Here is a 57,671-nt window from a genome sequence, read left to right as displayed (position 1 = left end):
GGTCAAACGCCCTATCAGGAAATTGATACAGGCTACAGTGATTTAATTGCCATGAGACTTGGATTGATTGGTCAAATAGGTCATTATACAAAAGAGCTTGCGTTCCCAGGCTTTACAACAATTGATGTATTGCAGCGCGTAAAGTCAACCGAGGCAAGTGAGTTATTAGCAAATGCAACGCTTATTACCATTTCAGCAGGTGCCAATGACTTACTACGTCTTGTGCAAGTGAATCCAAGCGCAGGCACATTAACATTTTCTCAGCTACAGACAGATTACGCATTAAATGTTGCTCGGATAAATATGGGGGAGATTTTGGCTGAGTTGAAAACACGTGCACCACATGCAAAAGTCTATGTGATGGGTTACTATTTTGCCTATCCGAATGTGCATGCCTCTCAAAAAGAAGGAACGAATGAACAACTGGTAAAATTAAATACCATTTTACAGCAGCAAGCACAGCAAGCTGGAGCGACTTATATTAATGTGTATGATGCTTTTGGATTACAGGCAATGAACTACTTGCCAAATAGCTCAGACGTACATCCGAATTTCGAAGGTTATCGTCAAATGGCGAATGCTTTTTTGAAAGCTTATAGTGGTAGTGATGCTTTAGCGATATCATCTGTAGAACTACCCAAACCTAACCCAATGACCTTTGAGGAAATCGTAAAAAAGCAAGCAAAAGCCAAACAGAGTCCAGTTGTACCAACGCAAGAGTCAGTTGCCATCGTACACCGTATTCAAGGCTTTAACGGATATGTAGCATTTCTCGAACAAGCAAGAGAGATTCAGTATAGCTAAGGGGTTCACTTTACGTTAGAGAAAATATCGTTGGAAAAGGAGTTGTCTCACCATTGAGACAACTCCTTTCTGCGCAATGGCCCACAACAGGGGGAAAAGAATACTTCGCGTGCACCGAGCAGGTGAAGAAGAAGTATCCCTCAGGTAGAGAAGCGAACCGCTCAGGTGAAGACGAGTATCTCTCAGGTAGAAGCGCGAACCGCCCAGGGAAGTGAGTGCAACCTGCGGACTTCCTACTAAAACAAGAATGTACGTTCCACTAAAAGGCATGATAGAATAAAAAGCAGACAGGAGGCGCAACGAATGAAACTATTCCATACAGCAGATTGGCATTTAGGGAAGCTTGTACAAGGTGTGTACATGACGGAGGACCAACGCTATATTTTACAGCAATTTATGCAGGCCATTGATGAAGAAAAGCCTGATGCAATCATCATAGCGGGTGATTTATATGACCGTTCTATGCCACCTGTAGAGGCCGTTAATTTGCTAAATGATGTTTTTGCAGAGATTGTACTTGATAAAAAAATTCCTGTGTTAGCGGTTGCTGGGAACCACGATAGTGCAGGTCGCTTAAATTTCGGAAGTCGTTTAATGCGTGATAGTGGGTTACACATAATGGGGCAATTTAGGAAAGATCAGGCGCCAATTGTGTTGACAGATCAATTTGGTGAGGTGCATTTTCATCTTGTACCGTTTGCAGAGCCTGCAGCTGTGCGTACCATTTTAGCAGATGATACGATCCACTCCCATCAAGATGCGATGCAAAAAATCATTGAACACATCACACCAACGATGGATACAACACAACGAAATGTTTTCATTGGACATGCTTTTGTAACCAAATATGGCCATGAGGAAGAGAACACAAGTGATTCGGAGCGTCCACTATCAATAGGTGGATCGGATTGTGTGGATGCATCACTATTTGAACAGTTTAACTATACGGCATTGGGCCATTTACATAAGGCACATTTTGTACGTAATGAAACGATTCGATATGCCGGCTCACCATTGAAGTATTCACTGTCGGAGCACTTGCATGTAAAGGGCTATTTAATTGTTGAGTTAGATGAGACAGGACTAGTAACAGTAGAAAAGCGAAAACTTATGCCAAGACGTGATTTGCGTGTGGTGGAGGGCTTGATGGATGATTTATTAAAATTAACGCCTAGTGAGGATTATGTTTTTGTACGCCTAACTGATGATACGCCCGTCGCTTCACCAATGGAACGTATTCGTACTGTGTTCCCACATGCATTGCATATCGAACGCAAGGCGGTACGCCAGGAATTATCCAAAGAAATTCAAGCGATTGAAACGGAGCAAGTAGAAGACATCGACTTATTTAGAGCATTTTATGCGGATTTATATAGTGAACAACCGAATCGAGAGACCGAGCGTCTATTTACCGACATGCTACAAGAAATACTTGATGAGGAACGGGAGGCAGTAAAATGAAACCTTTAAAGTTAACCATTACTGCCTTTGGCCCCTACAAAAATACAGAAATCATTGATTTTCAAGAACTTGGTGATCACCGATTATTTGCAATATCTGGGAAGACAGGTGCTGGGAAAACGACAATTTTTGATGCTATTTGTTATGCACTTTATGGTTCAGGCAGTGGCGAAGATCGTCAAGATACAGCTATGCTCAGAAGCGGCTTTGCCGAAGATGATGTGTATACAGCAGTAGAACTCATTTTTGAAATGCATGGTAAAACTTATCAAATCTCACGTCAACCCGGTCATATTAAAGCGAAAAACAAAAGTGTTACTGGTAGGAAAGTCGAGTTGGCCCAATTTAAAGAGGGAAAACTTGACTTTAGTATCGTAGAGAAACAACAGACCAATGAAGTTGATAAAAAGTTACAGGAAATTGTAGGTTTGACGAAGGATCAGTTTAGCCAAATTGTCATGCTTCCTCAGGGTGAATTTCGCAAGCTTTTAACCTCAGATTCTACGAACAAAGAGGCTATTTTACGCAAAATTTTTAAAACGGATCGCTTTGGAGACATGACAAAAAAACTGGATGCAAAACGTAAGGAAGCCGAAAAAGATTTAGAACGCGCGAAGCAATTAAAAGAGCATTTACTGGGTCAAATTGCTGGGGCACTGCCACAACGATCATCTGGATTGTTTACTTGCATTGCAAATAACACGGAAAACATGCACCAATTAATGACTGCGCTTGAGGAGGAGCAAGCTTACTATATAGAAAGTATTCAAGTTGAGCAACATCGTTATGATGAGGCCTATGGTCACCATCAAAAGGAGCAAGAGCATTATAGTATGGCCAAGGCCCTCAATGAACAATTTGAAGAGCATGCTAACCGTCAAGAAAGGCTGAAAATATTAGAGCAACAGCATAATATTTATGATGCAAAGGTACAGGAAATTAAACTTGCTGAGCAAGCAGACCGCCTTGTTATGTTCGAACAACAGTGTATGGACCTTCGTGCCGAGCAAAATCGTAAAGAACAGACCTATCAGCAAGCAAAAATAACGATACAACAAACAGAGACACAATATAAGGTTGCTCAAGCATTATTCAATGAAGTAGAAGCCAAAGAACCTGAGCGTCAGCAAGTCTTACAGCAAGAATTAACGCTACAAGCACTTCTGCCGACGTTTGAAGCGTTTGAAGGGAATCGCCAACAATTACAAATATACGAGCATGGTGTTGGAACTGCAAAGCAAGCGGTTGCGGATAATCTTGCAATTTTACAACAGGAACAAGTCCAGCTACAGTATGTGACCGAAAAAATCGAGCAATACGAAGAACAAGTGCAGCCTTTTGCAGACTACTTAGAACAGCTACCGAAACTCCGTGAACAAGTTGCATTATTAACAAAAGTTGAGAAATATGAGCGAGCGGTTGCCTCGGCAGAACTGGCTGTTAATACAACGCAGCAGCGATATCAGGAAAATAAACAGGAATTACAACAGTTAGAACAACAATGGATTGCAAATCAGGCAAGTATTTTAGCAGCGCAACTTATTGAAGGCGATCCGTGCCCAGTGTGTGGGAGTACGACACATCAAATTACACATACTGAGCAAATAGAGTCTATTAATGATGCACAATTAGAAATATTAAGAGCGAAGTCTCAGTCAGATGAACGCACTTATTTTGAAAAAGAGGCAACTTTAAAATCGGCTAAAATACTTCTTCAAGAGGCAATTGAGCAAGTGGAAGCCAATGATATTTCACAAGTAAATCAAACACAACTAAACTCTTCACTACGATATGTTGAGGAGCAAGTGGCACTGTTAAAAGTGGTTAATGATCAATTAGCTGTCTCACGAACTCAGCAAAAGAGTCAGCGTGAAAGAACACAGCAGCTACAAGAGAAACAAACACAGTTAGAGCAGTATTTTGCTGAACAGCAAAAGGTGTTAACAAAACAGCAGATAATTGTGGAAGAGCAACAAAGGCATATACCTGAAAACATTCAAACATTACAAGCTTTACAACAAAAAATTGCTGAGGTAGGTGTACAAAAAAAAGCGCTACAAACAGCTTGGCAGGCTAGTCAACAAAATTTACAATCTGCTAAGGAAGCTGTGAGCAACGCAGTAATGGCGGAGGAACTAGCTAAAAAAGCTTATGAAGAGATTCACGCTAGTCTAAACGAAAAACGTGAGCAATTTTCAGTAAGTATGAAAGAAGTGGGTTTTGAAAGCTATCAGGCGTATGAAACGGCAAAGCGTAGCATTATGCAATTGGACACTTTACGGAAAGATTGTAATGATTACACTTTGCAACTACACACATTACAAATTCAAATTGCCGAAGGAGCTAAGCAGCTTGAAGGGAAAGAGAAAAAGAATTTAGCTCTATTAGAAGAATCACTAGCACAACTACGTGAGACATACGAGGTAGCATTTAATACATTGCAACGGACAAAAGCTTTTGCTGCAGCTTGTGGAGATTTTATCGTGAAAGTAGAAGAAACGGCTAAAGAAATACAATTACTTGAAAAAGAGGCGGGGCGTGTGAAGGAGCTCCATGCTTTATTGAATGGGCAAAATGTGAAAAAGCTTTCCTTTGAGCGTTATATTCAAATAAACTGCTTAGACAAAATCACAGCAGCCGCAAATATTCGTCTGTACCATTTATCTAATGGGCAGTTTGAGCTTCGACGATCAGATCGATTGGAAAAGCATGCAAAACAAAGTGGACTTGGTCTTGATGTATATGATGCCTATACTGATCAAATTCGGGATGTCAAAACATTGTCAGGTGGGGAGAAATTTAATGCCTCTTTAAGTCTGGCGCTGGGCATGGCAGATGTCATTCAAAGTTTTCAAGGGAATATTCGAATCGATACAATGTTTATTGACGAAGGTTTTGGCTCGCTTGATGAGGAGGCATTGAATAAAGCCATTGATGCACTCATTGATCTACAAGAATCGGGTCGTATGATTGGCGTTATTTCCCATGTTGCAGAACTAAAGGCCTCTATGCCCGCTGTTTTACATGTTGAGAAAACCTTAAGTGGACATAGCAGAACACGGTTTGAAGTGAAATAAAGAAAAGGCGTTCCCTTATAGCAAGGATACGCCTTTTCTTTATTTTCTTCGAGTCATTGGGTTAGGAGTTGTTCCCTTTTTTGCAGCTACCACTTTCTTGACAATTGGAATCACTATAGGCGCTAATTTGACAGCAGTTTTTACGATTTTAGATACTTTCATGAATATCAGCTCCCTTTTACTATTAGTTCTACCTGTTTAACTCGAGGATGAAACATAATTACTAACGGATAACGCGTACAGCCTGAACAATATTCCAGATGATAATGCCAAGAGATACGAGTAAGTAAATCGCAAAAGCAGCCAACCAAATGATAATGAATGTATTGCCAGTTGCATCAGGTTCAAACGTATTGAATGACATTGACGAAAACAGGAAGACGATAAAGAAAATGATGCCGAACAGAAAAGGAATTAAATGCGATATAAGCGCTCGGATTGAATGGCGCTTCACTTCACTATCCTTTGACACGAAATAAACAATTAACGGCACAATAAAAGGTGCGAAAAATATACTGAGATAACTAAAGGCAGATAATATTTTTTGATTCTCCATAGTTGTCCCTCCTTATTTAAAATTTACGCATGAAAAACTCAAAAGTTTCAAAAAAATTAATGAAGAAATGGTTGTAATCACAAAAGTGTTTGCGTACAATGAGGATGTTCAAGCAAAATTAAGATGTAACGACCACAAGGGGAGCTGATGATGTCAGCTGAGACTGGGCACGTAATGCCTTTACTCTTCGAACCTGTAAGTTAAAGCTTGCGTAGGGATGTGGATAGAAACCGACACTTTTACGATGTGAGGCTCTGTCCTGGCATCGTTTTTTTATCTTCAATTAGGTTAGCGAAGAAAAGAGGAGTACCCTTTTTTAGTAGGTGCTCACAGGCCAACAGAATGAAGCTAAAGTCTCTAGGGGTGTTATGGATTTTGAAAGGAATTAAAGATGGTATCTTAACGTAGGAGATGTAGCAATGTAGCTACATTGGTAAAGATGCTACGGCCTAAGGTATTGTTGTATAAGCATATTTCAAAATTTGTACACCTATTAACAGAGGCATAATGGATTGCCAGATTGAGCACATCATATTTAAATAACTGATTTCTATTCCTGCTCTTGTATCCTACATCGGAACAAAGGAGAGAATAATATTATGGACAAAAAAAGACTATTAATGCTGGTGGAGATTGCGATTTTCGCAGCAGTGGGTCTTGTACTCGATCAAGTTTCTTTTAAAGTATGGGCACAAGGCGGCTCGGTTAGTCTCGTGATGGTTCCCATTATTTTAATGGCATTTCGTTGGGGGCTTTTTGCAGGGCTGACAACAGGACTACTTATTGGCGTTATGCAAACGATGTTCGGTGCGTACATTGTACACTGGCTTCAAGGTTTATTGGATTATGGGGTTGCTTTCACAGTAGTTGGTGTAGCGGCGCTTGTGCGTAAGCCTGTACTCGAAGCTGCAGCGAACGTAAACAAAAAGAAGATGGCTATTTTTATAATCATAGGCACTGTTTTAGCTGGATTTTTACGCTACTTGTCGCATACGGTTGCAGGAGCTGTATTCTTCGCAGAGTATGCTGGCGATCAAAACGCTTGGATTTATTCCATTATTTATAATGGAACATATATGCTACCAGCAACAATCTTAACTGCTATTGCAGGTGTTCTTTTATTCACAGCAGCACCACAGTTAATGCAACGAAAATCTTAACGTGTAAGCCGTCTGTTCCTATAGGGTACAGGCGGCTTTTCTAAGCTAATTAGCGCGTATTGTTCATCATTGGTTTGTGGTTGTGATATATTAGAGTGTAGATATTAGATGAAAGGGACGTTAAAAATGATTGTAAAAACGCAAGAAGAGATTGAAGCCTTTAAAAAAATCGGTCGTATTTGTGCTGAAATTCGTGAAGCAATGAAGGCTGCTACAAAATCAGGTGTGACAACACTTGAATTAGATGAAATTGCAGGCCGTATGTTTGCGGAAGCAGGAGCTATTTCTGGACCAAAAGGTGAATATGATTTCCCAGGTTACACTTGTATTAGTGTTAATGAAGAAGTAGCACATGGTATACCGGGAAGCCGTATTATTCAAGACGGGGATATTGTCAATATTGATGTGTCAGGTTCGCTAAACGGCTATTTTGCTGATACTGGTATTTCATTCGTAGTCGGAGAAGGTTATGAAGATAAAGAAAAACTTTGCCGCGTAGCGAAAAGTGCTTTTGAACGTGCGATGACGAAAGTAAAAGCTGGTTCTAAATTAAACCAAATAGGGAAAGCTGTTGAACGTGAAGCTTATGCGAACGATTTAACAGTCATCATGAATTTAACAGGTCATGGACTAGGTCGCTCTTTACATGATGAGCCAAATCACATTTTAAACTATTACGATGCGTGGGACTCAACAATTATGAAAGAGGGAATGGTGTTAGCGGTTGAGCCGTTCATCTCAGCAAAAGCAGAGCATATTGTTGAAGCTGGTGATGGCTGGACATTCATTACACCAGACAAATCATTAGTTGCTCAAATCGAGCATTCGATTATTGTTACAAAAGACAAACCAATTATTTTAACAACATTAGATGAAGCATAATCAATAGAAAAAAATCCTGCTTACCATGTTATTTTTGGTAGGCAGGATTTTTTTTAATAAATTGTATACCAACAAGGAGCACACCGCATAAAAATAAGGCAGCTGTTGTCACGAGTAATTCATCAAAGCCATTATGTAACGCAATACCTATATAGGCCCAGATAAAAACACTCGGATACACAATATCGAAGTGATGAAAGCGAATATGTAGTGCTATGGCAACTCCAATAGTCAGTAAAATAACTGCCCAAAGTGGATTGCTAAGACCGAAGCCGTTCCATTCATACGATGTTAATGTAAAACTTGCATTTGTCATAAGAGTAAAAGTCGCCCAAGCGAGATAGATAGAAAATGGCACTCGACCTGTTAGCGCATTATTGCTAAGTGAATACGTATTGTACAGTAAAAATAAATAAATTACTAATATTAACGTACTGCAAAGTGACACGATAAATAATTCGTGATGCCAAAACACAATGGCAAACGCCTGCAATATACAAATGCTACTAAAGAGAACAGTCTGTTTAATAGTTGTCTTTTTGAAATTCATAACTAACCAATAGCCGAGTAAAAAGTAAACCACAATCCAAATTACATAACTAACATTAAAAGGCGCAAACATAACGGGAAAACGATTAGAGATTTCTAACGTAGATTGACCATTTATTTTTATGAAATAGGATGAAAAGGTTAGGATGAGTGCGACAATATAAGAAATTGTCATCAAAATAAATTGAGGCATGGTTTCCTCTCCCTTCCTGTTAAATTGTATAGGGAAAAGACAAATAAGTATAGGACTGTCACAAATTTTCTATTTTCATTATAGCGGAAATTGCCAATAATGTATCGTCTTGTTTCGCCAAATTTATCTACAATTTACCATTTGGATAGGCATCCATATATTTCTTTAGTACAATATGAATAGCTAAATTAAAGGAGTGAAGTTTTAATGACTCAAAATCTAAAAAATCTAGACCTATCGATTGAACTAGATAAAAAAATGTATAAAAAGAAATTAAAAGTACTCCAATATGAAATGTTAAATGCCCAGCAGTTTTTACTAAACAATAAAATCGGGCTTATTTTAGTATTTGAAGGTATGGATGCTGCAGGGAAGGGCGGTGCTATAAAACGTCTAATCGAACGCGTAGATCCTCGTGGCTATGTCGTGCACCCTATTTCAGCACCTCAGCCACATGAACTTCGCTACAACTATTTACAACGTTTCTGGAGAAAACTACCTCAGCATGGGCAAATCGCAATTTTCGACCGTTCCTGGTATGGTCGTGTGTTAGTAGAGCGTATTGAAGGATTCGCAACAAACAACGAGTGGACTCGTGCATACGAGGAGATTAACCACTTTGAAAAGCTTCTAACAGATGGTGATTATATTATCGTGAAATTCTGGCTTCATGTGTCAGATGAAGAGCAGCTAAATCGTTTTAAAGAACGAGAACAGGATCCTTATAAAGCGTGGAAATTGACAGATGAAGACTGGCGAAATCGTGAAAAAACACCACAGTATATAGATGCTGCAAATGATATGTTCGATAAAACAGATAAAAAGAACGCCCCATGGATTTTAGTGGCAGGCAATGATAAGAAACATGCGAGGGTTCAAGTTTTACAAGAAACCATTGCACATATTGAGCGTGAAGCACAAAAACGTGGTTTACATTTAACAAATGTTTTAGATAAAACCTATTTAGAAGATACTGAATCCTCTAGTATGGAAATGTTGCAAGTGCAATCGGATAAAGAGGAAAAAAATTAAATAATCGGATAGATGCTGTGATAACAAGACATGAACAATTTTAGTTGTAGCAGCATCTTTTTTTACATACAATAAAGTAAAACGGGGATCTTTCATCCCCACTGATTGTAGTGGAAGCATCGGTTTTTTGTCAGTTAATCGCTCACCTAACTGACTCATATTGACCGTTGATGCGGGATGAACATATACTGACTATTATTGGAAGGCTAGTGTGGAGATATGGTGCTTAAAATTTGGAATCTATTGAGGAAAAAGGGTGGAAATGTGGTATCGATTCAAGGGGGAAAATGCTACGTTCGCACATTCCAAGAACAAGATGCACAAAATTTAACTGGTCTCGTAAGTCGCAATAAATACTTTTGGTCTACATATGAACCATTACAACGACCTGAATACTATACAGTAGATGCTCAATATAAAAAAATTCAAGAAAGTTTGTATTTAATGGATTCAAAACGAGAATTTTCTTTCGGTATTTTTGAGCTAGGTACAAATAACCTAATAGGGCATATTGCGCTTTATGCTGTAAAACGTTTACCGTATTCAAGTGCATTTGTTGGCTATGCGATGGATGAGATTTATGTAGGGAAAGGGATCGTAACAGAAGCAGTGGAATTGGTCGTGCGCTTTGCGTTTGAACAAATAGGCTTGCACCGAGTGGAGGCGTATGTTTCGACACAAAATAATGCGTCTATCCGTGTTTTAGAAAAATCAGGATTTCAACGAGAAGGACTTTTAAGAAAGCTTCTGTATATTAATGGGGAATGGGTAGATCACTATATGTATGCCTGCTTAGATGAATCCTAACGAAAATTGAAAAAGATGTGTCTATCATTCGAGATCTCGACGGATAGACACATCTTTTAAATTTTTATACGTGTACGACTACGCGACTGTAAATCCTACCACTATGCACATTAAATTTCTTATATGACGAAAATAGTGTCAGTCACCATGTTGCACAGACATAGAAATTTTTATTGATTCGTGCCGTCTTCTATTAAATCAAGGCGACCTGTATTTGGATCGATTACTAAGCCGTGAACAGGCACACTTTTCACCATAAGTGGATGATTACGAATTGTATCGACACTTTTCTTCACACTTGTTGCTACGTCACCGAAACCACGTAAAAACTCTTTTAAATCTATACCGGAATATTCCATCATTTTAATTGTTTCTGTGCTAATACCGCGATTCACCATTTTGCTTAGCATTGCTTCAGGATCTACTGCACTCATACCACAGTCATAATGTCCTACAACATAGACTTCATCTGCTTGTAGTTCATAGACAGCTACAAGTAAACTACGCATAACTGCACCAAAGGGGTGACTAACTAAAGCACCAGCACTTTTAACGATCTTAACGTCACCATTGCGTAAATTCATAGCTTTAGGTAACAGTTCTACAAGTCGAGTATCCATACAAGATAAAACAACGATTCGCTTATCAGGGTACTTTGTTGTAATAAAAGGCTCATATTTTTTCTCTTGAACGAAATCTCCATTAAACTCTAGAATATCTTTTAACATTGTCATGAAAGATTGCTCCCTTCCCTACAGAAATATTTTAGAGCAAAAATATAAATATGCAAATAATAATGACAATATTCGCGCAATTTTATGATAAAAAAAAGGAGTTTAGTAATTTATTTAGCGAATCGAAATAAAGATGTTACAAAAATGTGAAAAAACAGCTACGGTAAGTAGCTGTTTTGAATAGGCTTAGAATTTTTCGCTTGGCTTTGGATCTACAGTTACTGAAGATTTAGAATCTAAACCAACTTGTAGGTAGTGGATGAAGAATGCTACAGAAATTAATAAAACGACTGAAAAGCCAAGTACAGTTGTGATGAACATTGAAAAGCTCCTCTCTACTAATTAATCTACTAAATTGTTTACTTTTATTATACAATAGGTTGCTATGAAAATCTAAGGATAATTTATGACATCCATAACATACCTTGGCTAGAATACTATAAAACGGTGTCTATTTCTCTAGAAAGCCCAATTGCCATTACGGAAAATTGGTTCAATTTGACCATCTTCCATGATACCATCAATATTCATATTAGCAGAGCCAATCATAAAGTCAACATGTGTTAAGCTTTGATTGAGGCCGTGTGCAAGTAAGTCATCTGAAGACATGTCTTTGCCACCCTCAATACAAAATGCATAAGCGCTACCAAGAGCTAGATGATTCGAGGCATTTTCATCAAATAATGTATTGTAAAATAATAAACCTGATTGAGAAATAGGTGATTGATGTGGGACAAGTGCTACTTCCCCGAGATAGTGAGCACCCTCATCTGTTGCGATAAGTGCTTCTAAGATTTCTTGTCCCTGCTTTGCCTGTACCTCAATAATTCGGCCTTCTTTAAATGTTAATGTAAATTGATCAATAATATTGCCACCATAGCTTAAAGGCTTAGTGCTAGATACATAACCATTTACTCCTGTTTTTAACGGAGCTGTAAAGACTTCTTCAGTCGGCATATTTGCCATAAATGATTGCCCTTGCGTATTGATACTACTACCACCTGTCCATATATGCTTCGCTGGTAATGTGATAGTTAAATCAGTCCCTGTTGCAGTGTAGTGAAGTGTTTTGTATTGTTTGTTATTTAAATGATCAGCTTTGTCGTGTAATAGATGGTCATGTGCTCGCCAAGCATCTATTGGATTTTCTAGATTGGTACGAGTCGCGGCAAATATTGCTTCCCATAATGCATCCATTTGTTGATCTTCAGGAAGATTAGGAAAGACCTTTGCTGCCCAATTTTTTGAAGGGGCAGCAATAACTGACCAGCTAAATTTATCTGATTGCAGTAAGCTACGGTACTTTGCAAGAGCCTGGCTAGATGTTTTTTGGAAGGTCATAATTTTCTCGCGATCAATGCCTTTTAATAGGTCGGGGTTTTGCGACACGATACTTATAAACGCAGCCCCATTCTCTGCTAACCATTCACGTTCTTGAACTTTCCAAGGTGGAAAGAAATCGAATGAGTCTTTTGGTGCTGATTCATAACGTGTACGAACAAGCTCGTCATCAGATATATCGACAAAAACCTGTTTTGCACCATTTTCATAAGCGGTTTTAGTAATTTTTTGTGCTAGTTTTATGTTATCCGTCGAACAACTCATATAGAGATATTGATTTTTCTGGATATTTACTCCTACTTTTACGGCTAATTCGGCATAACGTAGTAAATTTGTGTCAAATGATAATAACAAATTCTTAGCTCCTTTCGAATATGGACAATTTAGTGTACTATTCTTAATTCAATATAATCAAATATGGTCGAAATGTGAATAAAAAGCATTTATTACATCGAAAAATTAGTGAATTACATTTATACTATATTATATCTTTATTTAAAAATATGGAAAAATAGACGACAATAAGAGTGTTAGAAGATTTGGAGGTTCTGGAATGGATATATCGTCAGTAGTAGGGTTAATTATAGCGTTTATAGCGCTATTAGTAGGGATGGTCATGAAGGGTGTAAGCTTAAGTGCTTTTTATAACCCTGCGGCTATCTTAATCATCATCTTCGGTACAATCTCTGCTGTAACAATTGCCTTCCCTATGAAGGAGTTAAAGCGTGTACCTAAGCTATTTAAAATTCTTTTCAAAGAAACTAAATTAGCAGATGATATTGAGATTATTAAAATGTTCTCACAATGGGCTGACTTAGCTCGTCGTGAAGGGTTATTAGCTCTTGAAAGTAAGGCATCAGAAATTGAAGACCCGTTTCTTAAAAATGGTCTTACATTAGCTATTGACGGTCAGAATGCAGATTATATACGTGACGTATTAACTGAAGAAGTAGAAGCTATGGAAGAACGTCATGCAAGTGGTTCTGCAATTTTTACGCAAGCAGGTACATATGCCCCAACATTAGGGGTACTTGGTGCGGTTGTAGGGTTAATCGCCGCATTGGCAGATATGAATGATATAGAAAAACTAGGACATGCGATTTCAGCTGCCTTCATGGCAACATTATTAGGTATCTTTACCGGTTACGTACTTTGGCATCCTTTTGCTAATAAGCTAAAACGTAAATCTGCCATTGAAGTGAAGCAAAAACGCATGATGATTGAAGGCATTCTTTCTGTATTAGAAGGAGAAGCGCCACGTGTTATTGAACAAAAATTATCTTCTTATTTAACGATGGAAGAGCGTCGTCAAATTTCTGGTGAAAGCGGGGCGGGCGGCCTTGGCAAAGAAAGCTAAGAAAAAAAAGCATGATGAACATATTGATGAGTCTTGGTTAGTTCCTTACGCTGATATTTTAACGCTGTTATTAGCGGTATTCATAATATTATTTGCATCAAGTTCGGTCGATCAAGAGAAGTTAGAAAAAATGTCAGCAGTATTCAGTCAGGTATTTGATGGTGGAACGAGTTTTCTAGAACAACCTTCACCGATTCAAACGCCTGATGCCCAAAATGATGAAACACCACAGCAAACACAGCAGAACTCAGCTTATCTAAAGGATCAGCAAGAGTTAGCGGAAATCAAGGACAGTGTTGATAATTTCATCGCGGTTAACGAGATGGAAGGTCAGTTTGCTACCGAAATGACAGATGAAGGTTTGTTAGTAACAATTCGTGATAGTATACTATTCGATTCAGGGAAAGCAACGATTAAACCAGAATATAAACCGATTGCTAAAGAACTTGCAGACGTACTAGTATCAGATCCTGCGCGTAGTATTTTAATTACGGGGCATACTGATAATGTACCGCAATCAAGTTTTGAATTTGCTTCAAACTGGGAATTGTCAGTTATGCGTGCAGTGAACTTCCTGAAAATTATAGTGGGGAGTAATGCGAATTTAGACCCAAGATATTTTAGTGCAAAAGGGGAAGGCGAATACAAAGCCATTGCTCCGAATGACACTGCTGAGGGTCGTGCGAAAAACCGTCGTGTAGAAGTGTTGATTCAACCACTTGTTGCAGAAGATGGATCAGCTACGAAAAATACACAATAAGTAATAAGAAAAGCTATTAGTGAAACGCTTTGCGCTCATAACTAATAGCTTTTTTCTAAATTATTTACGTAATGAGCCTAGTTCTGCAACAATTGCTTGCATTTCACTTGGGCTAAATGTGTCACGTTTCATAACCATTTCGTAGAGATAGACTAAATCTTCATAATTTGCTTCATCGAAATTCTCTGATTTCATCGCATCGACATTTACCATGCGAAGTTTATCTTTCATTTGATCAACCATATAAATAACGTTTTCTTTTGATGCTATTGATAAATCCATTCATTTAAACCTACCTTTCGTAGTCCTCGCAAATATCATTTCATTGAATAAAAAAATTGTCAACACTGTATTTGGGCATTGCTTTAAAAATATGTTGTTGTTGGGTAGAATAAAGGTAGCAAGTTGTTTATTTGTCATTTATAAGGGAATACATGTACACAAGTAGGGGGTTATTAATATGGGACAAAGTAAATTATTAGCATCTATCGTTATCGGTGCCACAGTCGGTGCAGCACTAAGCATGTTTGATCGCGCAACACGTGAAAAAACAGTAGCTACTACAAAAAAGGTGACTGCAGCAGTATCGTATTACGCTACGAATCGTGGCGAATTACAGGATTTAATTGAGGAAAAAGTGTTAGCTGCTCAAGTGCTCTGTGAAAGTGTTACAGAAAACGTCAACATGGTAGCAGAAAAAGTTGATGAATTTAAAGAATTACCTTCCACTATTCAGGGTATGATTAGTGATACAAAATCTGCCTTCTCTTCACCAAATAAAGAATAAGTTGTAGTTAAGGAGGGATTTGCATGGAAAAGAAAAAAGTATCAGCGAATACAGCATTTGGTTTTGTGAAATCGTTTGTCTCTCCAAATGTTGATTCTGTAGATATCATGACGTCAAAGGGCTTTGTACAAGATTTACTCTTACGTATACAACGCGTGGAAATATCGGCCCTTGCCGCACAACTCGCTTATTTCTTTTTACTATCATTCTTCCCACTACTTATTTTCCTCGTTACACTGTTACCATATCTAAATTTAGAAACGACGCAAGTCTATTCTTTTTTAGTGAATATAGTGCCAGATGAAGTATACAATTTAATTGAAAGTACATTAAATGAGGTATTAACAAATCGCAATAGCAGTTTATTATCCATTGGTGTTCTTGGTACAATATGGTCTGCCTCGAAGGGAATTAATGCATTGATCAGGGCTTTAAATAAAGCCTATGATACGGAAGGTAGGGTAGGCATCTTAGAGCGAGGGTTATCGCTTGTCTTTACAATTGCCTTTGTAATCGTCATAGTTGTTGCCCTTCTATTACCGGTTTTTGGACAACAAATCGGTCATTTTCTGTTTTCGATAGTTGGAATAGAAGAAGAATTTCAATCACTTTGGCATAATATACGCTTGTTCATGCCACCATTACTCATCTTTGTGGTATTAATGGGGATTTACTGGTTTGTGCCGAATACAAGTCCGCGCTTGAAAATAATGGGCGTGTGGCCGGGGGCCTTGTTCTCTACACTTGCCTGGTTGGCATTAACATACGGTTTTTCTTTTTATATTAGTAATTTTGGAAATTATTCTGCTACATACGGTAGTATTGGCGGTGTCATTATTTTAATGCTTTGGTTGTATTTTACTGGTATGATTTTGATTTTCGGTGGTGTTTTAAATGCCTCAATGCAAAAAAGAGCATTGCAAAAACAACATGATTAGTAACGTACATGGCAAAAAATATTAACAGCCTCACTATCACAGTTCTGTGATGTGAGGCTGTTTTTTGTAAAAGGAATACTATTACTAGAGTTCAGGAAACGCTCCGATTACACATTTTTATTGAGCATACGTAAGCCATTTAATATAACAAGAATTGTACTACCTTCATGTCCAATCACACCTAGTGGTAAATCAACAACTTGTAAAAAGTTTGAGGCTATTAACAGGATAATGATACCGATAGAGAAAATGATATTTTGTTTTACAATACGTTGCATTTTACGCGATAGGCGAACAGCGTAGGCAATTTTAGATAAGTTATTTTTCATTAAAACTACATCAGCAGTTTCTAAAGCGACATCTGTACCTTCTCCCATTGCGATGCCAGTAGTCGCAGTGGCTAATGCTGGTGCATCATTAATACCATCTCCAACCATGCCCACATATTTATGTTGACGAAGAAGATTTTTCATTTCAGTAACTTTTGTTTCAGGGAGACATTCTGCTACATAATCATTCACACCGGCTTCTTTCGCAATGACCTTCGCTGTTTTTTCATTGTCTCCTGTGAGCATCACTACATTAATGCCTAACTCTTTTAGCAATGTAACGGCTTTTTTAGCTTCATTACGAACAGTATCCTTTAAAGCTGTGAGTGCAACGATGCCTTCGCTGTCGCGGATGAAAATAACTGTTTTTCCCTCTGCGGCGAGTAACGCGGCAGCACCATTTGCAAATGCGTGGGCTTCTTCTATGCCTACAAAATCTGGTTTGCCCACTAAATATTCCGTGTCATTGACAAAGCCCTTTATTCCCCAACCAGGAATGTCTTCAATAGTGGTCTGTGCATAATGCGTAATACCTTGTGCTTTTGCATATGAAGTGATTGCTTGTGCTAATGGGTGATTCGACTGTGCTTCGATACTCGCAAGGATGCTCATTGTCGTATTTCTATCCAATCCTTCACGAACGATGAAATCTGTTACGACTGGTTTTCCTTGTGTTAAAGTACCGGTTTTATCAACTGCTAATGCACGTAAAACACTTAAATGCTCTAAATGTAAACCACCTTTAAATAGCACACCATTTTTTGCACCATTTGAAATAGTCGCTAGTGTTGCTGGCATTATTGATGCGACAAGTGCACAAGGAGAGGCGACTACTAAGAGAACCATTGCTCGGTAAAATGTTGTTGTCCAGTCCCAAGCGAGTAAAAAGTGCGGAACAAACATCATAAGTGCAACAGTCAGTAAGACGAATTTTACATAAGTACCTTCAAACTTTTCAATGAATTGCTGAGAAGGTGATTTTTCACTTTGTGCACTTTGTACAAGGCTAATAATTTTTTGGAACAATGTTTCAGAATTTGGCTTTGTCATTTCCATTGTAATGGCACCGTTTAAGTTGACTGTTCCTGCAAATACCTCATCGCCTTCACGTTTAGCAACTGGGAGAGGCTCACCGCTAATAGCAGACTCATCTATAGAAGACTGCCCTTTGAAAATCACACCATCTGCTGGTACACGTTCGCCAGGTTTAATAAGGAGATGGTCACCGATCGTTAATGTAGTTACAGCAACTTTCATTGGTTCAAAGCCACCACGTACTAGCCAAGCTTCCTCAGGTTGCAAATTCATCAGTGCAGAGATTTCACGGTGACTTTTATTCATGGCATATGTTTCTAATGCGCCACTTACAGCAAAGATAAAAATCAGTATTGCTCCTTCTGTCCAGTATCCAATTGCTGCTGAGCCGATTGCCGCTAACACCATAAGTAGTTCAACATTCAACTTTTTCTCTGCGAGCGTTTCTTCAATGCCTTCTTTTGCTTTTGCAAAACCCCCAACAGCAAATGCAATAATATATAAAAGAACAGAAGCGGTTGTTTGGTTGTTCGTATCTAAACGCCATGCAAGTAAAATGAATAATCCAGCTACGATAGCAGCAATTAGTTCAGCATGTTCTTTTGTTTTCTCAATTAGAGTAATATTTTCTCGATTAGTATATTCCATCTTTATCCCTCCTGATAATGAAAATCAATATCAAAAACCTTATTAAACAAAGATAACATGCTTGTTTATGGTCAGAATTCAATTTAAATTTCTTTTATTTAATTTAGAATTATTATAACAAAGGGAATTGGAAAAAGAAAGTAAGAAGTTCGAAAGTATTGTAAAAGCTGGTGATGAAACATTCATTTATTTAATTCATTACCACAACTATAGAGATGCTTTCTGTTCCAGCTGAGGCTTTGCGACGGTGCCATCCGGAGTCAGCCTTAAACTTAGAGGGCATTTCTCCGTCTCAATCCATACATTATCGTTAGGTAATTTACTCATTGTTTTTCTAACAGCTTTTTCATTAAATAGAAAAGCCATCTTTGTAATTTGTCCAGCATAGAAAAAGGCACAGAGTATTCACTAGGAATATTCTGTGCCTATAAATTTTGTGTATAAATAGCAATTAGCTATTTGTGAAAAAAAGAATAAAAAAGTATCGCTTATTTAAAAGTTAGAAAATACGTTCAGCGTGAAGCGCTAGTTTTTCTAAAGAAGATTTGTCCACATCAGCATGTAAAGAGTTGCCGTGAGAATCCATTGTCACAACTGCTGTGAAGCCTTCAACATTTAAGTGCCACATAGCTTCTGGAATACCAAATTCCATTAAGTCAACGCCATCTACACCTTTAATGCAGTCTGCGTAGTACTGAGCAGCACCACCGATTGCATTTAAGTAAACGCCACCGTGTTCGCCAAGAGCTTTTAATGTTTTTGGTCCCATACCGCCTTTACCAATGACAGCACGGATACCAAATTTTTTCATGATATCTCCTTGGTATGGCTCCTCACGGATAGAAGTAGTTGGACCAGCAGCCTTAACTGTCCAGTTGCCTTCTCCGTCTTTTGCCATTACTGGGCCACAGTGATAAATAACTTGTCCGTTTAGATCAACTGGTGCATCATGACTCATTAAGTGATGGTGAATTGCGTCACGGCCAGTATACATGCGACCGGTAATAGAAACAACGTCACCCACTTTTAATGCACGAATTTGTTCTTCAGTAATAGGAGCAGTTAGTTCAATTACATCTGTTGAAGTTTCTTCTGTTGTTGCAGCAACTTCATTTTCTTTAAATGTAATTTTTTCACCATCTTGGTAGTGCCAGTTAATGATTTCAGCTGTTTCAGGATTAATGTCGATTGCCATACGACGGTATGCCCAACAGTTATACGCTACTGATACGTAGAAAGAAGCAGGGATACGGTGCATAACGCCGATTTTACAGCCTAGTAATGTTGCTTCACCGCCGAAGCCCATTGTACCGATACCGAATGTATTTGCAGTTTTTACTACATACTCTTCTAGTTTTGCAAGATCTGGATTTGGGTTTGTATCTTCTACATGACGGAACAATTGTTCTTTTGCAAGATCATATCCTGAAGAACGGTCACCACCGATTCCAACACCGATGAATCCTGCTGAGCAACCTTGGCCTTGTGCTTGGTATACAGAGTGAAGGATACATTTGCGGATTCCATCTAAGTCGCGACCAGCACGGCCTAAGCCATCAATCTCACATGGTAAGCTGTACTGAATGTTTTTATTTTCACAGCCGCCACCTTTAAGAATTAATTTAATTGTAATATAGTCTTTTTCCCACTGTTCGAACTTCATAACAGGTAGACCATCACCCAGATTATTACCACTGTTTGCACCAGTTAATGAATCAACAGCATTTGGACGTAATTTAGCGTCAGCAGTTGTGTCATTAATAGCTTTTTTAATGGCTTCTTTAATTTCTAATTGGTTTACCCCAACAGGCGTGTAAATTTTGAATGTTGGTAGCCCAGTATCTTGACAGATTGGTGATACATTATCTTCTGCCATAATAATATTATTTGAAATTGTGTCTAAACTCATTGCTGCGCGTGTGCCAGCATTTTCGGCTTCTTTGGCCTTTTTAATAGCACGACGCACGTCTTTAGGTAAGTTCGTAGACGTTTCTGTAATTAAATCATAAAGACTTTTCTCCAAAGTTTGTAGATTCATTTGGTATTGCCCCCCATAGAAAAAATTGATTATTTCCACATTACATTATACTCTTTTAAACTAATGAAAAAAAGAGTACTTCTAATAGTACTAGGAAATAAGCAGGATTCATAGAAAAGATACTTGCTGAAAAAGAACGTTTGTTCTAAAATGGTATTAAATCTACTTTAGGGGGTACGTGTATGTCTGTAAAGAAACTTGAATTACCTGTAGCATTTGAAAAATTTAGAGAAGTAATCGAAGAAACGATTCAACCATTTATAAATATAGAAACGGAACAACGGAAAACATCTTTCTTTGAAAGTAAATTTGAAGGGGAGCCTTATTTCCCGCTGACAATGGCATATCCGAAAAATGCTGAAGGGCAACCGTTAAAATTGTTAGCGCAAATTAATTTCGCAGATGTACCGAAACATGTACCAAACTTTCCGACAGAGGGTATTTTACAATTTTATATCGATGCACATGATGATGTTTTAGGAATGGATTTTGATAATGGCCAAAATCAACAAGGTTTTCGTGTCATCTTCCACGAACAAATTGTGGAAGAGGAGTCACAACTTATACAAGACTTCTCATTTGTCGATTTGAACAAAGAGGACATGTATTTCCCAGTGGAAAAAGAAATGGCTTTGTCTTTTGAAACAGGCTATGAGCCATTATCTGCAAATGATTTCCGAAGCAATACGCAGTATGCAACGATAGTAAATGATATAGAAGACAATGATGATGTAGAAGACGAGTTTTATGAAACGTTGGATAGTACAGGTCATAAAATCGGAGGGTATCCATTTTTCACACAAGAAGACCCAAGAGCATATGGGGATTATACAGATTCTTTGATTTTACTATTACAGGTGGATAGTGAAGGAGACCACATTATGTGGGGAGATGTCGGTGTAGGTAACTTTTTTATTACAGAAGATGAGCTGAAACGAAAAGATTTTAGCAATGTTCTCTACAACTGGGACTGCCATTAACAAAGCAAGCGGGCTATAACACCCGCTTGCTTTTTAGCATTATTTTTCACGAGCGTTGAATTGCTCCATTTTGTCTTCTAAATCATCCATCATTTGAATTAAACGATCAATATCCTCTAACTCAGTTGTTTCAGGATCGATGGCATCTAAAACTTCTAAGAAAATTTCAAGACGTTCTTTTAAATAGGTCACTTGTTGTTCTTTATCAGTGATTGGCTTTGACATGCATACACCTCATTTCATCCATTCCATAGTAGCCGATTTTATGCTAAATTTCAATGCTTAGGCGGGCACCTAGGACTTAGTAATTATTTTGAAAAATAATTAAACAGAATATTTACAATATTGAGATGCTGTGTTAAATTTGTATTAAGAAATAGTAAAGGGGCTGATTAAAGAAAACGGTGAACTCTAACTCGAAAAGGAGGGAGTTTAAACAAGTAATCGGTGATGTGAAAAGAACCGAAATTCGTGTTTATACAAGTTGAATGGAGATAAGTGTTAGTTAAGCCTTAGCGTAAAATCACATGTGGTGAGCGCTAAGGCTTTTTGGTATGCTGTTATGTGGAAGATGAATTGATGTTGGAGGAAAAAATGACGTACTTCACAGATTACAGCAGAAAAAGATTTGCTATTTTAGTGTTAATTGTATCTATTTCAGGTTTTTCGCAAGGCATGCTTTTACCACTTATTTCGATTATTTTTGAGCGTGATGGTGTATCCTCCGCATTAAACGGTTTAAATGCGACAGGTCTATACATAGGAACTTTATTGATTTCACCGTTTATCGAACAACCTTTACGAAAATGGGGCTATAAGCCAATTATTTTAATTGGAGGGGCATTTGTTTTCGTCTCACTCATTGTGTTTCCTTTATGGAAAAGTGTGACTTTCTGGTTTATTCTACGTTTACTGATTGGCGTAGGGGATCATGCCTTGCACTATGCGACCCAAACGTGGATTACTAGCACTACTGATCATAAAAGCCTAGGAAAGGGTATGGCGATTTATGGTTTGTCCTTTAGTATGGGCTTTGCAGTTGGACCATTGATGGTACGTCTTATCCAAATTGCAGAAGCTACACCATTCATTGTGTCATCTATTCTGTGTTTATTGGCATGGTCATTTGTCTTCTTGTTACGCAATGAAAAACCAGAGCGTTTAACTGGTGACATGAATGCAAGGGGATGGAATCGCTATAAATCCGCAATTTTATTTGGATGGATTGCATTTTTAGGGCCATTTGTTTATGGATTTTTAGAATCTTCATTGAACGCCTTATTCCCTGTATATGCATTGCGTAAAGGTTTTGAAGTCGATATGATTCTGATAATTTTATCGGTCTTTACGTTTGGTGGTATTTTAACGCAAGTGCCACTTGGCGCACTAGGTGATAAAATCGGACGGCGCTATGTTCTGATGACAGGATCATTTGGGGGAGCCATTCTATTTGCTATTGCAAGTTTTTTAGAACATTCACAGATGGCAGTGGCTATCGCATTTTTCTGCGCGGGGACACTTGTCGGTTCGATGTTTTCACTGGGCATTACATATATGGCTGATTTAACACCGAAGGAACTGCTACCAACCGGAAACCTTCTTTGTGGAATTGCCTTAAGTATTGGTAGTTTAACAGGGCCATTTTTAGGCGGCATTTATTTGGAATTCGTAAAAGATTATAGCTTCCTTTTACTGGTGGCACTGTTATTGTTCACAGTTGCACTTGTTTTATTCGTATTCGGGAGACATAAAAATAAGCGACCTTTGACAGTTTAATGTCAGGGTCGCTTTTGTATGTAAAATAAAAAGAGCGGGGCTCATCTCCCGCTCATAAAAACAAAAAACGCCCAGCAAATCCGTGCTGTAATGGCGTTTTTCGGTGTGACACGGATGTTCATCCCATGCCACGTAGGTTTGGCACCTAAGAAGTTATTATACAGAAAAGCTGAGCGGAAATCAAATCCCAATATTTTTTATGCAATCCGACCTATGATAGTATTGCAGATGTGCAGGAAAGTTATGCAACAGGATTTTTAGGTACAGGAGTAGGTGGTGAGAACAAAGAACAGACATGGAGGTACTAACTGAAAGATAATAAAGATAATATTCAAGCTATCTACACTCAAATTTTCAACACAATTGAATCAGTTACTTATTGATTAATAATATTAAAAGGGCATCTCAAATTATCTGAGACGCCCTTTTTTATTACTTACTCTTTAACACAAGCTTTGTGACACATTCCACCTGTGCAGTCTGTGCAAACATATCAACCGGTTGAATGTATTCGACATCATACAGCTTCGATAATTCTTGTAAATCCTTTGCCAAAGTCGAAGGGTTACACGAAGTATATACAAAGCGCTGTGGTTTTAGCTTAAGAACAGTACGTATAAATTCAGGTGCAAGGCCTGTGCGTGGTGGATCAACGGTAATAACATCAGGTGTGAAGCCTTCCTTACGCCACTTTGCTAAGACGCTTTCTGCTGTACCGACTTCGTATTTTGTATGTTTAAAGCCATGATTGCGTGCATTTTTTCGTGCATCTTGAATGCTTTCCGGAATGACATCCATACCACGAACCTCTTTCGCTTTATCCGCTAGCCATAAGCCGATTGTACCAACGCCGCAGTAAGCATCTACAACAGTTTCATTGCCTGTTAATACCGCTGCTTTTTTGATTTCATCATATAAATGAACGGTTTGAGATGGGTTCAGTTGGAAGAAAGCACGAGCAGATAAATCAAATGCTAATTCGCCAAGTTCCTCATGAATGGTTTCTTTACCATCGAGGACAATTGTTTCATCGCCAAAAATCAATGATGTTTTCTCACGGTTAATATTTTGCGCAATTGACACGATGCTCGAATCAATTTTTTTAATACGTGTAATAAGCTCAGCCAAATGCGGGATATCCTTACGTGTCGTCACGAGTACGACCTGTGTTTCTCCAGTGCGGACTCCTGTACGCACAACGATTGTACGCACTAACCCATCAAGCGTTCGACCATCATAAATCGTAATATTTAGCTTCTGCAAAATTTTACGTGTTGCGACTGTAATTTTCGATGTGATGGGGTGTTGAACCAGACAATCATTAATATTGAGTAGTTTGTTGCTACCTTCTGCGAAAAGCCCTGCATACACACGTTTGCCTTCTTTTCGTACTTGGAATTGACTTTTGTTACGATAGTTCCATGGATTATCCATACCCAATGTTTTGCGGACTTCAACAGTCTCAGCTAAAGGTTTTGCATAGCGTTCCAATGCTTGGATAACGATATCACGTTTTTCAATTAGTTGTTTTTCATAAGTCATATGTTGAAGCTGGCAGCCTCCACATTCATTATAAATAGAGCAAGGTGCTTCCTGACGATACTTTGAAGTTTTACGAATCGTAAGAATTTCTGCTTCGGCGAAATTACGTTGTGTTTTTGTAACTTGGGCAGTAATTTCTTCTCCAGGAATAGCGCCCTTTACGAAAATGACATTGCGTTTGTAAAAGCCGACTCCTTCACCATTAATGCCCAGTCTTTTTATTGTTAATGGGAATTTTTGTCCCACTTCTATTGCTGTTTGTTGCGTCAAGCGTTCCACGTCCTTTTAACCTTATTCAGCAAAAATCTCTCTTAGTATAGAGAGATTTTTGCACACAGTATTCAATTCACTACCGGTAAAGAGCTGCTGAATAAAGTTAAGCTTCCGGCGGATGTCACAGATTTTGAAATCGATAAATCGTCATTTCAAAGTCTGGACGTTAATACGTCAAGACGTTTGTGATTGAATGTCATCTCCCCATTATAACTAAGGAGTGGACGATTGCAAAGCGACAGGGAAATCTTCATATTCTAATACTAAATCGTCGAGCGATAAAAACGTATAACCTTGCTTCTTAGCTTCTGCAATAAACATTGGTAAAGCTTCGGCGTTATCCTGTGCCACGGTGTGCATTAAAATAACAGCACCAGGGTGAAGTTGATCCATTAGCGCATTGTACGCATAATCGGCTCCACGGCGTTCATCTTTTAACCAATCCTTAAAGGCAACCGACCAAAAAATATGACGATAGCCCTCGGCATTGCCGACCTCTAACACTTTGGCATTGAATATACCTTCAGGTGGGCGAGTATATGTTGTACGATCAATACCTGTTAATTCCCGCAGTTTTCCATCAAATTTCCGCCATTCTGCACGCATGCCATCTCGGGTTAATCTCGCCATATTCGGATGACCATAGGAATGGTTGCCGATTGTATGTCCATCTTGCACCATGCGTTTTACAAGATCGCTGGCGCTTTCTAAATAATGTCCAGTTAAAAAGAAAGTTGCAGGAACTTTTTCTTTTTCCAATGTATCCAATATACTCTCTGTAAAGCCATTCTCGTAGCCATTATCAAAGGTTAAATAGGCCACTTTTTTGTCAGCTTTTCCTTTATAGATAGCACCATACTGATTTAGTAGTTTATCTAACTGTGCTCCTGCCTCTGCTTGCTCACCATCTTTCGCTCGTTTAAAACCCCAATGATATTCATCAGAACCAGAAGCAAAAAACGGATTGAAGCTAATTGCAGCGGCAATAATAAAAGTTGCGATTACTGCACCTACTATATGTTGTCTCCACATAAAAACGCATCCTTTCTTTTTCCTTAGGATGCGTTACTTTCAAAAAATTATCCTAATCAAAGGACAACAAAACACCTTGCTTTATAGATTTTTTATAATATATCTTCAAGTGCCTCTTTCAAAAAAGGGTACTTAAAATCAAAATATTGTTTTTCCAATACAGAAGGTAGCACACGCTGACCTTCTAGGACAAGTACACTTTGCTCACCAAGAGCGAGGCGCATCACGAAGCTGGGTACAGGCAACCAATGACGTCTGCCCATGACTTCAGCAATTGTTTTGCCAAATTCCTTCATGTTTGTAGCGTTTGGCGCTGTAACATTAAAGGGTCCGTGAATGGTTTTATTTGTAATAGCAAAATAAATTGCTCGTGCAACATCCTCGACATGTATCCATGAAAGCCATTTTTCACCTGAACCAATTGTGCCTCCAACGTGCATTTTATAGGGTAGTAGCATAGATGGAAGTGCACCATTATCACGTCCTAAAATAACGCCGAAACGTGCAAGTGCCACTCGGACATTTAATTTTTCTGCCCGTTTAGCATGGCGCTCCCAATCATATACGGTCCTTCCTAAAAAATCTGTCGCGTAGTCATTAAAGTTCTCTGAATAGCATTCGCTGGTAGAAGGTGGGTATATTCCGACTGCACTGGCATTTACGAGTACAGTAGGTTTCTTCGGAAGCTCCTCCATTATACGGACAATTTCTAGCGTAGCATCCATTCGGCTCGTATATATGGCTTTCTTTTGTTTTTTTGTCCAACGTCCATTATTTAAAGAAGTGCCAGCTAAATTGATAATTGCATCGATATTGTCTAGCTCTAGTTCTGGTCTAGCTCCCTCTGTTAACCATTGTACATAATGAATGCTGTTTTCGTAGCTGGATTTATTACGTGTTAAAATAAATATTTGATGTCCATTATCTTGTAACAGCTTTGTAAGTGACTTCCCAACAAAGCCTGTACCACCTGAAATAGCGATATTCAAATGAATTCCTCCTATTTCCAATATTCTACCTACACTATACACAATCCTAAGTAAAAAGAAAAAGATGTTATAATGAATGACATAAAGGGGTGTTTCATTATGCGTGTTATCACAAAAATTGCGCGTCAAAAAAACAATCCAGAACGCTATAATATATACGTAAATGAAGAATATGCTTTTCCTGTAGATGAAGCGATTATTATTCAATTCGGTCTGACAAAAGGGAAGATACTTGAAGAATTCGATATTCAAGAAATAGCCTACGAAGATGAAATTCGAAAGGCTTTTAATAAGGGGCTAAATTTCCTTTCCTATCAAATGCGTAGTGAGCATGAGGTAAAGAAAAAACTCCTCTCTTTAGAGTTTGGGGAAGCAGTTATTTTAGAAGCCATCCAAAAGTTAAAATCATATGGTTTTTTAAATGATGAAACCTATTCTAAGGCATTGCTTGATACGAAAAAGGCCACGATGAAAAAAGGGCCTCGAGCAATTCGGCAAGATCTTATTAAAAAAGGAATTGATAAAAACTTACAAGATGAAGTGCTAGACACTTATAGCCGTGAGGAACAGGTGAAGCTCGCAACTCAACTGGCAGAAAAGGTTATACGCTCAGAAAACAAGAAAACGCCGACGCAAATTAAGGCTAAAATTCAAGATTTTCTTATGCGAAAAGGTTATTCATTTAATATTGTGGATGAGGTGCTTAGTCATGTGGAAATTGAACAAGCGGAAGATGAATGGCAGCAGTTACTCGATGTGCAAGGCGAAAAAGTTTGGAAAAAGTATGTATCGAAGTATACTGGTTATGAACTTAAAATGAAAACGAAGCAGGCACTCTATCAAAAGGGATTCCCTGTTGAAGTAATAGATCGTTTTATAGCAGAGAAGGAGAATGAAGAATGAACGAAAAAAACTATGCTGCAATGACAGAGCATGAGTTACGTGAAGAAGTAGCAATGTTAAAAGAAAAAGCACGTAAGGCAGAACAGTTAGGGATCATTAATGAATTTGCAGTGTACGAGCGTAAAGCATTAATGGCAGCTGCTTATTTAGTGGATTTGGCTACTATTGTACCTGGTGAGTTATACCGTGTTGATGGTTCTGATAACGATTATTTCCAAGTGGATTATTTAAAAGGACGCTTTGCTTGGGGCCATCGTTTAGGCGGAGACAAGTATCAGGAGGCTCTACCAGTTTCCATATTATCACCAGTAAAGGTGGGTAAGTAAATGCAGGAAAAAATAGAACAGCTTACAGCAGAGTTACTTACAAAAAACCCACAAATGTCAGCAGGTCGTGCGCTTGTTTGGATAGAGCTTTTATGGAGCGATTTTGAATCTACTGCTGCAAAGGCTGGCTATGACTATAGAGGTGCCGATTACACGGAAAATTTAGTGCGCCAATTAATTACTAGTTATGGTGATAAGCTACATGAATTTGCGGGCCGTAATCCCAAATATGCACATTTACTTGATGTAAGTGATGATATGATGCAATAAATAAGAGGCTGGGACAAAACTTTAAATTTTAAGAAAGAGAAGCAAAGGTATCATTAAATTTTTGCCATCTAAAATGAAGAAAAATTTAGACGTTCTTCCTTTTGGCATAAATAAAAATTAGAAGAGAGCACTAGTTGATGGTAGAGAAGGCGGCGACTCCTGGGGGATTAGCGTGACGCCTGAGACTACAGGCTCAGGCCACGCCCCCGGAAAGCGTCCGCCGTAGTGGACATCAACGTTCACAGCAAAAAAGTGTTAGATAGACATCAGTCAATCTAACACTTTTTCTCTTTTGTCCCAGCCTCTTCCTTTTAATTGCTGGCGCCGATTTGTAATTTTTTCTGCAGCTTATCCTCAGTGAAAATCCAGCCTGTATAAGAAGTAATAATTTCGTTGTCATCGTCTAAGTGAGCAACAGCAACGAAAGGATAGCGATTGTCACTACGGTATCGAAGATCAATTAATCGTACTTCTGTTAAGCCATTTTCAAGCTCGGAAATTTCCCAACGATACAATGGTGAGAACGATATAAATGCATCGAGATTAGGGTCTTTCATGGCAGCTTCAACGGTAGCTGTTTTAGGTAGCGGTTTAATCTCGAATTTATCGTAAATATTAACAGTTCGCCCATATGCACGTCCCACATAATAATGGGTTTTGGATTTAGCAGCGATACGCCAATGGAAGAAACGCATTGTAGGTGCTACAATGACATAATCTTCATCTTGGATGGTATTGTGTACGGCTTTTTTTACGGCTCTTTGTGTTGCAAAGCGTAAAATATAGTAGCCCACAATAATAAGATACATGATGCTAAATGTCCAAACAGGGTTTGCACCAAATGCCCAAAGTAATATGCCAAGACAATGTAGGGAAAAAATTATAGGATCAAATGTATTGATGACACCAAGTGCCACCCATTTTCTTGAGAATGGCCGAATAGCTTGCGTTCCATATGCATTGAAAATATCGACAAAAACATGTAGCGCTACGGCTAAAAATGTCCAAAGCCATAAATGAAACACATTTGCGTCTTGAATAATAAAAGCTAAAACCAATGTAATTAAGATTGGCCATATAGCTACAGCTGGTAATGAATGTGTGATGCCACGGTGGTGTCGAATATAAATAGCGTTATTACGCAGCTTCAACACGGTATCGACATCAGGTGCTTGAGAACCAATAATGGTGCCTGCCATAACAGCAGTAAAGGTCATTGTATGGTTGGCTACCACCGGGTCAACCAAGGCAAGGCCACCAAGGGCTATACCCATAACGAAATGTGTGCCTGAATCCAAAAATATCCACTCCTAGTATGCATTAAAAAAGAGTACAATTTGCATACATGTATATTTCAATAATGGTAATGCTTTTTATATTTTGTAATCGATGTCATGGCATTCATGCCACATGCTCGGCGGCACATAAATTGCCGTCACACACGAATGGCTTTTCTTAATTGTATACCCTTTCTGTCATAAATTAAATCGTAAAAATACTGGAGGTCACTGTGAATTATCCATATGTAACAGAATTTCGACAATCTTTAATCAATTGGTTTGAACAAGAGAAACGAGATTTACCCTGGCGGCATACTAAGGACCCTTATAAAATTTGGGTATCAGAAGTTATGCTTCAGCAGACACGAGTTGATACAGTTATTCCTTATTACAATCGTTTTATTGAAAGTTTTCCAACATTGCAATTATTGGCGGAAGCACCACAAGAATATTTATTGAAGCATTGGGAGGGCCTTGGCTATTATTCACGCGCCCGTAATTTACAAGCAGGTGTACGCGAAGTTTTAGAAAACTACGGTGGTATTGTCCCAGACAATCGCCATGACATATCGAAGCTTAAAGGCGTTGGTCCATATACTGCTGGTGCTATATTAAGTATTGCCTATAATAAGCCTGAACATGCAGTCGATGGCAATGTTATGCGTGTTTTAAGTCGTGTGCTTAATATTCATGATGATATTGCTGTGCCGAAAACGAAGAAAATTTTTGAAGCGGCAGTTGAGGAATTGATAGATCCTGCGCACTCATCTTCCTTCAATCAAGGCTTGATGGAGTTGGGAGCACTCATTTGTACACCAACATCTCCAAAGTGCTTATTATGCCCAGTGCGAGATTACTGTACGGCCTTTTATGAAGGATTTCCGGAAAAACTACCAGTAAAATCAAAAAAGACAAAAATGAAACATATTTATTATAATGTCTTTGTTTGTGAAGATTCCACTGGTCGATTATTAATGGAGCAACGCCCTGAGGAAGGCTTGCTTGCTAATATGTGGCAGTTTCCGATGATTGAACAAGGAGAGGATTGCATTGAAACTTTTACAAAACTCTATGGTGTGCAAGCACAAGAGCAACAAGAGATTTTAACGTTTAAGCATATATTTTCCCATCTAACATGGCACATTAATAGTTATTATATGAAGTGTACGACTACATTAAATGGTCAATGGCTGACACGCGAGCAAATTGAGTTATTACCAATGCCTGTTCCGATGCTGAAAATTTGGCAAAAAATAAAATAAAAAATTAATAAGCATAAAATTAATCACCTCGGTACACAATAATGAGCGTGGAGGTGAATCAATGATGAAGAAAAATCAAAACAACCAGAATTTCCAACCAAATAAAAACATGCAACGTCAAAGTGAAGAATTTGGTTATGAAACAGACGTAACTGAAGTGCAAAAGCAAAACGCTAAAGCTGAGCAAAAAAAATCACAAGCTTCAGGCAACTACGCTAACAACAACAACCAAAATGCAAGCGAATAATCACTTTGTAACTGCATAATTGCATTTACCTTCTAAAGGAGCTGTCTTACAATCGAAAAGATGAAAAGACAGCTCCTTTAAATTAATTAAGCGGGGATCCGCTCATAGATGCATCGCATAGAGAAGCGCCCAGGTAGCCAAGCGACATGTCGTTTCTGGTCCTTAAGGGTCTACCAGTTATGCTTTAGTAAAAAAAATTCAATCTAGAAGTTATTAGGATGAAATTTGCTTTTAAATTACGAAAATTTGTACATAAACAAAAGGGCACAATGAAATTTATGGTTTTCAACTACACCTTTCGCGTACAGATTGCTATAATATACTAGAGACTGCTAGATTTAGGTAGCATAGACGAAAAGGTGGGCTTCAAAAATGGCAATACCGGTAGAAGGAGAAACGATACAAATACATAGTTATAAGCACAATGGCCGCATCCACCGTGTTTGGCAAGAAACAATGGTTTTAAAGGGAACCAAAAATATCATTATCGGTGCGAATGAACGAACACTTGTGACAGAATCCGATGGTCGTACTTGGCTAACGAGAGAGCCTTCTATTTGTTATTTCCATGCGGAGCACTGGTTTAACATCATCTGCATGCTGCGTGAAGACGGTGTGTATTATTATTGTAATCTAAGCTCACCATTTGTTTTCGATAATAATGCGATTAAATACATCGACTATGATTTAGATATTAAAGTTTTTCCTGATATGTCGTATACCCTTTTAGATGAAGATGAGTATGAGCAACATCGTCAGGAAATGTCTTATCCCGATGTTATCGACAAAATTTTAAAGCGTAATGTTGATAAATTAATTAGCTGGATTCAACAAAAAAGGGGACCCTTTGCACCGGATTTCATCGATGCTTGGACGAATCGCTATAAGTTTCAGCTCGATATGCAAGCAGATGATTATTAGTAAAACCTATTAGTTTACCTAATAGGTTTTTTAATGGGCAATCCATAATTTTCGATGCAAGATGATGTCCATGGACATTAACAGAAGTCAAAGTCTTTAAATAGTTCACGTAAAAGTTGTATTAACTGTACTTCATACGAAATATTGCTATAATACGTAAAGGCATTCACTGTTGAATGTCTATTTTCTTTTTTGTGCTAGACATTTCAGCTATAAATTTGAGGTTCTATTATTCAAACAACTATTTAGGTCTCCTCAACAGCATGGACTAAAACGATGCATTCATGCTGGTAATGCATCAGTTTTGTCTACGAGTACGTGAACTAGCATTAATGCGCTTTTCAAATAAGGATGTGATGAACATTGGGTAGCATGAAGCGTTATATGCGTTTTGTTAAACCTTATACATGGGAAATTATTTTAACGGTATTGATAGGTATTGTGAAATTTGCCATCCCGTTATTTATTCCATTACTCATAAAAATTGTGCTAGATGATATTATCGATGCAGAGGATCTAACGGATACAGAAAAGACGAAGGAACTGTTCTACTGGTTAGGCGGCACGATTATTGTGTTCTTTATCATTCGTCCACCAATAGAATATTATCGTCAATACTTTGCACAGCATGTAAGTAACAAAGTACTTTTTGATATTCGCAAGGAAATTTATGCACATTTACAGCGACTAAGCTTGAGATATTATGCAAACACAAGAGCTGGCGAAGTTATTTCACGTGTCATTAACGATGTGGAGCAAACTAAAACATTTGTTATGACAGGTTTGATGAATGTATGGCTAGATTTAGCGACAATTGTTATCGCGATCGCTATTATGTTTGCAATGGATATTAAACTTACACTAGTAGCACTGGTTGCCTTTCCTTTCTATGCGTTAAGTGTGAAATATTTCTTTGGTAAACTGCGTGAGTTAACGCGTAAACGTTCACAGGCTCTTGCGGGCGTACAAAGTTATTTACATGAACGTGTAGCTGGAATGAGTATCATTAAGAGTTTTACGCTTGAGAAGCATGAACAAAAATTATTTAATGAGGCAAATGGTGACTTTTTAGAAAAGGCATTAGACCATACAAAGTGGAATGCTAAATCCTTTGCAGTTGTCAATACAATAACCGACGTTGCACCACTACTTGTTATTGCCTACGCTGGCTATCAGGTCATAAATGGGGATCTTTCGGTTGGAACTATGGTAGCTTTTATTGCTTATATTGAAAGACTTTATGGACCACTTCGTCGATTGGTCAGTTCATCGACAACTTTAACGCAATCTATTGCGTCAATGGATCGAATGTTTGAGTTGATTGATGAGCCTTATGAAGTGAAAAACAAAGAAAATGCCTTGGAGTTACCGCGTGTAAGAGGTGAGGTACGCTTTAAAAATGTGTCGTTTCAATATGAAGCAGACGGTTCGCCAATTCTAAATGATATCCACTTCACCATCAATCCTGGAGAGACGGTTGCATTTGTTGGCATGAGCGGCGGAGGGAAATCGACGATTATCAGTTTAATCCCTCGTTTTTACGACACAACGGGTGGATCAGTTTATGTGGATGGCTGTAATGTACAGGATGTAACTTTACATTCACTGCGCTCTCAGATTGGAATAGTCCTTCAAGATAATATTTTATTCAGTGACTCAGTAAAAGAAAATATACTCATGGGAAAACCGGGTGCAACGGATGAGGAAGTGATGGCTGCAGCAAAAGCTGCTAATGCACATGACTTCATCATGAGTTTGCCAGATGGCTATCATACAAAAGTCGGTGAGCGTGGTGTGAAATTATCAGGTGGGCAAAAACAACGTGTTGCCATTGCCCGTGTATTCTTGAAAAATCCACCAATTTTAATATTAGATGAAGCAACATCGGCACTTGATTTAGAAAGTGAAGCACTTATTCAAGAATCGCTTGATCGACTTGCTCATGATCGCACAACCATTATTATTGCTCATCGACTTTCTACGATTACCCATGCTGATAAAATTCTTGTTATTGATCATGGACAACTTATTGAAAAAGGTACACATGAGCAACTGATGAAAGAGCAAGGCACATATTATAATTTATTTCAGGTTCAACACTTAGATTAAAATGAAGAAGCGATAATAGAACTACCCCGTAAATGTTAGACATAAACTAACATTCATGGGGTATTTTTTATGGTCTATTTAACTGCCTAAAAGAAAATATTTCTGGCGTGTCTTTATCTAGAAGAAAGCAACTAGATGAATCAACCCAAAAAAATATTTCAAATTTCTTGTCAAACGATTAAATAAATAGGTTTTTTAGTGGCATTTTAATCAATGTAACTTTAACAAATTGTTATTAATTTTCTAAAATACTATCGTTAAAATAAGAGAAAATTAACAGTATGCAAAAAATGTAGAAATTTATTGATAATTGCAGAATAATAATGATTGAAAGAGAGAGAATTATTAGTTAGAATTATCTGAAAATAGGGAATTTAAAGAAAGTTAGTGTATTATATTCTATAAATTAGAATCTTATTAAAATATTGGTAGGGTGGAGCGATTGAATATGCGAAAAAAGCTGTTAGAAATAAGAGGTTTAAAGACAACCTTTTTCACAGATGATGGACAGATTCCTGCCGTTGAAGATATTGATTTTTCGGTTCATGAAGGCGAAATTTTAGGGATAGTTGGGGAGTCGGGTAGTGGAAAAAGTGTGACATCCTTGTCGATTATGGGCTTAATTCCATCACCGCCTGGAAAAATAACGGGTGGACAAATACTATTAGATGGCAAAAACTTAGCGGCATTTACGGATAAGCAAATGCAGAAAATTCGCGGGAAAGATGTAGCGATGATTTTCCAAGAGCCGATGACCTCTTTAAATCCTTTATTTACAATTGGTGATCAATTGAAAGAGGCAATATTAATTCATAATCCGAAATGGTCGAAAAAAGAAGCATTTGCACGAGCGATTGAAATTATGAAGCTTGTAGGATTACCACGTGCAGAGGAATTACTAAAAGATTATCCGCATCAATTATCAGGTGGAATGCGCCAGCGAGTCATGATTGCGATGGCTCTTGTTTGTGATCCGAAGGTATTAATAGCTGATGAACCTACAACAGCACTAGATGTAACGATTCAGGCGCAAATTTTGCAACTCATGAAAGATTTGAATAAACGTTTGAATACAGCTGTCCTGTTAATAACGCATGATTTAGGTGTCGTAGCAGAAACATGCGAGCGCGTCATTGTGATGTACGCTGGGCAAATAGTAGAAGAAGCACCTATTCATGATATCTTTACGAATCCAAAGCATCCATATACACAGGGGCTCATTAAATCAGTGCCAGATATGCGCTATAAAAAGGATAATCTTTATTCTATTCCAGGCAGTGTACCGAAACCTGGCTTCATTAAGGTCGGTTGTCGTTTTGCGTCACGTTGTGAATTTGCGATGGAGCGTTGTTTACAGGAAACACCGCCATTATTCGAAATGTCAGGGCAACATAAATCGAGATGCTTTTTAGTGGATGAACAGGAGGTGGTGCACCATGACGAAAGTGTTATTGAAAGTTGATGGGTTAAAAAAGTATTTTCCTATACGGAAAGGCATTCTTAATAGCCAAGTGGGCGATGTGAAAGCTGTTGATGATGTTTCCTTTGAAGTATTTGAAGGTGAAACATTAGGTATTGTGGGTGAGTCAGGATGCGGTAAATCGACAACAGGTCGATTATTAATGCGTTTACTTGAGCCGACAGAAGGAGTCATTGAATTCGAAGGTAAAATGATTTCAGAATTATCAAACAACGAAATGCGCAAAGCACGTCGAGATATTCAAATGATTTTCCAAGATCCTTACGCGTCACTCAATCCCCGTCATAATATCGGCAAAATTTTAGAGGAGCCGCTCATTGTTCATGGGATGGGGAATTCGAAGGAAAGAAAGCAAAAAGTATTAGAGCTACTTCAAATCGTTGGATTAAATGAGTATCACATTAAACGCTATCCGCACCAGTTTAGCGGAGGGCAAAGGCAACGTATTGGAATTGCTCGCGCGCTCATGACAAATCCCCGCTTAATAATTGCGGATGAGCCTGTCTCTGCTCTGGATGTATCGATTCAAGCTCAAGTTTTAAATCTTATGCAGACATTGCAAAAGGAATTAAAACTTACTTATATTTTTATCTCACATGATTTAGGGGTAGTTCGTCATATTAGTAATCGTGTAGGGGTGATGTATCTAGGGAAGTTAGTAGAACTGACAGCTAGTGAGAATTTATATGCGGAGCCGCTTCATCCCTATACGCAAGCCTTATTATCATCTGTTCCTGTGCCAGACCCTACGTTTGAACGCGAGCAGCTTATACTTTCTGGAGATATTCCAAGCGCATCGAATCCACCAAGTGGCTGTACTTTCCATACAAGATGTCCTTTTAAAATGGAGGAGTGTTCACAGGTTGTTCCTAAAATGCAAGAAGTAAAATCGGGTCATTATGTTGCCTGTCATCTTTATGATGCGCTGCAACATTAAATGATATAAAAAACATTAGGGGGAAATTTAATGAATAAAAAGAAGCTTTGGTCATTAGGCGTAATGCTGATCCTGGTTCTCTCGACAATCTTAGCTGCATGTGGCGCAGATAACAAGGATACGGGTTCTAAAGATACGCCAGCAGGTGGAGACTCAGCCGACAGTGGCGGGGCTAAAACATTAGTATACGGACGTGGAGGTGACTCTGTCGCTCTAGATCCAGCTGTAGTAACTGATGGTGAATCATTCACAGTTACGGCCAACATATATGAAACACTTGTTAACTTTGGTGAGCAAGATGTAACGATTCATCCAGGTTTAGCAAAATCGTGGGAGCCATCAGAAGACGGTTTAACATACACATTCCAATTACAGGAAGGTGTAAAATTCCATGATGGTACGGACTTTAACGCAGAAGCAGTTGTGAAAAATGTAGAGCGTTGGAAGGCTGGCGGCGATAAGCACCCTTACTTTAGCTCTCAATTTGTGGTGGGTGACAAGCAAATAATAGACTCAGTAACTGCTGAGGGTGATTACACAGTTGTTTTCAAGTTAAGCCAACCACAGGCACCATTCCTAAAAAACTTAGCAATGTCTCCATTTGCAATTGCTTCTCCAACAGCATTTGAAGCAAATGAAGAAGGATTATCTACAGACCCTATAGGTACAGGTCCATTCAAATTTGTAGAATGGAAGCGTAATGAATCGATTACAATCGAGAAAAACCCCGATTATTATATTGCTGGTTTTCCGAAGTTAGATAAAGTGATTTACCGTTCAATTCCCGATAACTCTGCACGTTTAAATGATTTAAATACAGGGGGAATTGATGTAGCGGACGGCTTAAGCCCATCTGATAAAGCATCAATCGAAGCAAATGCAGATTTACAATTAATTGAACGCCCATCGATGAATGTTGGTTATCTTGGATTAACTGTAACTCGTGCACCATTTGATAATGTGAAAGTGCGTCAAGCAGTCAATCACGCAATTGATAAGCAAGCTTTAGTAGATGCATTCTATGAAGGATTAGCTGAGCCAGCGAAAAACCCAATGCCTCCAGTTATCTCAGGCTATAACGATGGTATTACTGGTTATGAATATGATCCAGAAAAAGCAAAAGCATTATTAGCTGAAGCTGGCTATGATGGCAAGGAAATTGAACTATGGGCTATGCCTGTACCACGTCCATACATGCCAGATGGTCAAAAAGTGGCAGAGGCAATTCAAAAGAATTTAGCAGATGTAGGCATTCCATCGAAAATCGTTACATTTGAATGGGCTACTTATTTAGAGAAAGCTCAAAACGGAGAGGCAGATGCGTTTTTACTTGGTTGGACAGGTGATAACGGAGATGCAGATAACTTCCTTTACACATTATTAGATGGGGACAATATTGGCTCTAATAACTATACATTCTACGACAATCCAAAACTTCATGAAGTGTTTGTAGCTGCTCAAACAGAGATCGATGAAGACAAGCGTAATGAGCTCTACAAGCAAGCACAAGAAATGATTTTTGCAGATGCACCTTGGGTTCCACTAGCGCACTCAACTCCTATTTTAGCTGCAAATACAAAAGTGACGAACTACATTGCACATCCAACAGGTTCTGACCGTTTAGACGCAGTAGATATAAAATAAACGTAGTAGGATTTAGGATGTCGCTTAATCATAGTGACATAACAAGCTTTTTACAGCTGTAGGCTTTGTCTATCGTTGTAGAAACGGGTTGTGACTATGTTTGTCACAACCCGTTTTTCTGTATGAAAGATCAATCATCTAAACGTCATAACCGTTTGGTGAAGGCAGGCCCTTTCTACAGTATGTGTATAGACTTCGATGCTTTTCATGGCAAAAGTATAATTAGAAAATAATAGAGAGGTGAAGAAGATGCTTCACTATATGGGGAGACGTTTATTTCAATTAATCCCAGTTTTGCTTGGAATGTCTTTTATCGTCTTCATGTTAATTCGCGCAATTCCTGGTAATCCAGCACAAGTCATATTAGGACAACAGGCGACGAAAGAGGCGGTCGAAGCATTAAACGCAAGTTTAGGATTAGATAAACCATGGTATACGCAATATTTTAGCTATTTGGGTGGCGTTTTGCAGGGAGATTTAGGTGTCTCATTGCGTACGAAACTTCCGGTATCTGAGGAAATCTTTCCGTATTTAGCAGCAACAGCGGAGCTAGCCTTATTTGCGATAATCATTGCAGTCATTGTTGGAGTGAATGCCGGTATTATTTCTGCGTGGTTCCAAAATTCGTGGTTTGACTATCTGGCAATGGTAATCGCGTTAATCGGTGTATCTGTACCGGTGTTTTGGCTAGGCCTGATGGAACAATGGGCATTTAGCATTAAGTTAGGCTGGTTTCCGACTTCCGGGCGTGAAGATGTTCGAGATCCTATCACCGCCATCACCCATTTTTATTTACTTGATACACTCATTCAAGGACGTTTCGATCAATTTATTGAGGTATTAAAGCGACTAGTATTACCTGGGTTGGCGCTCGCAACAATACCAATGGCTATTATTGCCCGTATGACTCGTTCATCTATGCTTGAAGTCATGCGCTCTGATTATGTACGTACGGCTAGAGCAAAGGGACAAAAGATGTTTATTGTTGTCTATAAACATGCACTGAAGAATGCTATTATTCCAGTGTTAACGGTCATCGGTTTGCAAACTGGTTTACTCCTAGGAGGTGCCATTTTAACAGAAACAATTTTCAGTTGGCCAGGAATCGGACGTTATATTTATGAAGCAATTGGCTTCCGTGATTATCCTGTTATTCAATCAGGAATTTTAGTCATCGCTTTTATTTTCATCATGATTAACTTAATCGTGGATTTATTGTACACAGTAATCGATCCGCGGATTAAATATAAATAGGGAGGAGCTGCGGTTATGGCTGGAACAGCAGATATAAGAAAAGAAGCAGCACAAAATCGTGCGGTAGGTCCTTGGAAAGAAGGCTGGCGTAGCTTTAAAAAGAGTAAAATCTCCCTAGCAGGCGCGGGCATTGTCATATTTTTTATTGTGCTTGCAGTATTTGGTCCACTGATTGCTCCGCAAGGCATTAATGAGCAGGATTTAACGAAAAGATTACTAGCGCCATCAAGTGAACATTGGTTTGGGACAGATGATTTTGGACGTGATATTTTTTCTCGTATTATCCACGGTGCACGTATTTCATTGTGGGTTGGCTTTTTTTCAGTTATTCTATCAGTTGTCGTAGGGAGTTTACTTGGAATTATTGCAGGCTATTATGGGAAATGGATTGATACTATTATTTCACGCGTTTTTGATATTATGCTAGCATTTCCTAGTATTTTACTTGCTATCGCTGTCGTAGCTGTACTTGGGCCGTCACTACAAAATGCATTGATAGCGATTGCGATTATAAACATTCCAAACTTTGGACGTTTAATCCGCTCGAAAGTACTAAGTGTAAAAGAAGAGGAGTATATTGTCGCTGCAAAAGCAATTGGCATGCGTGATATACGCATTCTATTTTCGCATATTTTACCAAACTCGATGACGCCTGTTATCGTGCAAGGTACGCTGGCCATTGCAACAGCTATTATTGAAGCAGCAGCATTAGGTTTTCTTGGGTTAGGTGCCCAAGCACCAGCACCAGAGTGGGGAAAAATGCTAGCGGATGCACGTATCTATTTATTGAATGCCCCGTGGACGATGATTTTCCCAGGTCTCGCTATTATGTTAACGGTACTAGGCTTTAACCTAATGGGCGATGGATTACGTGATGCACTCGATCCGAAGATGAAAAGCTAACAAAAGTGAAAGAAGTCTTCTTATTTTATAAAAAATAGAAGGCTTTTTTTATGTTATGAATAGAACGATTTAGTTAGTATACTGTTATTTTTTACAATAATTGTTAATAATATTAAATGAATTAAACCTTTTTGGGGCCATTAATTGAATTTTTTGTCATGTTATTTTAGACTTGAGATAGGCTGAATTTACCTTTATAGGAGTAGTGTAAATTTGGATGGTACTTTTATAAACGTATAGAGTTTGCGCTTCATGCTAAATAAGAATTTACATACGTTTTCAGCTGGAAACGCATTCAAGGTATAGGAGGATGTTGATAGTGGGAATTAATTTGCAAAAAGGACAACGTGTCGATTTAACAAAAGGTAATGCTGGTTTAAATAAAATTAAAGTTGGTTTGGGCTGGGATCCAGTAAGCCAAACAAAAAGTGGTGGATTCCTAGGGGGTTTATTTTCTAGTGGAGGCAGCGGCGGTAGCGGTAAAAATGTGGACTGTGATGCCTCTGTATTAATGCTCCAAAATGATAAATTAGTAGGAAACGATGATGTAATTTATTTTGGCAAATTATCAAGTAATTGCGGTTCTATCCGACATTCAGGTGATAATTTAACAGGTGATGGCGATGGTGATGATGAAGTTATTACAATCGAGCTAGGAGCAATACCAGCACAATACGATAAAATGGTATTTGTCGTTAATATATATGATGCAGCTGGGCGCAACCAACATTTTGGTATGATTCAAAATGCATATATTCGCGTGTATGATGACAAGACAGGAGCCGAACTAATTCGTTATAATTTAACTGATAACTATTCGAACTTAACGACGTTAGTGTGTGGTGAAATTTATCGCCATGGCAATGAGTGGAAGTTTGCGGCTGTTGGTAGTGGTACGAATGATATGAAACTTGGCGACGTAGCTCGTAGATATCAATAATTTCATCTTCATTCCGCAAGTTTTTATTGCGAAAGCGAAATGACAGATATAGTTATGCATTGAAATAGCAATGAACACTAAAAACTAGGAGGACTATAAAAATGGGTATTTCATTACAAAAAGGTCAAAAAGTTGATTTAACAAAAACTAATCCAGGGTTAACAAATGTTATTGTAGGTTTAGGTTGGGACACAAATAAATATGATGGCGGCAATGATTTTGACCTTGATTCATCTGTGTTTTTACTTGCTGATACAGGGAAAGTAGCAGACCAAAATGATTTTATCTTCTATAACAATACTATTGGTGGTAACGGCTCTGTTGAACATTCAGGAGATAATTTAACAGGCGTTGGTGACGGCGATGATGAGGTTGTGAAGGTTGCATTGACACAAATTCCTGCACATGTTCAACGACTTGCCTTTACTGTGACAATCCATGATGCAGATGCACGTAACCAAAACTTTGGTATGGTCTCTAATGCCTTTATTCGTATTGTCAATGCGGCAACAAATGAAGAAGTCATCCGCTATGATTTAGGAGAAGATTTCAGTATTGAAACAGCTGTAGTAGTAGGCGAGTTATATCGTCATAATGGAGAATGGAAATTCAACGCAGTTGGAGCAGGTTATCAAGGTGGTTTAGCTGCACTTTGCAGTGACTACGGATTAAACGTAAATTAATACAATGGAAGGGAGATTTTCTAATTGGGTATTCAGTTAAGTAAAGGGCAACGCATTGATTTAATGAAGCAAGATCCAGGCTTAAATAATGTAGGTATCGGTTTAGGTTGGGATGTGAAACAATTTGATGGTGGAAATGACTTTGACTTAGATGCCTCTGTATTTTTACTTGATGCATCTGGAAAATGTCGTAATGAGCAAGATTTTATCTTCTACAATAATTTAACAAGTTCAGACCAATCTGTCGTGCACACAGGTGATAACCGTACGGGTGTGGGTGATGGGGATGACGAAAAAATTCTTGTAAACTTAAAACAAGTATCTCCTCAAATTGATAAAATAGTAGTGACCGTGACAATTTATGATGCGGAAGGGCGCCATCAAAACTTCGGGCAAGTATTAAATGCTTATGTGCGTTTAACGAATGAAGAATCAGGTTCAGAAGTCCTGCGCTATGATTTAGGGGAAGATTTCAGCATTGAAACAGCGGTCGTATTCTGTGAATTATACCGTCACAACGGCGAGTGGAAATTTGCAGCAGTTGGCTCAGGTTATCAAGGTGGACTTGGTGCGTTAGTGAGTGCATACGGCTTACAATAAAATATAGTAAAGAATTTTGGCAAATGTATAGATTTTGAATGGGGCATGAATCATTCAAAATCTATACTGTCCTTAACCTGTTAAAAGGCGTAGCGAGATACCTAGAAATATTTGCTGGCGCTTTGGGTTTCTGCTTACTACACGAAGTTTTCTTCGTTATTTTAATCGTAGCATTTTTACTAACTTTTGTTCTACATAAGTTGAATAAGAAAGCAACGTAACTAAAGGCACTGTATTGGTCTGTAAAAAGCAGGCTAATCCAGTGCCTTTTTCCGCAATGATAATTCTTTTGATGAAGGAGAGAAGTAGATGCAACATTTTGCAACGGAGACGGAGACTATTTTTTATAAAAAGCCACAACCTTTTACAAAATTGGATAACCCAAATATTTTATCCTACACATTAGGTGCTACTTTATATATGCCGGCATCGATGCCTAATATTTCAGATATGGTGCAATCTCAGAAATATAAAGATTTGACTTCGTTTGTCATCGATTTAGAAGATGCTGTTGGAGATGCGGAGTTAGTGCAATGTGAAGAAAAATTAATAGAGGATATTCGCACGCTCTATACACTTTATGAAAATAATGAAATCCAACTTCAACAATTACCGCTTATATTTATTCGTGTACGCAGTGTCGAGCAATTTTCATTTTTAACATCTGTCTTAGGAAAATATCAAGAAGTACTAACAGGCTATGTATTTCCTAAATTTTCTGCTGTGCAAGGAGCTGCTTATTTTAATTTGCTTGAACAAACGATTCAACAGCATCAACTTAAGCTATTTGGCATGCCGATTTTGGAAAGTCGTGATATTTTGTATAAGGAATCCCGTATGGATGCATTGTTTGCAATTAAGGAAGTGCTTCATCAATACAGAGAACGCGTATTAAATGTTCGCATTGGTGCGACTGATTTTTGTGGGATTTACGGTATACGTCGGCGTGTAGACTCGACGATTTACGATATAGCGGTTATTCGAGATTGCATTGCAGACATTGTCAATGTGTTAGGTCGCGAGGAAGACGGTTTTGTTATTTCTGGGCCTGTATGGGAATATTTCAGTAATCAGCGTGTGTTGAAGCCAGCTTTGAGAGTGACACCGTTTAGTGAAAAAGGAGCACTACACGCACGACAGGCATTACTCGATGATTATTTAGATGGTTTGATTAAGGAAGTCTTAATGGACAGACAAAATGGAATTTTAGGTAAAACGATTATTCATCCTAGTCATATACGTGTTGTCCATGCGCTTTATGTAGTTTCGTACGAAGAATATTTAGATGCACTGAGCATTGTAGAGCAAAATGATGGTCAAAAAGGTGTGATAAAAAGTCATTATGCTAATAAAATGAATGAAATGAAGCCTCATACGAGGTGGGCGCAACAAATTTTACGCCAAGCACATGTGTATGGTGTATACAACGAATCTGTAGATTTCGCGTCCCTTTTATTGAATACTGAAGCAGGGGGAAGTATGGATGCCACAACTGAAGAGCAAGTTGAATATTTTTCAGGACTATGAAATTGAAATTTCGATTACGAATAATCCGTATGATTTTGCCATAACAGATTTGTTTAAAATGGCAACGCGTATTAATAAAAAAAGACAATTTTTATTTGTTAGTACCGTTCTTGGCAAACATTTAGCAGTGCGACCGCAAGTACCAATTCTTACTGGAACATTGCTGGCAATGATGTATCATGAGAAGCTTGTTGGTGAGGAAGCATTATTACTGCCAACTATTGTACAGGCACTTAAGAAACAGCAACATGTGCAAGAAATATTACAACAAGTAGAAGCAAAACCCCTTGAGCTCTTAGAGGAAACATTGTTTATAGGTTTCGCAGAAACAGCTACAGCGCTTGGTCATGCCGTATTTAATGCTTTTGGGTCAAGGGCGATGTATATTCATACTACACGTGAATTTTTACCTGAACTTGAACCATTTGTAACTTTTGAAGAAGAGCATTCACATGCAACGAGTCATCGCGTTTATTGTGAGCAACCAGATAAGTTACTTCAAGCCAAACGTATCGTGTTAATAGATGATGAGATTACAACTGGAAATACAGTGGTCAATATAATTGAAACACTGCGACAAAAATTTCCGGATGTTAAGCATTATTCAGTGTTATCTATTTTAGATTGGCGTTCAGCCCAGCAGCATGAAGTCTTTCAACAAATGGAAAAGAAGTGGGATGTAACGATTGATTTTGTAGCAATGATGGGCGGACAATTTAGTTGTAGTGGAGAACCGTATTTATCTAGCAAACAAGTTGGGATCACTACACAAGAGGTTCAAGATCTGACTATCCTATCACCAAAGGATTGTATTGAACAAAAATATTATCGTTCAATTGCGGAAAACGGAATTGATAATAAAGCGCCCTATATGCTAGCAACAGGAAGATTTATGTTAACAACTGAACAGCAGGCAGTACAAAAGAATACAATAAAGAGGATTGCCCAGCAGTTAAAAAAACTTAGATCAGGTGGTCCAGCACTTGTTATTGGTACAGGTGAATTTATGTATGTTCCGATGCAAATAGCTAGTTACTTAGGCGAGGACGTCTATATTCAATCGACAACTCGTAGCCCGATTTATTGTGCACATGATACAGGCTATACAATTACTGAGAAAATAGCATTTGAATGTCCTGAAAATAATGGAGTTGAAAACTATTTATACAATGTACAAAGTCATCCTTATTCGGAACTTTTTCTTGTCGTAGAACGTATAGCAAATAAAGAAGTAATTGCACGAGTTGTACATGCACTGCAATCTGTAAGTGACGCAAACATTTATGTGATCTGTATGCATGAATTGGAGGGGGAATAATGCGATTAGTCATGCAACCCGATAAAATGGGGAGTTATTCATCTGAGGATGTTGTTTTTTTACTACGAGATATTAGTAATATCAAACTCGAGTTAAATAATGAAAAACGTGAGCGTCTGATTCAATCGGGCACACATTATTCTGAAATGCTGCCAGTTGAATATCACCCATCAGATGCTTATATGGCACTTTTTTATAAAACGTTAGATGATTATGCACAACGCATTGCAATAGCTGTTGGGATTGTGGCGGAACAAATTGTAGCGCGCCAAGGATTAGAGCATTTAGTGCTCGTTAGTTTAGCAAGAGCAGGTACACCAATCGGTATTTTGATTAAGCGGTATATTAAAATGCGTTATAACGTCGGAGTGCCCCATTACACGATTTCAATACTGCGTGGCCGTGGTATTGATGAGACAGCCATTCGTTATATCTTTTCAGAGCATCCTTTGGCAGCCATTCAATTTATTGATGGCTGGACTGGAAAAGGAGCTATCACAAAGGAATTGCAACAATCCTGTGAGCTTTTCAATGCAAACAATGTACAACAATTGGATTCTACATTAGCTGTTTTAGCTGATCCTGGGAACTGTACGTCAATTTATGGAACACGCGAAGACTTTTTGATTCCCTCCGCTTGTTTAAATTCCACAGTGTCTGGGTTAGTGAGTCGCACCGTATTGAATTTGCAGTTTATGCAGGAACATGACTTTCATGGCGCTAAATATTATAAAGAGCTAGAGGATGTTGATGTATCAAACGTGTATATCGACCGTGTAAGTGCTTATTTCAAACAAGTTCAACATGATGTCACGCAGCAAATTAGTGAGCAATCACAGTCTCCTGTTACATGGCAAGGCTTGAAATCCGTGCAGGCCATTCAACAGGATTTAGGGATTACCAATATTCATTTCGTAAAGCCTGGCGTTGGTGAAACGACGCGTGTGCTACTTCGCCGAATACCTTGGAAAATTTTAATTAATCCTAAATACATGAACGAACTTGAACACATCCTGTTATTAGCTAAGGAAAAGAATGTACCTATTGAAGAATATCCGAATATGTCGTATGCATGCTGCGGCTTAATAAAAGAAGTATAGAGGAGAGAATACATGCTACTATTTACATCGGATTTAGACCGTACCCTTATTTATTCAAAGCGGATGATGGCAAATTTCCCACCAATAACACCAACTGTCGGAGCAGAACGAAAAGACGGTGAAGTGATGAGCATGATGACGGAAGCGACAACGAAATTATTGCATCAGGTACATGATCAAACGTTATTCGTGCCGGTAACTACTCGTGCTTTGCATCAATATGAACGCATTCATGTAATAAATGAGTTATGTCCAACTTTTGCAATTACGAGTAATGGGGGTACAATATTAGAAAAGGGTCGTCCAAATGAAGCATGGGCAAAAACTTTACGTAAGCGTATTGAAGATTCCTCGATTCCAGATGCTGATATGTTGCAACGTTTTGATGGGATAAGATCCGACACTTGGCTTCAACAATCATTTTATGTTGATGAACTCTTTTATGTTTATTATGTTGACCTATCAATTTTAAGACAAGATGTTGTACAGGCAATCATTCAGGAGTTTGATGTGCTGGGTTGGTATGTACTTTTACAAGGAAGAAAATTATATTTTTTGCCGAAAGTGTTAACGAAGGAAGCGGCGATTGCCTATTTAAAAGAACATTGTACATATGATGTGCATGTAGCAGCGGGCGATTCCATTATGGACTACGGTATGCTCGCTATGGCAGATATTGGATTTACACCAGCACACGGTGATTTAAAAGATAAACAACCTCAAGTGTTAGGGAATACAATATATTCAGCTAATAGTGGTGAAGCGTTTACGCAAAGTTTACTGGAGGATGTTTTACGACTTGCAGCAAAACAACCAACTGTCTAAGACCATGTAAGGAGGTGACGTATTGTATGCAATCAATCACAATAGAATCAGTGTTGGAACGGGATCCTTATGATTGGCTACAAGCGTTTCAAGATTCACCGAAATTGCGTGCACTTTATGAGGTGACAGAGCAACAAATTCGTTTTAGTCGCATTGCCGTTCGAGTATTAGGTGTACCAATAGAAGAAGATGATTATTTTAACTCATTATATACATTGTCTCAAAATCCAAACGTGCATATTTTAAGCGAGGAATTAAATAAACATATTGAACAAAAGGATTTTCAGGCATTACAAAGTATTTTAGAGCAACACCAACAAACACCCAAAGGATTGTCAATTAATCGACTAATTGCAATGATGTATGGCCATCAGCTTATTCCAAAGCATGATGACGTTACAATGAACCGGCATTTACAGTTGGCAACCATTCGCGTAGTGGAGCGTTTTCGTGACCAGCAATCACTTGGTTTACTAGCAAATGATTTTCGTCGCTTTTTAATTGATATGGTGAAGTGGCTAAAAAACCATTGGATACAATGGACGCAGACAATGAAGCCGACGGATGACTTTCCAAAGGTTGTTTGGTATGGCGAAACGACGATTAGTCAGCGATATTTCTTGTTATTGTTAATGGAACTAGGATGTGATGTGTTAATCTTCCACCCGGCTGCTATCGATGAATTTGCAGAAGTGGATATCACGAATATGTTTTCTATTACACACGTCTATGGCAGCCAAACAACATTACAGCCATTCCCCGATAAGCTTCGTGACCGTCAAGCAACTGTCGGCTATCGCTCCAGTCAACATTTTGAGCAGTTAATGCACGATCAACAATCCGGTGTATATCGACCATGGCAATTTAAAGATTTTATGCCCCGTTCTTTAACATTACGAATGACATATGACGATATTTTTATTTATGCAAATGAAAAGGCGATGGTACGTCCGAAATTTGAAGTCATAGGGAACGAAGTGGTGATTCCTGTTATTTTTGCAAAAATTAGCGGTGTAGCGAGTAGACGTGAAGAGTATTGGCATTATATGCATAAGCTACTTGCCAGTCCGCAAACCGTATTTGTGCAGGAGTTTCCATATGTGAAAGCGAGTAGAGCCAATTTCCATTTCCATTATAAGCACTGTCTAGTGAATGGAGAATTATCCACAGAGCGTATTTTGCAAAGTGACTGGTGGCAGTATGATGAATTGTCATTAGAACTTCAACAAGCAATTGCACATACCATCAAAACATCTTGTGAACAGCCACTCCTGAAACAACTACCAAACGAATCAAAGTATGATTTACAGTTATTTTTATTTAAACAGATGGCCATGATTCCAAAAGAAATCCTACGTCTATTGCAAAGCTTTGATTATGCACAGGAAGTACCTAAACTTGTGCTCTATCAAGCGCCTCAACAGCCTGCATTAGCCCGTGAAGACGTTGCTTTACTAGCGTTTTTAAATCGATTTGGTATTGATATTGTGTTTTATAACCCTACAGGCAAGTTAGATATGGAAAAGCATTTGCTAGAAGATACTTTTGATGGGCATCGTTTAGAACATATGGTATTTGATTTACAATACGAAGAACCAAAGCAGCAAAAGCCTGCGCCAGATAAGATGATTAAAAAATTGTTTAATCGCTTTTTTTGATGATTAGGAAAGGAGGCGCACCATGTCAAATGTACCCATTGCGCTTGATCAACTGACACCAGAAACAGCGGAAGTGACAAAGCTACAATTACGTCAACATGCCGAAGTACAGCAAATAGCAAATCGTATTAATATCAAGAATCAACTAGATTTAATGGCACTTGGTAAGGAACCTTCAACGAAGCTATCACGTTTTTCAGACCAAATTTTAAATATGATGGCGAAATCAAAAGTAAATGAATCAGGTGATTTGCTGAAGCAACTGGAAGCATTAATGATCAAATTTGATAAAAAGGAAGTTATCGAGCAGCAAAGTTTTTTTAGTAAGTTGTTTAAGCGTGCGCCCAAGAAAGATGAGGACTTGTTTGAGAAGTATAATTTGCTTGGTAGAGATATTGAGAAAATCCATTATCAATTTGTGCTAATGGAGGAAGCGTTAGCAAATGATAATCGTATGCTTGCGCGCCTATATCGTGAAGATTTGACTTATTATCTAGAAATTGAAAAATATATTGTAGCAACAGAAATGAAATTAAACGAAGTGACAACAACGTTAATGCCGATGTATAAAAAGCAGAGTGAGGCAGGCAATCAAATTGCAAAAATGGAGTTAAATACATTGCAAACGATTACCGATATGCTGACACAAAAAATAGATGAACTAGAGAAATCCCGTATGGTTGCAATTTTAGCGGCTCCTCAAATAGAGATGATTCGGAATGGTAATAGTGCGTTAATAGAACAAATTAATAGTGCATTTATAACAACAATACCTGTCTTTAAAATGAGTATTATGAATGCAGTCAATGAGAAACGTCAAAAACTACAGAATGATTCCGCAGCGGCTTTTGAAAATCGCATGAAACAATTTGGGGGAGCCCATAACGATGTAGTGCAATTAAGCACGATGATGGCAAAACAACCTGAAAAGCCACAGACACTTGAAGAAATGTGGGATACAATTGTTTCTGGAATTTCTAATTATCGTAAGCTACGTGAAGAACATACGGAACAGCGCATGAAAGCAGAGCAACAACTCATGGCATTGCGCAATGAAACCTAAAGAAAGCTGACACCTTTTAGAAAGTAAAATGGTGTCAGCTTTTATATGAGATACTTATTGAACTTACTACAAAGGGCAGTTGGATGACTACGCTAGCAAATATTTTGTTGGAAGTAAACGCATTTTAGTAATTAATCTATTTTCTTCCTGTACGCCAAGAGAGACCCCAATGATAGGCGTCATCCATATCTTGATGGCCGTTAAAATATTCAACAAGGCGCTCAACTTTAAATGTTTCGTTATTTACATTTTCTATCATGGCAATTGCACACATGTTTTTCCCATTACGATGTTCATTTAAACGAACTTCTACACTTGGTCCTGTTTCGTAATTAATCGTCACGATTCCATCTGCTTCAGACCAATTAGCTACGCCTTCATAAATAAAGGCATATACTAGCACCCGTTTAATATCCTTTACCTTATCTCCATTAATACGTAAGTTTTCGCCCCCGCTTACCATACCCGTGCGATCATCACCATCTAGTTCTACAAAGGGTGGAGAGTGCAACTGTCCAAATGCATTTCCAAGAGCTTGGACGCAACTTTTTGAACCATCTGTTAATTCATATAAACAACCTAAGTCTAAGTCAATTCCGCTGCGTGCTTTAGTACCAAACAAAGATGATAAAAAACCGCCCGAAGGTTTAACAGATTGTTGATTCCAGTTTAAGTTGACTAGAATCTCTCCAATTCCTTGATGTTGAGATTTCGTTAAGTTGATGGATTGGCCTTTTTTTGTTAATTCAATTTTGCTTAAATTTACCATTTATTAACCCCCTCCAACATAAAATTTATGATAATTATACTTTATTATCAAAATATTTACAAATTAATGGAAGAAGAACGAAAGAACGACAAACAGAATTACCTTCGTTTGTCGTTCTAAACATTAAATAAACTCTTCTTCTATTTCTAGATTAATTTCCTGACCATGGTAGTTTTGATACGACACAATCAATGTATCTAAGTGCTCTAAGTTTTCCTCGTAATCTAAAATGCGCGATAAAATGTACAGGAGGTGATAGCTTGAAAATTCAGTATCTCCTTCTTCATGAGCGTATGAAACTTGTTTAATGAAAATCTCCATCAATTCATTGCGTTGGACATAATCAATATGCTTGCTCCATTCAGAATGCTCGGGTTTTAATTTGCCAGTGTACTTTAATAATAGCTGTTCATGATAGGTGAGGAGAAAATCTAATCGCTCCTGAATCATTAAATGGAACTGTGTTGGTAGATGGGCCAATTCATTTTCATGTTTATGCAAACGATGTAAGAGCTCCAAACTTTTCTTCGACGTTGTAATCATTTGGCGATACACAACAAGTTTTCTCACCTTGACGAACTTTTTATTTTTAATGTAATTGCGCTCTTCTTTATAAAAATCATACAATGTATCGACACGTAACATACGGTCTCTGAATTTATTTATGGCTGTTTTAGTAGATGTATGTTCGGAAGCCTGACGAACAGCGAGTCGTGTCCATCGAATAATATCATCTTGTAAAAAATAAATTTTTCGGAACAACTTCACTTCATATTTAGGTGGTAAGAAAAATAAATTGACGACAAAAGCTGCCAATACTCCGACTAAAATAGTTGAAAAGCGAATGATACCAAAAGTAATGAAATCATCGCCTTGTATCTCCATAATCGCTACTACTGTCACCAGAGCTAAAGACAATGATTTTTCAAGTTTAAATTTCAACATTAAACCAATTGTAATGACGACGGCAATTCCGATAGCTACAATATGGTGGCCAAATAGTAAACCAAAAATAACAGCAATCGTTGCACCAATTATATTTGCCTGTACTTGCTCGACAATGGTTTGATAGGAACGATAAATGGAAGGCTGAATCGCAAAAATTGCAGCAATTCCAGCAAATACTGGTGAAGGTAAATGTAACAATTCTGCAATAAACAATGCAAAGACAATTGCAACACCTGTTTTAAATACACGGGCACCTAATTTCATAGAAAATGGATGTCCTTTCTGTCTAAAATTTTTAAGCTTCTTTACATTATAGAAGGAAGTGCTTATAAAATACATAGATTTGTGTTTTGCTGAACGAAAAAGGCGACTCTCTATAGAAAGTCGCCTCTGTATTGTCATTTAATTATAATTTTGAAAATGCATAGTCTACAGCTTTTACTGTTTCACGAATATCTGCCTCTGTATGCTCTGTTGTTAAGAACCATGCTTCATATTTAGACGGTGCTAAGTTAATGCCTTGTTCTAACATTAATTTAAAGAAACGTCCGAAAATTTCCCCATCAGAGTTTTCAGCCTGGTCATAGTTTTCTACTTTGACATCTGTGAAGTAAATCGTAAGCGCACCTTTTAAACGATTTAACGTAATTGTTACATCATGCTTTTTAGCAGCAGCTAAAATACCTTCTTCTAAAATTGCACCTAGGCGGTCCATTTCATCATAAATTCCTGGTGTAGCCAATACTTCTAAACAAGCAATTCCTGCTTGCATTGATGCGGGATTACCCGCCATTGTACCCGCTTGATAGGCCGGACCGAGTGGAGCGACTGTATCCATAATTTCTTTGCGGCCACCGTAAGCGCCGATAGGTAAACCGCCACCTATTACTTTTCCTAATGCAGTAAGGTCAGGCGTTAAGCCAAGAAGATTTTGTGCGCCGCCGTAATGGAAGCGGAAGGCAGTAATAACTTCATCGTAAATTGTTAAAGCACCTTTTGCTGTTGCCGTTGCATGTACTAATTCTAAGAAGCCTGGATTTGGCTCTACAATTCCGAAATTCCCCACGATTGGTTCGATTAATATACCAGCAATCTGGTCGCCCCATTTGTCCATAGCATCCGTAAATGCTTGCGGATTATTAAATGGCACAGTAATCACTTCTTCAGCCGTTGCAGTAGTAACACCTGCTGAATCAGGTGTACCAAGTGTAGCAGGTCCAGAGCCGGCAGCCACTAATACTAAATCAAAGTGACCGTGATAGCAGCCAGCGAATTTCATAATTTTTGTACGACCTGTGTAAGCGCGCGCAACACGAATTGTTGTCATCACAGCTTCTGTTCCAGAGTTGTTAAAGCGTACTTTATCCATTGAAGGAATTGCTTCTTTTAGCATTTTAGCAAATGTTACTTCATATTCAGTAGGGGTACCGAATAATGTGCCGTTTTCAGCTGCATGTGTAATGGCTTTAGCGATATGTGGGTGACCATGACCTGTCACGAGTGGTCCGTATGCTGCTAGATAGTCGATATATCGGTTACCATCCACGTCCCAGAAATAAGCGCCTTTTCCACGAGCCATAGAGACAGGGGAACCCCCACCAACTGCTTTATAAGAACGTGAAGGGCTATTTACACCACCAACTATGTGCTGTAGCGCTTCTGCGTGTACTGTTTCAGATTTTGAGTGATTCATCATATTGCCTCCTAAGTAATTATACTTAATCTATTGTAGACCTATCAGTGTAAGAAATCCAAAGAAAATCAGGAATATGACTTGATTTGTTAGTTAGAGTAAAATAAGAAGTGCAGAGGAGGAGATTGTATGACATTAATAGAAGGAAAAAAAGCACCTGGTTTTTCACTCATAAATGAGAAAGGACAAAAGGTGCATTTAACAGATTTTAAAGGGCACAATGTTATCTTGTATTTTTATCCAAAAGATATGACGCCAGGTTGTACGACACAAGCTTGTGACTTCCGCGATAAGCATGAAGATTTTAGTCAGTTAAATGCAATTGTGTTGGGCGTTAGTCCAGATGATGTAAAGAAGCATACAAAGTTTATCGACAAGCATGGGTTGCCTTTCTCCCTCCTAGTGGACGAAGATCATGCAGTAGCAGAGGCTTATGGTGTATGGGTACTAAAGAAAATGTATGGACGAGAATATATGGGTATTGAGCGTTCAACATTTTTAATCGACACGGAAGGCAATCTTGTGAAGGCATGGCGTAAAGTACGCGTGAAAAACCATATTGAAGAAGTGTATGCATTTTTAGCAGAGCAGGAGGCAACGAAATGAGAATTTATTTTACGTTTGAGCCACGACAAGATTTACGTGAACCATTAGTAGAGGAGTTTCCGCAAGTTGATTTTGTTTTTCAAAGTGGTCTAACAACAGAAGAACTTCAAAAGGCAGATGTGGTGGTTACATATGGTGAAGATTTAAATGAAGAAAATTTACAATATGCAACTAAACTCAAATGGATTTTTGTTGCTTCAGCAGGTGTGGAAAAAATGCCTGCTCAAGCAATCATTGAGCGAGGGATTTTAGTATCAAATGTTCGAGGAATTCATAAAACACCTATGGCAGAGTCGATGCTTGCTCATATTTTAGCCATCAAGCGTGCATTGCCGTGGATGTATGAGCAACAAAAGAAATGTGAATGGTCAAAAAAAGTGAAACAAACCGAATTATGTGATAGCACGGCCTTAATTTTAGGACCAGGTGCAATTGGATCGGAAGTAGGTCGTTTACTTCACGCTTTTGGCGTGCAAACAATTGGCTGCAACCGTTCTGGCCAAAAAGCTCCGCATATGGATGTTATGGTGAGCTTCGATAAACTTTTAGAAGCTTTACCTAAAGCGGATATTGTACTTTCTGTGTTACCTAAAACAAGGGAGACTACGCATTTATTGAAAGAAGAACATTTTAAAGTGATGAAAAACAATTCTATTTTCATGAATTTTGGACGTGGCAACTTGGTGGATGAACAGGTGCTAATCCGAGCAATTAAAGCCAACGAGATTGGCTATGCAGTACTTGATGTATTTGAACAAGAACCACTTGCTGAGAATAGTCCGTTATGGACATTACCGAATGTTATCGTATCACCACATGTATCAAGTCATTCATCTCGTTATGTAGAACGTAGCTTAAATATATTTAAGCCAAGCTTGGTAAAATGGCTTGACGGGGAAACGGATTTAGAAAATGTGATGGATCTGTCAAGAGGGTATTGAGTTGTAATTTTTCATAAGTAGAATGGGCAATTGTTGACAGATGTTAGTTTCATTCGATACACTATTTATAACAATTATAAATTAATAATACTTATGAGAAGAGGTGCATGACGATGTCTACAACGCATTTACAAGATGCACTTGACACGTTAAAAACAACTGGTGTACGTATTACTCCTCAGCGTCATGCTATTTTGGAATATTTAATACAATCGATGGCACATCCAACGGCCGATGAAATTTATAAAGCACTTGAAGGGAGATTCCCAAATATGAGTGTAGCTACTGTTTATAATAACTTACGAGTATTCCGTGAAGTTGGCTTAGTAAAGGAACTGACTTATGGAGATGCTTCAAGTCGTTTTGATTTCGTAACGAACGATCATTATCATATGATTTGTGAATGTTGTGGTAAAATTGTGGATTTCCATTACCCTGGTCTTGATGAAATTGAGCATTTTGCTTCACAAGTAACTGGCTTTGATGTGCACTCACACCGTCTAGAAATATACGGTACATGTCCATCATGTAAAGTTGTTTCTGCAAAAGTACAATAAAAAATCCTAGCTCTAATTAAGGGCTAGGATTTTTTTGTCTTATTATTATAAGATTGATCGAATTCTTTTCCTTCAAGTGTTGGATCCAATGTTAACGGTTCATTGCAATACATACACATATCCACACGACCTAATACTTTTGTATATTTGTGACAATTTGGGCACTGTACTTGGACTGCACGTGTTGAGAGAAGACCGATCCAAGCGTAAACGACTGTACTACCGATTATACAAAGTAAGCCAAGTGTCATGAAGATTAGTACAAGCACGGGATTATTTTTAAAGAAGATGGCCCCATACATGACTACAAAGCCGATAAAAATAAGTGCCAATGCGAATGAACGAATTTTATTAATTTTACTTTTATAAGGTTTCATATAACATCTTGCCTCCCAATCTAAAATCTACTATAACATATAAGGACAAAGTATTTTAGCTTTGAGTATAAGGAAAGAAGGAATACTTCTAGAGTATGTCGAATTTTTAACGAAATAAGAGGTCACAAAACGAACAGAGGAGGACTGAACATGGAGCAAGTTTTGCGTCCAATATACCAAGAACGTGCGAGTCAGTCGAATACATTAGGCGTTATTTTAGTGGAAAAGCGCGAGGAGCAAAGTAATGTTACCGATACATTTGATACGGTCTTACTAATAATCGTGAAGGAAGCAGCGAAGCCTGTTTATACAAAACACTACTTATATGAAGGAAATAAGGTAGCCCTACATACTGTTACAGAGCAATTATTACGCAAATGGTTGTTAATCGGCTCTAACAAAAAGGTGGTCGATTGGATTTTCTTTGGCAAAGTGTTATTTGATCGCAATGAATTTCTTCATAAATTAAAAATTGAGTTACAGGAGTTTCCGTTCAATGGTCGTAAAATTAAAACCGGCATTCAATTTTCCAAACTAATTCGACGTTACTTAGAAGGAAAAGAATATTTTGATAAGGGAAGCTATCTGGATGCTTATAATCATGTAGTAGACTCATTACATCATTTAGGGCGCCTATCAATTATCGATAGTGGGCTCTATCCAGAAGTAACGGTTTGGGCGCAAGTAAAAAAAATTGAACCAGCAATTTATAAGTTATATGAAGAACTTGTTATGAGTAATGAACCGATTGAAAAGCGATTAGAGCTTTTATTTTTAGCGAGCGAATTCCTAATTCACTCTCGCACACAGGACGGTGCGCAACATATATTAGAAGTAATGCAAGCGAAAGAGTCATGGACAATTCAAGAATTGCACGATCATAAAGAACTGGTTAACTACTCTGTTGATCTAGAAGTATTCGTTGAGTATTTAGTAGACAAAGGTTATGTTCTTATAGATCCTGTAGTTGCTAAGAGTGAAATGATATTCCACCGACATTATAAGGTAAATAAAGAATCTCTAGAATTGGAATCAAGTCTGTAGTATGCTAGTAATCGAGGTATAGAAAATACCTCGATATTTTTTTATAAAAAAGTATTGACGCCAAGTACATTGCTATTGTATTATATTAATTGTCGCTAAGACATAAAGTAATCCACTTAGAGAAACAGAAAAAACTTTTTATAAAAAGTAGTTGACACAAACTGAGTGAAATGTTAATATAAAGAAGTCGCTGTAAAACGACTTTATATGAACCTTGAAAACTGAACAAGCAAAACGTAATCAATAACGTTTTTAGTAACGAACTTCGGTTAGTGAACAAAACAAAATTTTGGACATCAAAATTGATGCCAGCAAAACAATTTGAGCTAATCAAATTTCTTTTATGGAGAGTTTGATCCTGGCTCAGGACGAACGCTGGCGGCGTGCCTAATACATGCAAGTCGAG

Annotated in this window: 56 protein-coding genes, 1 rRNA gene and 1 riboswitch (1 of these 58 running past the window's edge); of the genes, 39 read left to right on the top strand and 18 right to left on the bottom strand. The window is 38.2% G+C overall.

Features of this window, described 5'->3' with window-relative positions:
- The 3 genes from C9J35_RS11975 to C9J35_RS11965 all read left to right on the top strand — a co-directional run.
- Nucleotides 1-804: the 3' portion of an SGNH/GDSL hydrolase family protein gene (locus C9J35_RS11975; protein ID WP_107924688.1), read on the top strand. Its footprint begins 114 nt before the window's first position; only the last 804 of its 918 coding nucleotides appear in the window; its start codon lies off the left edge, out of view; it ends in the stop codon at nt 802-804.
- Between the two features lie 303 nt (nt 805-1,107).
- Nucleotides 1,108-2,265 (top strand): exonuclease SbcCD subunit D, encoded by a 1,158-nt coding sequence (locus C9J35_RS11970; protein WP_107924687.1) that lies wholly within the window; start codon nt 1,108-1,110, stop codon nt 2,263-2,265.
- Nucleotides 2,262-5,342 carry an AAA family ATPase gene (locus tag C9J35_RS11965; RefSeq protein ID WP_107924686.1) on the top strand — a complete coding sequence of 1,027 codons (3,081 nt, stop codon included), beginning with the start codon at nt 2,262-2,264 and terminating at the stop codon, nt 5,340-5,342. The genes C9J35_RS11970 and C9J35_RS11965 overlap by 4 nt, the downstream gene beginning before the upstream one ends.
- 39 nt (nt 5,343-5,381) lie before the next feature.
- On the opposite strand, the gene yxzF is transcribed toward C9J35_RS11965, so the two are convergent.
- Together yxzF and C9J35_RS11960 are read right to left on the bottom strand one after the other, a co-directional pair.
- Nucleotides 5,382-5,504: a small protein YxzF gene (yxzF, locus tag C9J35_RS24540; protein WP_268807924.1), complete on the bottom strand. Its 123-nt coding sequence runs from the start codon at nt 5,502-5,504 to the stop codon at nt 5,382-5,384.
- Between the two features lie 61 nt (nt 5,505-5,565).
- On the bottom strand, nt 5,566-5,898 hold the full coding sequence (locus tag C9J35_RS11960; RefSeq protein WP_107924685.1) for a magnetosome magnetite crystal formation protein family: 333 nt from the start codon (nt 5,896-5,898) through the stop codon (nt 5,566-5,568).
- A gap of 127 nt (nt 5,899-6,025) precedes the next feature.
- Nucleotides 6,026-6,133, top strand: a riboswitch (TPP riboswitch).
- Nucleotides 6,134-6,497: 364 nt separating this feature from the next.
- On the opposite strand from C9J35_RS11960, the gene thiT reads away from it, so the two are divergent.
- Together thiT and map are read left to right on the top strand one after the other, a co-directional pair.
- Entirely contained in the window at nt 6,498-7,058 is a 561-nt protein-coding gene (thiT, locus tag C9J35_RS11955; RefSeq protein ID WP_054767671.1) for an energy-coupled thiamine transporter ThiT, read from the top strand.
- A gap of 126 nt (nt 7,059-7,184) precedes the next feature.
- Complete coding sequence (gene map, locus C9J35_RS11950) at nt 7,185-7,940, top strand: type I methionyl aminopeptidase (RefSeq protein ID WP_107924684.1); 756 nt, start codon at nt 7,185-7,187, stop codon at nt 7,938-7,940.
- A 28-nt stretch (nt 7,941-7,968) separates the two neighbouring features.
- On the opposite strand, the gene C9J35_RS11945 is transcribed toward map, so the two are convergent.
- Nucleotides 7,969-8,682, bottom strand: coding sequence for a TspO-related membrane protein (locus tag C9J35_RS11945; protein WP_107924683.1), 714 nt, complete (start codon nt 8,680-8,682; stop codon nt 7,969-7,971).
- Nucleotides 8,683-8,889: 207 nt separating this feature from the next.
- Between C9J35_RS11945 and C9J35_RS11940 the strand changes: the two genes are divergently transcribed.
- Both C9J35_RS11940 and C9J35_RS11935 read left to right on the top strand, forming a co-directional pair.
- Nucleotides 8,890-9,714, top strand: coding sequence for a polyphosphate kinase 2 family protein (locus C9J35_RS11940; RefSeq protein WP_107924682.1), 825 nt, complete (start codon nt 8,890-8,892; stop codon nt 9,712-9,714).
- A gap of 219 nt (nt 9,715-9,933) precedes the next feature.
- On the top strand, nt 9,934-10,521 hold the full coding sequence (locus tag C9J35_RS11935; RefSeq protein WP_054767673.1) for a GNAT family N-acetyltransferase: 588 nt from the start codon (nt 9,934-9,936) through the stop codon (nt 10,519-10,521).
- Between the two features lie 170 nt (nt 10,522-10,691).
- On the opposite strand, the gene C9J35_RS11930 is transcribed toward C9J35_RS11935, so the two are convergent.
- The 3 genes from C9J35_RS11930 to C9J35_RS11925 form a co-directional block, all read right to left on the bottom strand.
- Nucleotides 10,692-11,255 carry a beta-class carbonic anhydrase gene (locus C9J35_RS11930; protein ID WP_107924681.1) on the bottom strand — a complete coding sequence of 188 codons (564 nt, stop codon included), beginning with the start codon at nt 11,253-11,255 and terminating at the stop codon, nt 10,692-10,694.
- A 186-nt stretch (nt 11,256-11,441) separates the two neighbouring features.
- Nucleotides 11,442-11,576 carry a hypothetical protein gene (locus tag C9J35_RS24535; protein ID WP_268807923.1) on the bottom strand — a complete coding sequence of 45 codons (135 nt, stop codon included), beginning with the start codon at nt 11,574-11,576 and terminating at the stop codon, nt 11,442-11,444.
- A 138-nt stretch (nt 11,577-11,714) separates the two neighbouring features.
- Nucleotides 11,715-12,950, bottom strand: a complete 1,236-nt coding sequence (locus tag C9J35_RS11925) for an aminopeptidase (RefSeq protein WP_107924680.1) — start codon at nt 12,948-12,950, stop codon at nt 11,715-11,717.
- Nucleotides 12,951-13,149: 199 nt separating this feature from the next.
- On the opposite strand from C9J35_RS11925, the gene motA reads away from it, so the two are divergent.
- Together motA and motB are read left to right on the top strand one after the other, a co-directional pair.
- Nucleotides 13,150-13,953, top strand: coding sequence for a flagellar motor stator protein MotA (gene motA / locus C9J35_RS11920; RefSeq protein WP_054767674.1), 804 nt, complete (start codon nt 13,150-13,152; stop codon nt 13,951-13,953).
- Entirely contained in the window at nt 13,937-14,713 is a 777-nt protein-coding gene (gene motB, locus C9J35_RS11915) for a flagellar motor protein MotB (RefSeq protein WP_107924679.1), read from the top strand. Before motA ends, motB begins: the two co-directional genes overlap by 17 nt.
- Nucleotides 14,714-14,773: 60 nt before the next feature.
- Here the strand turns inward: motB and C9J35_RS11910 are convergent, their stop codons facing one another.
- Nucleotides 14,774-14,995: a DUF1128 domain-containing protein gene (locus tag C9J35_RS11910; RefSeq protein ID WP_054767675.1), complete on the bottom strand. Its 222-nt coding sequence runs from the start codon at nt 14,993-14,995 to the stop codon at nt 14,774-14,776.
- 178 nt (nt 14,996-15,173) lie between these two features.
- Between C9J35_RS11910 and C9J35_RS11905 the strand changes: the two genes are divergently transcribed.
- Nucleotides 15,174-15,500: a hypothetical protein gene (locus C9J35_RS11905; RefSeq protein WP_054767676.1), complete on the top strand. Its 327-nt coding sequence runs from the start codon at nt 15,174-15,176 to the stop codon at nt 15,498-15,500.
- 23 nt (nt 15,501-15,523) lie between these two features.
- The gene (locus C9J35_RS11900) at nt 15,524-16,438 is read left to right on the top strand and encodes a YihY/virulence factor BrkB family protein (protein ID WP_107924678.1); all 915 of its coding nucleotides are present in this window, start codon (nt 15,524-15,526) and stop codon (nt 16,436-16,438) included.
- A gap of 107 nt (nt 16,439-16,545) precedes the next feature.
- On the opposite strand, the gene C9J35_RS11895 is transcribed toward C9J35_RS11900, so the two are convergent.
- A complete protein-coding gene (locus C9J35_RS11895) occupies nt 16,546-18,450 on the bottom strand; it encodes a heavy metal translocating P-type ATPase (protein ID WP_107924677.1) in 1,905 nt (634 codons plus the stop codon).
- A 499-nt stretch (nt 18,451-18,949) separates the two neighbouring features.
- A complete protein-coding gene (locus C9J35_RS11890) occupies nt 18,950-20,488 on the bottom strand; it encodes a fumarate hydratase (protein WP_107924676.1) in 1,539 nt (512 codons plus the stop codon).
- 182 nt (nt 20,489-20,670) lie between these two features.
- On the opposite strand from C9J35_RS11890, the gene C9J35_RS11885 reads away from it, so the two are divergent.
- Nucleotides 20,671-21,468 (top strand): YwqG family protein, encoded by a 798-nt coding sequence (locus C9J35_RS11885; protein ID WP_107924675.1) that lies wholly within the window; start codon nt 20,671-20,673, stop codon nt 21,466-21,468.
- A 39-nt stretch (nt 21,469-21,507) separates the two neighbouring features.
- On the opposite strand, the gene C9J35_RS11880 is transcribed toward C9J35_RS11885, so the two are convergent.
- Nucleotides 21,508-21,693, bottom strand: a complete 186-nt coding sequence (locus tag C9J35_RS11880) for an SE1561 family protein (RefSeq protein ID WP_010857232.1) — start codon at nt 21,691-21,693, stop codon at nt 21,508-21,510.
- 369 nt (nt 21,694-22,062) lie between these two features.
- Between C9J35_RS11880 and C9J35_RS11875 the strand changes: the two genes are divergently transcribed.
- On the top strand, nt 22,063-23,244 hold the full coding sequence (locus C9J35_RS11875; protein WP_107924742.1) for an MFS transporter: 1,182 nt from the start codon (nt 22,063-22,065) through the stop codon (nt 23,242-23,244).
- A gap of 432 nt (nt 23,245-23,676) precedes the next feature.
- Here C9J35_RS11875 and rlmD read toward each other — a convergent pair whose 3' ends face one another.
- The 3 genes from rlmD to C9J35_RS11860 form a co-directional block, all read right to left on the bottom strand.
- Nucleotides 23,677-25,056 (bottom strand): 23S rRNA (uracil(1939)-C(5))-methyltransferase RlmD, encoded by a 1,380-nt coding sequence (gene rlmD / locus C9J35_RS11870; RefSeq protein ID WP_107924674.1) that lies wholly within the window; start codon nt 25,054-25,056, stop codon nt 23,677-23,679.
- 216 nt (nt 25,057-25,272) lie between these two features.
- Nucleotides 25,273-26,091, bottom strand: coding sequence for a polysaccharide deacetylase family protein (locus C9J35_RS11865; protein ID WP_107924673.1), 819 nt, complete (start codon nt 26,089-26,091; stop codon nt 25,273-25,275).
- A gap of 92 nt (nt 26,092-26,183) precedes the next feature.
- Nucleotides 26,184-27,080, bottom strand: coding sequence for a TIGR01777 family oxidoreductase (locus tag C9J35_RS11860; RefSeq protein ID WP_107924672.1), 897 nt, complete (start codon nt 27,078-27,080; stop codon nt 26,184-26,186).
- A gap of 99 nt (nt 27,081-27,179) precedes the next feature.
- Here C9J35_RS11860 and recX point away from each other — a divergent pair, with 99 nt between their 5' ends.
- Genes recX through C9J35_RS11845 form a run of 3 tightly spaced genes read left to right on the top strand, consistent with a single transcriptional unit; the run spans nt 27,180 to nt 28,579 of the window.
- Nucleotides 27,180-27,983, top strand: coding sequence for a recombination regulator RecX (gene recX / locus C9J35_RS11855; RefSeq protein ID WP_107924671.1), 804 nt, complete (start codon nt 27,180-27,182; stop codon nt 27,981-27,983).
- Nucleotides 27,980-28,309 carry a YfhH family protein gene (locus C9J35_RS11850; protein ID WP_107924670.1) on the top strand — a complete coding sequence of 110 codons (330 nt, stop codon included), beginning with the start codon at nt 27,980-27,982 and terminating at the stop codon, nt 28,307-28,309. The genes recX and C9J35_RS11850 overlap by 4 nt, the downstream gene beginning before the upstream one ends.
- Nucleotides 28,310-28,579, top strand: coding sequence for a YfhJ family protein (locus C9J35_RS11845; RefSeq protein ID WP_107924669.1), 270 nt, complete (start codon nt 28,310-28,312; stop codon nt 28,577-28,579).
- 311 nt (nt 28,580-28,890) lie between these two features.
- Here the strand turns inward: C9J35_RS11845 and C9J35_RS11840 are convergent, their stop codons facing one another.
- Nucleotides 28,891-29,877 (bottom strand): metal-dependent hydrolase, encoded by a 987-nt coding sequence (locus C9J35_RS11840; RefSeq protein WP_107924668.1) that lies wholly within the window; start codon nt 29,875-29,877, stop codon nt 28,891-28,893.
- A 212-nt stretch (nt 29,878-30,089) separates the two neighbouring features.
- Between C9J35_RS11840 and mutY the strand changes: the two genes are divergently transcribed.
- The 18 genes from mutY (at nt 30,090) to C9J35_RS11750 (ending at nt 50,330) form a co-directional block, all read left to right on the top strand.
- Entirely contained in the window at nt 30,090-31,121 is a 1,032-nt protein-coding gene (gene mutY / locus C9J35_RS11835; RefSeq protein WP_107924667.1) for an A/G-specific adenine glycosylase, read from the top strand.
- Between the two features lie 61 nt (nt 31,122-31,182).
- On the top strand, nt 31,183-31,368 hold the full coding sequence (locus C9J35_RS11830) for a gamma-type small acid-soluble spore protein (protein WP_235616286.1): 186 nt from the start codon (nt 31,183-31,185) through the stop codon (nt 31,366-31,368).
- A 372-nt stretch (nt 31,369-31,740) separates the two neighbouring features.
- On the top strand, nt 31,741-32,289 hold the full coding sequence (gene ntdP, locus C9J35_RS11825) for a nucleoside tri-diphosphate phosphatase (RefSeq protein WP_054767679.1): 549 nt from the start codon (nt 31,741-31,743) through the stop codon (nt 32,287-32,289).
- A gap of 363 nt (nt 32,290-32,652) precedes the next feature.
- Complete coding sequence (locus tag C9J35_RS11820; RefSeq protein ID WP_107924666.1) at nt 32,653-34,398, top strand: ABC transporter ATP-binding protein; 1,746 nt, start codon at nt 32,653-32,655, stop codon at nt 34,396-34,398.
- Nucleotides 34,399-34,846: 448 nt separating this feature from the next.
- Entirely contained in the window at nt 34,847-35,860 is a 1,014-nt protein-coding gene (locus C9J35_RS11815; protein WP_107924665.1) for an ABC transporter ATP-binding protein, read from the top strand.
- A complete protein-coding gene (locus C9J35_RS11810; RefSeq protein ID WP_107924664.1) occupies nt 35,835-36,815 on the top strand; it encodes an ABC transporter ATP-binding protein in 981 nt (326 codons plus the stop codon). The genes C9J35_RS11815 and C9J35_RS11810 overlap by 26 nt, the downstream gene beginning before the upstream one ends.
- Nucleotides 36,816-36,845: 30 nt before the next feature.
- On the top strand, nt 36,846-38,459 hold the full coding sequence (locus C9J35_RS11805) for an ABC transporter substrate-binding protein (protein ID WP_107924663.1): 1,614 nt from the start codon (nt 36,846-36,848) through the stop codon (nt 38,457-38,459).
- Between the two features lie 249 nt (nt 38,460-38,708).
- Nucleotides 38,709-39,713, top strand: a complete 1,005-nt coding sequence (locus C9J35_RS11800) for an ABC transporter permease (protein ID WP_054767680.1) — start codon at nt 38,709-38,711, stop codon at nt 39,711-39,713.
- A gap of 15 nt (nt 39,714-39,728) precedes the next feature.
- Complete coding sequence (gene nikC / locus C9J35_RS11795) at nt 39,729-40,616, top strand: nickel transporter permease (protein ID WP_107924662.1); 888 nt, start codon at nt 39,729-39,731, stop codon at nt 40,614-40,616.
- Between the two features lie 319 nt (nt 40,617-40,935).
- Nucleotides 40,936-41,556: a TerD family protein gene (locus C9J35_RS11790; RefSeq protein WP_054767681.1), complete on the top strand. Its 621-nt coding sequence runs from the start codon at nt 40,936-40,938 to the stop codon at nt 41,554-41,556.
- Nucleotides 41,557-41,657: 101 nt separating this feature from the next.
- Nucleotides 41,658-42,239 (top strand): TerD family protein, encoded by a 582-nt coding sequence (locus tag C9J35_RS11785; RefSeq protein WP_054767682.1) that lies wholly within the window; start codon nt 41,658-41,660, stop codon nt 42,237-42,239.
- A gap of 24 nt (nt 42,240-42,263) precedes the next feature.
- Entirely contained in the window at nt 42,264-42,839 is a 576-nt protein-coding gene (locus C9J35_RS11780) for a TerD family protein (RefSeq protein ID WP_107924661.1), read from the top strand.
- Nucleotides 42,840-43,148: 309 nt separating this feature from the next.
- Complete coding sequence (locus C9J35_RS11775) at nt 43,149-44,366, top strand: HpcH/HpaI aldolase/citrate lyase family protein (protein ID WP_107924660.1); 1,218 nt, start codon at nt 43,149-43,151, stop codon at nt 44,364-44,366.
- Nucleotides 44,323-45,684 carry a phosphoribosyltransferase family protein gene (locus C9J35_RS11770; RefSeq protein ID WP_107924659.1) on the top strand — a complete coding sequence of 454 codons (1,362 nt, stop codon included), beginning with the start codon at nt 44,323-44,325 and terminating at the stop codon, nt 45,682-45,684. The genes C9J35_RS11775 and C9J35_RS11770 overlap by 44 nt, the downstream gene beginning before the upstream one ends.
- On the top strand, nt 45,684-46,784 hold the full coding sequence (locus C9J35_RS11765) for a cysteine protease StiP family protein (RefSeq protein WP_107924658.1): 1,101 nt from the start codon (nt 45,684-45,686) through the stop codon (nt 46,782-46,784). The genes C9J35_RS11770 and C9J35_RS11765 overlap by 1 nt, the downstream gene beginning before the upstream one ends.
- A gap of 12 nt (nt 46,785-46,796) precedes the next feature.
- Nucleotides 46,797-47,609 (top strand): HAD family hydrolase, encoded by an 813-nt coding sequence (locus tag C9J35_RS11760; protein WP_107924657.1) that lies wholly within the window; start codon nt 46,797-46,799, stop codon nt 47,607-47,609.
- Nucleotides 47,610-47,635: 26 nt separating this feature from the next.
- Nucleotides 47,636-49,267, top strand: coding sequence for a YceG family protein (locus C9J35_RS11755; RefSeq protein ID WP_107924656.1), 1,632 nt, complete (start codon nt 47,636-47,638; stop codon nt 49,265-49,267).
- Between the two features lie 22 nt (nt 49,268-49,289).
- Nucleotides 49,290-50,330 carry a toxic anion resistance protein gene (locus C9J35_RS11750; RefSeq protein WP_107924655.1) on the top strand — a complete coding sequence of 347 codons (1,041 nt, stop codon included), beginning with the start codon at nt 49,290-49,292 and terminating at the stop codon, nt 50,328-50,330.
- A 136-nt stretch (nt 50,331-50,466) separates the two neighbouring features.
- On the opposite strand, the gene C9J35_RS11745 is transcribed toward C9J35_RS11750, so the two are convergent.
- From C9J35_RS11745 to C9J35_RS11735, 3 genes are all read right to left on the bottom strand, one after another.
- Nucleotides 50,467-51,099 (bottom strand): TerD family protein, encoded by a 633-nt coding sequence (locus tag C9J35_RS11745; RefSeq protein WP_107924654.1) that lies wholly within the window; start codon nt 51,097-51,099, stop codon nt 50,467-50,469.
- 123 nt (nt 51,100-51,222) lie between these two features.
- Nucleotides 51,223-52,311 carry an FUSC family protein gene (locus tag C9J35_RS11740; protein ID WP_107924653.1) on the bottom strand — a complete coding sequence of 363 codons (1,089 nt, stop codon included), beginning with the start codon at nt 52,309-52,311 and terminating at the stop codon, nt 51,223-51,225.
- A 142-nt stretch (nt 52,312-52,453) separates the two neighbouring features.
- Nucleotides 52,454-53,740 carry a glutamate-1-semialdehyde 2,1-aminomutase gene (locus C9J35_RS11735; protein WP_054767684.1) on the bottom strand — a complete coding sequence of 429 codons (1,287 nt, stop codon included), beginning with the start codon at nt 53,738-53,740 and terminating at the stop codon, nt 52,454-52,456.
- A 129-nt stretch (nt 53,741-53,869) separates the two neighbouring features.
- Between C9J35_RS11735 and bcp the strand changes: the two genes are divergently transcribed.
- The 3 genes from bcp to perR all read left to right on the top strand — a co-directional run bounded on the left by bcp (nt 53,870) and on the right by perR (nt 55,844).
- Nucleotides 53,870-54,346, top strand: coding sequence for a thioredoxin-dependent thiol peroxidase (bcp, locus tag C9J35_RS11730; protein WP_107924652.1), 477 nt, complete (start codon nt 53,870-53,872; stop codon nt 54,344-54,346).
- Nucleotides 54,343-55,287: a D-2-hydroxyacid dehydrogenase gene (locus C9J35_RS11725; protein WP_107924651.1), complete on the top strand. Its 945-nt coding sequence runs from the start codon at nt 54,343-54,345 to the stop codon at nt 55,285-55,287. Before bcp ends, C9J35_RS11725 begins: the two co-directional genes overlap by 4 nt.
- 113 nt (nt 55,288-55,400) lie before the next feature.
- Nucleotides 55,401-55,844, top strand: coding sequence for a peroxide-responsive transcriptional repressor PerR (perR, locus tag C9J35_RS11720; RefSeq protein ID WP_107924650.1), 444 nt, complete (start codon nt 55,401-55,403; stop codon nt 55,842-55,844).
- 23 nt (nt 55,845-55,867) lie between these two features.
- Here the strand turns inward: perR and C9J35_RS11715 are convergent, their stop codons facing one another.
- Nucleotides 55,868-56,221: a YgzB family protein gene (locus C9J35_RS11715; RefSeq protein WP_054767686.1), complete on the bottom strand. Its 354-nt coding sequence runs from the start codon at nt 56,219-56,221 to the stop codon at nt 55,868-55,870.
- 150 nt (nt 56,222-56,371) lie between these two features.
- On the opposite strand from C9J35_RS11715, the gene C9J35_RS11710 reads away from it, so the two are divergent.
- Both C9J35_RS11710 and C9J35_RS11705 read left to right on the top strand, forming a co-directional pair.
- A complete protein-coding gene (locus C9J35_RS11710; protein ID WP_054767687.1) occupies nt 56,372-57,265 on the top strand; it encodes a nucleotidyltransferase-like protein in 894 nt (297 codons plus the stop codon).
- Nucleotides 57,266-57,605: 340 nt separating this feature from the next.
- Nucleotides 57,606-57,671: ribosomal RNA gene (locus C9J35_RS11705) — 16S ribosomal RNA — on the top strand; the annotation flags it as partial.

The sequence above is a fragment of the Lysinibacillus parviboronicapiens genome (assembly GCF_003049575.1).
GTDB classification, from domain to species: Bacteria; Bacillota; Bacilli; order Bacillales_A; family Planococcaceae; genus Lysinibacillus; species Lysinibacillus parviboronicapiens.
The sequence above is the reverse complement of the archived record's forward strand: the minus strand, read 5'-3'. Positions and strand labels throughout refer to the sequence as shown.

Coding starts and splice junctions, on each gene's coding strand:
- C9J35_RS11970 (WP_107924687.1), top strand. CDS start 1,108: ATGAAACTATTCCATACAGCAGATTGGCATTTAGGGAAGCTTGTACAA.
- C9J35_RS11965 (WP_107924686.1), top strand. CDS start 2,262: ATGAAACCTTTAAAGTTAACCATTACTGCCTTTGGCCCCTACAAAAAT.
- yxzF (WP_268807924.1), bottom strand. CDS start 5,504: ATGAAAGTATCTAAAATCGTAAAAACTGCTGTCAAATTAGCGCCTATA.
- C9J35_RS11960 (WP_107924685.1), bottom strand. CDS start 5,898: ATGGAGAATCAAAAAATATTATCTGCCTTTAGTTATCTCAGTATATTT.
- thiT (WP_054767671.1), top strand. CDS start 6,498: ATGGACAAAAAAAGACTATTAATGCTGGTGGAGATTGCGATTTTCGCA.
- map (WP_107924684.1), top strand. CDS start 7,185: ATGATTGTAAAAACGCAAGAAGAGATTGAAGCCTTTAAAAAAATCGGT.
- C9J35_RS11945 (WP_107924683.1), bottom strand. CDS start 8,682: ATGCCTCAATTTATTTTGATGACAATTTCTTATATTGTCGCACTCATC.
- C9J35_RS11940 (WP_107924682.1), top strand. CDS start 8,890: ATGACTCAAAATCTAAAAAATCTAGACCTATCGATTGAACTAGATAAA.
- C9J35_RS11935 (WP_054767673.1), top strand. CDS start 9,934: ATGGTGCTTAAAATTTGGAATCTATTGAGGAAAAAGGGTGGAAATGTG.
- C9J35_RS11930 (WP_107924681.1), bottom strand. CDS start 11,255: ATGACAATGTTAAAAGATATTCTAGAGTTTAATGGAGATTTCGTTCAA.
- C9J35_RS24535 (WP_268807923.1), bottom strand. CDS start 11,576: ATGTTCATCACAACTGTACTTGGCTTTTCAGTCGTTTTATTAATTTCT.
- motA (WP_054767674.1), top strand. CDS start 13,150: ATGGATATATCGTCAGTAGTAGGGTTAATTATAGCGTTTATAGCGCTA.
- C9J35_RS11910 (WP_054767675.1), bottom strand. CDS start 14,995: ATGGATTTATCAATAGCATCAAAAGAAAACGTTATTTATATGGTTGAT.
- C9J35_RS11905 (WP_054767676.1), top strand. CDS start 15,174: ATGGGACAAAGTAAATTATTAGCATCTATCGTTATCGGTGCCACAGTC.
- C9J35_RS11900 (WP_107924678.1), top strand. CDS start 15,524: ATGGAAAAGAAAAAAGTATCAGCGAATACAGCATTTGGTTTTGTGAAA.
- C9J35_RS11895 (WP_107924677.1), bottom strand. CDS start 18,450: ATGGAATATACTAATCGAGAAAATATTACTCTAATTGAGAAAACAAAA.
- C9J35_RS11890 (WP_107924676.1), bottom strand. CDS start 20,488: ATGAATCTACAAACTTTGGAGAAAAGTCTTTATGATTTAATTACAGAA.
- C9J35_RS11885 (WP_107924675.1), top strand. CDS start 20,671: ATGTCTGTAAAGAAACTTGAATTACCTGTAGCATTTGAAAAATTTAGA.
- C9J35_RS11880 (WP_010857232.1), bottom strand. CDS start 21,693: ATGTCAAAGCCAATCACTGATAAAGAACAACAAGTGACCTATTTAAAA.
- C9J35_RS11875 (WP_107924742.1), top strand. CDS start 22,063: ATGACGTACTTCACAGATTACAGCAGAAAAAGATTTGCTATTTTAGTG.
- C9J35_RS11865 (WP_107924673.1), bottom strand. CDS start 26,091: ATGTGGAGACAACATATAGTAGGTGCAGTAATCGCAACTTTTATTATT.
- recX (WP_107924671.1), top strand. CDS start 27,180: ATGCGTGTTATCACAAAAATTGCGCGTCAAAAAAACAATCCAGAACGC.
- C9J35_RS11850 (WP_107924670.1), top strand. CDS start 27,980: ATGAACGAAAAAAACTATGCTGCAATGACAGAGCATGAGTTACGTGAA.
- C9J35_RS11845 (WP_107924669.1), top strand. CDS start 28,310: ATGCAGGAAAAAATAGAACAGCTTACAGCAGAGTTACTTACAAAAAAC.
- C9J35_RS11830 (WP_235616286.1), top strand. CDS start 31,183: ATGATGAAGAAAAATCAAAACAACCAGAATTTCCAACCAAATAAAAAC.
- ntdP (WP_054767679.1), top strand. CDS start 31,741: ATGGCAATACCGGTAGAAGGAGAAACGATACAAATACATAGTTATAAG.
- C9J35_RS11815 (WP_107924665.1), top strand. CDS start 34,847: ATGCGAAAAAAGCTGTTAGAAATAAGAGGTTTAAAGACAACCTTTTTC.
- C9J35_RS11810 (WP_107924664.1), top strand. CDS start 35,835: ATGACGAAAGTGTTATTGAAAGTTGATGGGTTAAAAAAGTATTTTCCT.
- C9J35_RS11805 (WP_107924663.1), top strand. CDS start 36,846: ATGAATAAAAAGAAGCTTTGGTCATTAGGCGTAATGCTGATCCTGGTT.
- C9J35_RS11800 (WP_054767680.1), top strand. CDS start 38,709: ATGCTTCACTATATGGGGAGACGTTTATTTCAATTAATCCCAGTTTTG.
- nikC (WP_107924662.1), top strand. CDS start 39,729: ATGGCTGGAACAGCAGATATAAGAAAAGAAGCAGCACAAAATCGTGCG.
- C9J35_RS11785 (WP_054767682.1), top strand. CDS start 41,658: ATGGGTATTTCATTACAAAAAGGTCAAAAAGTTGATTTAACAAAAACT.
- C9J35_RS11775 (WP_107924660.1), top strand. CDS start 43,149: ATGCAACATTTTGCAACGGAGACGGAGACTATTTTTTATAAAAAGCCA.
- C9J35_RS11770 (WP_107924659.1), top strand. CDS start 44,323: ATGCCACAACTGAAGAGCAAGTTGAATATTTTTCAGGACTATGAAATT.
- C9J35_RS11765 (WP_107924658.1), top strand. CDS start 45,684: ATGCGATTAGTCATGCAACCCGATAAAATGGGGAGTTATTCATCTGAG.
- C9J35_RS11760 (WP_107924657.1), top strand. CDS start 46,797: ATGCTACTATTTACATCGGATTTAGACCGTACCCTTATTTATTCAAAG.
- C9J35_RS11755 (WP_107924656.1), top strand. CDS start 47,636: ATGCAATCAATCACAATAGAATCAGTGTTGGAACGGGATCCTTATGAT.
- C9J35_RS11750 (WP_107924655.1), top strand. CDS start 49,290: ATGTCAAATGTACCCATTGCGCTTGATCAACTGACACCAGAAACAGCG.
- C9J35_RS11745 (WP_107924654.1), bottom strand. CDS start 51,099: ATGGTAAATTTAAGCAAAATTGAATTAACAAAAAAAGGCCAATCCATC.
- C9J35_RS11740 (WP_107924653.1), bottom strand. CDS start 52,311: ATGAAATTAGGTGCCCGTGTATTTAAAACAGGTGTTGCAATTGTCTTT.
- C9J35_RS11735 (WP_054767684.1), bottom strand. CDS start 53,740: ATGAATCACTCAAAATCTGAAACAGTACACGCAGAAGCGCTACAGCAC.
- bcp (WP_107924652.1), top strand. CDS start 53,870: ATGACATTAATAGAAGGAAAAAAAGCACCTGGTTTTTCACTCATAAAT.
- C9J35_RS11725 (WP_107924651.1), top strand. CDS start 54,343: ATGAGAATTTATTTTACGTTTGAGCCACGACAAGATTTACGTGAACCA.
- perR (WP_107924650.1), top strand. CDS start 55,401: ATGTCTACAACGCATTTACAAGATGCACTTGACACGTTAAAAACAACT.
- C9J35_RS11715 (WP_054767686.1), bottom strand. CDS start 56,221: ATGAAACCTTATAAAAGTAAAATTAATAAAATTCGTTCATTCGCATTG.
- C9J35_RS11710 (WP_054767687.1), top strand. CDS start 56,372: ATGGAGCAAGTTTTGCGTCCAATATACCAAGAACGTGCGAGTCAGTCG.